Raw genomic sequence first — 50,815 nt, 5'->3', positions numbered from 1 at the left:
CGGCGTGGTCAGGGCCGCGACGGATTCGCCCTCGCCGATGCCGCTGTGTCCTGCCGCGGGGCCAGGATCGACCTCGCCGCCCTCGGGCGTCAGGCGCTGGGTGAACTTGGCGCTTTCGGCGGCGTCGGTGGCGGCCGGTGTGGCCGGCGGTGTTGCCGCTGCATCGGTTGCCGGCTTGGCCGGAGCCGGCTTCACCAGCGGTTCGGTGGTTGCGACCTTGGTGTCGCTGAGGCCCAGCATGTCGCTGAACGCATCCTTGTTCAGCCAGATGCCATAGCCGCCGCCAGCAACGACCAGCAATCCGACGACAGCGGCGATCAGACCGCCATAGCCGCGCTTGCGCTCTGCAGGGCGCAAGCGCTGGAAGGTGTCCGTGGCCGGCTCTTCCTCGTTGGAAAAGGCGTCGCTCCTGAAGACATCGTCCCTGGAGACATTGCTTTTGCCACCCGCCGCTTGAAAATCCATGTCGGTGGACACCGGATCGGAGCGGTTTGGGGGAACAGGCGCGGGCGGCGGTTTTTGCCAGTTCGGCGCCGTCTTGGCGGCAGGCGCGGGCTGCCACGCCGGTTCGCTCTTCGCCGGCTGCCGGACATGGCTGGATTGGTTCTTGTTGCGGTCGATGGAGGAGAAGATGTCTTCCAGTTCCGCCAGCGGATCGGACGCCGGCGCAGGCTTGGCATAATCGCGCTCGATGCTTTCGATAGCGTCTTCCAGGGTCCGCTTATGCTGGGCGATGGCCGCAGGCGCCAGCGGCGGTACACGCTCGGCAAGTTTGTCCGCGATGGTTGAGCGAGCCTTGTCATAAACTCTCGCGCGTACCTCCGGCGTCGGGTCAACGATGCCGGCGAGCGTCTTTTTTAGAGGACTAACAAAATCTACCATGCTTCAGTCGACCTGCATTTTGTTCCTGGGCCGGCCCCCGCAAATCAGCCGCGATGCCCGGAAAGGCTGAGAAACTAATCTTGAAACGGATCGGTCACAAGTATTGTGTCGTCCCGTTCCGGGCTGGTGGAGAGGAGCGCGACCGGCGCGCCGATCAGCTCCTCGATGTAACGAACATATTTGACGGCCTGGGCCGGCAGATCGTTCCAGCTTCTGGCGCCGGCGGTGGTGCCTTTCCAGCCCTCGAGCGTCTCGTAGACCGGTTCGACGCGCGCCTGCGCACCCTGGCTGGCAGGCAGATAGTCGATCGTCTCGCCGTCGAGCCGGTAGCCGGTGCAGACCTTGATCTCGTCCAGCCCGTCGAGCACGTCGAGCTTGGTCAGGGCGATGCCCTTGATGCCGTTGACCGCGACGGCCTGGCGAACCAGCACGGCATCGAACCAGCCGCAGCGGCGCTTGCGGCCGGTGACGACGCCGAATTCGTGGCCACGCGTGCCCAGGAACTCGCCGATCTCGTTCTTCTGTTCGGTCGGAAACGGGCCTTCGCCGACACGCGTCGTATAGGCCTTGGTGATGCCGAGCACATAGCCGATGGCGCCCGGGCCGACGCCGGAACCGGCTGCGGCTTGGCCGGCGACGGTGTTGGACGAGGTGACGAACGGATAGGTGCCGTGGTCGATGTCGAGCAGCGTGCCTTGCGCGCCCTCGAACAGGATGCGCTCGCCGGCGCGCCGCTTGTCGTCGAGGATCTTCCAGACGCGGTCCATGTAGGGCAGGATCTCGTCGGCCACCGAACTCAGCTCCTGCATGATCGCGTCATGCGTGACCTCGGCATGGCCGAGCCCGCGGCGCAGCGCATTGTGGTGCGTCAGCAGCCTGTCGACCTTCAGGGGCAGCGTTTCCAAATCCGCCAAATCCATCACCCTGACCGCGCGCCGGCCCACCTTGTCCTCATAGGCGGGGCCGATGCCGCGACGGGTCGTGCCAATCTTCGTTCCGGAATTGGAAGCCGCATCCTCGCGGAATCCGTCCAGTTCCCGGTGCAAGGACAGGATAAGCGCGGTGTTTTCGGCTATTTTCAGGCGCTCCGGCGTCACTTCGACGCCTTGCGCCTTCAACTTCGCCACTTCCGCGACGAAGGCGTGCGGATCGAAGACGACGCCATTGCCGATAATGGACAATTTGCCTTGCCGCACCACGCCGGACGGCAGCAGCGACAACTTGTAGACCTTGCCGTCGACGACCAGCGTATGGCCGGCATTGTGGCCGCCCTGGAAGCGCACGACGACATCGGCGCGTTCCGACAGCCAGTCGACGATCTTGCCTTTGCCTTCGTCGCCCCACTGCGAGCCGACGACCACCACATTGGCCATGTTTCATTTCCCTTGAGACGCCGCTAGACGCGGCTTGAAATGGTTCGAAACGACAGGCCTCTATCGCATCGGCCGGAAAATCGGAATCGATTTCCCGAAATCACGATGCGAAGGTTCAAAGCCTTGAGACGCGTACTTTGTGCGCCCAATTGGACGCATGTCGCTCTATAGCGTCTAGAGCAGGCTGACGCGACCATTCTTTGCCGCTGAAAACGCCCTGAGGCACAACAATTTTCAGCTTTGCCATCATTTACTTGGGCAGACCGTGGCAATAGGCCGACCCAGGTCCTTGAAGCCCCCGCCGGCCGGAACTTATCGATGCATCGAACCGCCTATCTGTTCCTGCTGATCACCACCTTGCTGTGGGGCGGCAACTCCGTGGCCGGCAAACTGGCGGTCGATCATATTTCGCCGATGACGCTGGTCTTCCTGCGCTGGGTTCTGGCGGTTCTGATCATGCTGCCGATCGGCTGGCGGACGCTGCGCGAGGACTGGCCGGTGGTGCGCAGGCACTGGCTGGTACTGGCGGCACTGGGCGCCAGCGGCTTCACCTTCTTCAACGCGATCTTTTATACGGCGCTCAACTACACGACCGCCATCAACGTCTCGATCGAACAGGCGGCGATGCCGATCCTGATCATCGTCGCCAATTTCATATTTTTTCGCTTGCGCGTGAATTGGGCCCAGATTGTTGGCGTGGTGCTGACCATCGCCGGCGTGATCCTCACCGCCTGCCACGGCGATCCGCGGCGACTGCTGACGCTGGAGCTCAACTTCGGCGATGCGATCATGCTGGTCGCCGTGATTCTCTACAGCGGCTATTCGGTAGGGTTACGATTGAAGCCGGCCATGCGCTGGCAGAGCCTGATGCTGGCGCTGTCGATTGCGGCCCTCGTCACGTCGCTGCCTTTCTTCCTGTGGGAAATCGCCGCCGGCAAGGTAATCGTGCCCGATGCGCGCGGCTGGGCGGTTACGATCTACACCGCCATCGGCGCCTCGATCGTTTCGCAGATCTTCTACATCAGGGGCAACGAATTGATCGGCGCCAACCGGGCCGGCCTGTTCATCAACCTGGTGCCGATCTTCGGGACGCTGCTTTCGGTGCTGATCGTCGGCGAGACGTTCCACCTTTATCAGGCCCTGGCGCTCTTACTGGTGCTGGGCGGCATCAGCCTGGCCGAATACAATGGAAGGAAGATGGCGATATAATGCATGTCGCCCAAAAGTGTGCAGCGGTTTTGGGGCAACGACATGCATAAAAACAAAGACTCAAAGCGCGTCGCGTGAACCCCATCACACGCGACGCGCTTTGGCCTGTGCTCGGCACCGGTTGAGGATCGGGTAAATGCGCTGTTCCCAATCGCGATCGACCGGAAACTTCTGACTTCGTCTCACGCGATGCCCACGTCGAAATGCAGTCTCTTGGCCGAGTCGATCGACTTGTGCGAGCGCACCTGCTCCAGCACGTTTTCCGGGAACGGCGCGTCGAGATAGAGCAACGCGATGGCATCGCCGCCCGGCCGGTTGCGGCCGAGCTGGAAGTTGGCGATGTTGACGCCGTTCTCGCCGCAGACCGTGCCGAGCAGGCCGATAATGCCGGGCGCATCGGCATTGGTCGTGTAGAGCATGTGCTGGCCGACCTCGGCGTCGAGATTGATGCCCTTGATCTGGATGAAGCGCGGCTTGCCGTCCGAAAAGCAGGTGCCGGCGATCGAACGCGTCCGGTGCTCGGTCTTGACCGTCAGCTTGATGTAGCCGTCGAACACGCCCGACTTGTCGCGCTTGACCTCGGCGACGATGATGCCGCGCTCCTTCACCATGATCGGCGCCGACACCATGTTGACGTCGGAGACCTGCGGTCGGATCAGCCCGGCAAGGGCGGCACTGATCAACGCGCGTGTGTTCATCGTCGCGGTCGAGCCATCGAACAGGATCTCGACCTCCTTGATCGGGTCTTCGGTGACTTGGCCGACAAAGGCGCCGAGCACTTCGGCAAGCTTGACGAAAGGTTTGAGCCGCGGCGCTTCCTCGGCGGTGATCGAGGGCATGTTGATGGCGTTGGAAACGGCACCCTTGATCAGATAGTCGGCCATCTGCTCGGCGACCTGCAGGGCGACATTCTCCTGCGCCTCGGCCGTCGATGCGCCGAGATGCGGCGTCGCCACCACATTCTCCATGCCGAACAGTTCGTTGTTTTCCGCTGGTTCGACCTCGAACACGTCGATACCGGCGCCTGCCACCTTGCCGCTCTTCAAGCCCGCGATCAGATCGGCCTCGACGATCAGCCCGCCACGGGCGCAGTTGATGATGCGCACCCCGGTCTTCATCTTGGCGATCGCCGCTGCGTCGATGATGTTGCGCGTCTTGTCGGTCAGCGGCGTATGCAAGGTGATGAAATCGGCGCGAGCGAACAACTCGTCCAGTTCGACCTTCTCAACGCCGAGCTCTTCGGCGCGGCTATCCGACAGGAACGGGTCGAAGGCGACGACGTGCATCTTCAGCCCGACACCGCGCGTGGCGACGATCGAGCCGATATTGCCGCAGCCGATGACGCCCAGCGTTTTGCTGGTGATCTCGATGCCCATGAAGCGGTTCTTTTCCCATTTGCCGGCATGGGTCGAGGCATTGGCTTCCGGTATCTGGCGGGCCAGCGCGAAGATCATGGCGACGGCATGTTCCGCCGTGGTGATCGAATTGCCGAAGGGCGTGTTCATCACGATGATGCCCCTGCGGCTCGCCGCCGGGATGTCGACATTGTCGACGCCGATGCCGGCGCGGCCGACCACCTTCAGCTTGGTGGCGGCGTTGATCAGCTTCTCGGTGACCTTCGTCGCCGAACGAATGGCGAGGCCGTCATACTGGCCGATCACTTCGAGCAGCTTTTCCTTGTCCTTGCCGAGGTCCGGCAAATAGTCGACCTCGATGCCGCGGTCTTTGAAGATCTGCACGGCAGTGGTGGAGAGTTTGTCTGAGACGAGAACGCGGGGCATGAGCTTGGTCCTTTGCGATTGGCGTCCCTCCCCCTTGAGGGGAGGGTCGGCGCGAAGCGCCGGGGTGGGGTCGGTGCGGCCGGACGCGGCCGAATCTTTCTGGATGGTGGCTCGTTGAGCTGGGTGGAGGGAACCCCACCCGGCCCTTCGGGCCACCCTCCCCTCAAGGGGTAGGGATCAGGCGGCCGCCTTGAGCGACGCCTTCTGCTGGGCGAAGGCCCAGTCGAGCCAAGGCAGCAGCGCTTCAATGTCGGAGGTCTCGACCGTCGCCCCGCACCAGATGCGCAGGCCGGGCGGCGCGTCGCGATAGGCGCCGATGTCGTAGGCGATGCCTTCCTTGTCGAGCGCGGAGACCAGCCCCTTGGCGAAGGCCGCCTGCCCGTCGGCGTCGAGTGCCGCGACATCCGGGTCGGTGAAGGAAAGACACACGGACGTGTTCGACCGCGTCGCCGGATCGATGGCGAGATGGCCGAGCCACGAGGATTTGCCGACGAAGCCGTCGAGAACGGCGGCATTGGCGTCTGCGCGGGCAATCAAGGCGTCGAGCCCGCCGATCGACTTCGCCCAGAGAAGCGCATCGAGATAGTCCTCGACGCACAGCATCGACGGCGTGTTGATGGTCTCGCCCTTGAAGATGCCTTCGATCAGCTTGCCGCCCGAGGTGAGGCGGAAGATCTTCGGCAGCGGCCAGGCCGGCTTGTAGCTCTCCAGCCGCTCGACGGCGCGTGGGCTGAGGATCAGCATGCCGTGTGCGCCCTCGCCGCCCAGCACCTTCTGCCAGGAGAAGGTGACGACATCCAGCTTGCTGAAATCGAGCCTTTGTGCAAACGCCGCAGAGGTCGCATCGCAGATGGTCAGACCTTTGCGAGTGGCCGGAATGAAATCGCCATTGGCAACGCGCACGCCTGAGGTCGTGCCGTTCCAGGTGAAGACCACGTCGCGGTCGAAATCGATCTTTGTAAGGTCCGGCAGCGCGCCGTAGCCGGCCTCGATCTTGCGCATGTCGGCGAGCTTCAGCTGCTTGACCACGTCGGTGACCCAGCCGGAACCGAAGCTTTCCCAGGCGACCATGTCGACGCCGCGCTCGCCGAGCAGCGACCACAGCGCCATCTCGACCGCGCCGGTATCCGACGCCGGCACGATGCCGATGCGGTAATCAGTCGGAACCTGAAGTATCTCGCGCGTCAGCTCGATCGCCTGTTCGAGCTTGGCCTTGCCGATCTTGGCGCGATGGGAGCGTCCGAGCGCCGCCTTGGTCAGCGCCTCGACCGACCAGCCGGGGCGTTTTGCGCAGGGACCTGAGGAAAAATGAGGATTTGCCGGACGGAGTCCGGGCTTCGTATGCGTCGTCATCGTGGTCTATCCTTCCAGATAGTGGCCCCTCGTTGGGGAGGGGTGGCCCACGGACGGCGATATGCGTTCAGGCTTCCGGCGTCAAGAGGAAAGTTTTTGTCGCGGGCAGGACATTACAGCGCAGCAACCGAAAACGGAACGGCGGGCCGAAGCCCGCCATACGGATTTTTCGGCCTTCGCCTGTCCTACCACAAATCGTAGCGCAAGCCGAGCTTGACCGTCTGGTAGTCTATGCCCTTCTTGATGTTGAACGCGCCATCGTCATAGGCGACGAATTTTGCCCCGGGCACCGCGAAATATTCGTAGCCGAGGTCGAGCGATACGTTCTTGGTCACCCGATAGGAAAGGCCGGCGCCGATCGAATAGGCAAGGTTGAACTGGGCTCCCGTGTCGGTCTCGCCCTCGTAGCCCGCCGGGTCATCGCAAATGAAGCCTCCGGTGCCGGAGGGGTTGGCCTCCACTTCCTTGCAATCGCGCGCGCCGATGCTCTTGTAGTACTTGTTGTAGGCGACACCGAGGCCTCCGCCGATATAGGGCGTGATCCCGACATAGGTGCCGAGATCGACATAGCCATTGGCCATGACGCTGTAGCCCTTGTTGGTGGCGTTATCGAAAAGGTCGCACTCCTGCGAGGTGGGGACGGTTATGATATCTCCGGAGGCGTTCTTGGCATATGTCGAACCATCGCAAGTGGCGGCCAGCTTATCACGGTCCGCGAACTCGTTGGTGGGCAGGATCCCGCCGTTCAGCTCGAGCCGCAGATAATCATTGAAGTGATAGCCCATGCCGATGCTGCCCGTGAACAGGCTGGCCTCCGATGTAAAACTCTCCATTGGCCCGGTCACAGTCGACTCATTTTCGAACGGATGGCTGAACGCATAGCCGACATCGCCGCGCAGATACCATCCAGAGCCGACCTCGACCGGCACATAGTCCGGCGCCTGGTCGACATAGATCGGCGGATCGTAGTCGGCGCTGAGCGCCTGCGACAGCGGCGTAAGCATGATTGCGGCAAGCGCCAGCGCTATGCGCGTTTTGAATGTCATGGTCCCCGACTCCTGAACTTGGCGCCATTCGCGATCGCAGGCGCCGTCTCAGGAGGCATTGTTAACCATAGTGGTTAAGTGGCGGTTAAGGATAACAGGTGGTTAGCGAATTGATCTGAGCGGCTCTTCTTTAGAGCAAGCTTAGATCGGTTCTCACCTGGAATAGCCCAAACGAAAGCGCCCGGCTTTGGCCGGGCGCTTCGCAAATGCTTGGCTTTCGACGGGTGCTTACTTGGTGTAGACCGGCTCGGGTTCCGGTTCGTAGGGCTCCGGGGCTGGAGCACAATCCGACTTGCCAAACTGGTAGCGCAGGCCGCCGCGCACTTCGTGCACATTGATGCCGTTGTCATAACCTGGGCCGACATTGCTGTCTGAAGCATAGTCGAACATCTTGCCGCCATTGATGTGGCTGAACCGGTAGCCGACATCGAGCTTGACGCGGTCGGTCAGGCAATAGGATGCGCCTGCCATGGCGGCATAGGCAAAGCGCCAACCCTTGCCGCCGCGATGCTCGAAATTGCCGTCATCGTCGCTGTTTTGCAGCGTATCCCACTTTACCCAGGCCCCGCCGATGCCGGCGCCGACATAGGGCGTCACACCGCGCCAGGTGCCGATATCGACATAGGCATTGGCCAGCAGCAGCATCGCCGAATAGGACGAAGTATCGACTGATGTGCAAGGGGTCTGCAATTCGCCGCAAAACCCGCTGGTCGAGCCGCGGAATTTGGATTTGCTCATCCAGTCCGCGGTGAGATCGGTGCGAAAATACTGGTTGATCTGGTAACCGACGCCGGCGCCGGCCGAAAAGGCACTCTTCAGCTTGCCGCTGTCGAAGCTGCCGGGATTCTGCGGCGCATCCGCGCTGTAGGTGGTGTAGTCGGCGCCGCGAAACTTCGACCAGTGATAGTCGATGTCGCCGCGAATATACCAGCCGCCATATTCGGCCGGCTGTTCATAGACGGGCGCCGGCGGCGCCTGCTCGACCACGGGCGGTTCCACGAAGTCGGCGGCAAACACCGGTCCGGCTACGCCCGCGAACAGCGCGGCAAAGAGGGCCATTCTTGCTGTATTGAACATACTTGTCACCCCTAAGAACCCTCGGAACGGCGAACGCGTCCGGCTATGGTTGATTTCAGCGTGGATAATGAATCGCAAAGGTTAAAAGGCGTTTAACCCTGTCGGTTAACCACGAATCTTTTGAATTCTAGGGAATTGGGCAGCCGTTTCTGGCGGCCGCTGCTGCAGGCAGGTGGACGCGCAGATCCGACGAAAAAGCCCGCCGGGAGGCGGGCTTTTGTAACGCTCTGGTGAGTAGGATCAGGCGGCGCTGCGCGCTTCCGAAATGACCTCGACGATATCGTTGACGACCGCTTCGACCAGTTGCTGGTCGTCGCCTTCCGCCATGACGCGGATGAGCGGCTCCGTGCCAGACGGCCGGATGACCAGGCGCCCGGCCTTGCCGAGGCGGTGGCGTGCATCTTCGATCGCCGCCTTGACCGGGGCCTCCTCGAGCGGCTTGCCGCCGGAAATATGGACGTTCTTCAGAAGCTGCGGCACCGGTTCGAACTTCTTCGACAATTCGCTGACCGGCCGGTTCTGCCGCTTGATGCAGGCGAGCACCTGCAGCGCCGAGACGAGGCCGTCGCCGGTCGTGGAAAAATCGGACAGCACGATGTGGCCCGACTGTTCGCCGCCGACATTCAAACCATGCGCGCGCATGTGCTCGACGACGTAACGGTCGCCGACCTTGGTGCGGTGCAATTCCAGGTTCATGTCGCCGAGGAAGCGTTCGAGGCCGAGATTGGACATCACCGTCGAGACGACGCCGCCGCCGGCCAGCCGTCCGCTCTGCTGCCAGGACTCGGCGATCAGCGCCATGATCTGGTCGCCATCGACGATGGCGCCATTTTCGTCGACGATGACGACGCGGTCGGCATCGCCGTCGAGCGCGATGCCGATATCGGCGCGCACTTCGTGCACCTTCTTCTGCAGGCTCGCCGGATGGGTCGATCCGCATTCCTTGTTGATGTTGAAGCCGTTGGGGTCGACATTGAGGGCGACGACATCGGCGCCGAGCTCCCACAGCGCCTCGGGCGCCACCTTGTAGGCGGCGCCGTTGGCGCAATCGACGACGATGCGCAGTCCCGAAAGCGACATCGAGCGCGGCAACGTGCGCTTGGCGAACTCGATATAGCGGTCATGCACGCCGTCGACTCGCTTGGCGCGGCCGAGCCCATCCGAATCGGCGAGCGCCAGTTCGATGTCCTTGTCGAGCATCCCCTCGATGCGCTCCTCGATCTCGTCGGAGAGCTTGTAGCCGTCTGGGCCGAACAGCTTGATGCCGTTGTCGTAGTAGGGATTGTGCGAGGCCGAGATCATCACGCCGATATCGGCGCGCAGCGAGCGCACCAGCATGGCGACCGCGGGCGTCGGGATCGGGCCGAGCAGGAACACGTCCATGCCGGCGGCGCACAGGCCAGCCACCATCGCATTCTCGATCATGTAGCCGGAAAGCCTGGTATCCTTGCCGAGCACGACGCGGTGGCGGTGGCTGCCGCGCTGGAACGAAAGGCCGGCGGCCATGCCGACCCTCATGGCGACCTCCGCCGTCATTGGAAACCTGTTTGCGCGCCCGCGAATGCCGTCCGTGCCGAAATAACTTCCTGCCATGCTAGCCACCTTCCTCGATGGTTCTTCGCGAAAACTCATGCCACAATTGGCCTAAGCCCCTATCATCACATTGAATGATTGTGCGTTACCAATCCTTAGAAAATCATTGTTTTGTGTGTTTTGTATCACGCTGCAATGAGATTCAGCCGCCCATCGCCTGAATCTCAACAGGCGTAGTCATTCCTTATCAGGTCGAAAAGCAAGCTCGCAATGGGCTTCAATCCCTCTGCTCCATCCACACGTCCGGCGAGTTCGAGATCGATTGCTCCAGCCAGATCCGCAATAGTCGTTTTCCGTTCCGTCGCTCCAGCGAATTTCTCGCTGAACGGCCTGCGACTGACGGTCCCGACAGGGGTGGCCTGGAATAAACAACAGCCAGATTGGCTCTATGTCACCAAACTGACATCCGTCCTGGTGCAGCTTCCAGATACGTGAGCAATACTTCTCTGATCGGGGGGCAAAGACTGGAACCGCCAATCAGCACGAGACCGAGTGTCGCCTGGGCCGCGGCCTTGTCCGTTGCGACAGCCATCATCGTGGCGTTGGTCGCCTGGTATTTATACGACAACCGGCCAATGCCGGTTTCTGGGCCGGTTTCTGGGCCGGTTTCTAGCGGTTCACTGCAGATAATGGGTTCCGAAACGATGCGGCCGGTCGTCACGGTCTGCGCCGAGGCATTCATGGCGGACAACCCTGAGGCCGACATCATCGTACGCGGCGGCGGCTCCGGCGACGGCATGGCGGCGCTGCTCCACGGCATGATCGATATCGGCATGATCTCACGGCCTCTGTCGCCGAAGGAGATTGGCTTCGCAAAAGCGAAAAATATCGATCTGACGCAGTTCGAGCTGGCGTTGGATGGCGTCGCTGTCGTCGTGCACCAAACCAACCCGCTGCGCGAAGTCGATGTCGATCAGCTCCGCGCCATCTGGTCCGGACATTTATCGCAGTGGCGGGAACTCAGCGGCGGTTCCGGCGAGATCCTTCCACTTGCCCGCGCCAAGGGGTCTGGAACCGAGGAGGTATTCGCCGAGCGGGTATTGAAGGGACAACGGGAGGGTGTGGTGGCAAAGGAGTTGCCGACAAACGAGGCCATCGTCGCCGAGGTCGCGGCGCAGCCGAATGCGATCGGATACACCGGCCTCGGAGCGCTTCGCGGTGCCTCGGACCGCGTGCGTGTCCTGGCGATCCGCACCCAATCTTCCTTGGTCTTGCCGACGGCCGATGCCGTGCGGTCAGGCGGCTACCCGCTGACCCGCGCCTTGCTGTTGGTCAATCCGGGAACGCCGTCGGGACTTGCCGCCTCCTTCATCGCCTACTGCACCGGCCCAGCCGGACAGGCCTTGGTGAAGCGCGCCGGCTATGTCGAGATCGCGGCGGGCGATCCATGAACGCGCGCCGTCTCGTATGTTTGGCGGTCGGCATGCTCGCCTCGGCATTCTTCATGCCGGCGCGCGCCGAGCCGCAGGTCGAGGATTTCCGCGCACGCAAACTCGTCGTTGGCACGATGCGAGTGCCACCCTTTGCATCGCGCGGCGATGACGGCGTATGGAGCGGCCTGAGCATCGAACTCTGGCAAAGAGTGGCCTCGCAGCTGAACCTTGCCTATGAATTCCGCGAGTTCGACTATGATCCCGATGCGATGGTTCAAGCCTTGCAGGTCCGCCAGATCGACCTGGCGGTCGCCGCCATACCGGTCACGACGGACGGTGAGCAGCAATTCGATTTCTCGCATGCCTACTTCGCCGCGGGCGTTGGCATCGCGGTGCGCAGCGAACCCAACCCGGGTATCCTGGCGACCTTGGGCAGGCTGTTTACCTGGCAGTTGCTTGTCCCAATCAGCGGCCTCGCGGGTCTCCTGCTCCTTGTCGGCACGACGTTGTGGCTGATCGAACGGCGCCGCAATCCGGGCCATTTCGATCCCCGCATGATGCAGGGCATTGGCGACGGCATCTGGTGGGCCGCCGTGACGATGACGACGACCGGCTATGGCGACAAGACGCCGATCACCTGGCGCGGCCGCGCGATCGCTCTTGTCTGGATGTTCACCAGCATTTTCTGCATCGCCACCTTTTCGGCGACGCTCGCCTCGTCTTTGGTAGTTGGCCGGCTGAAGAGCAGCATTGACGGCCCCGAAGACTTGCCGCGGGCGCGTGTGGGGACGGCGGCGGGTACGGCGGGCGAGTTGTGGACCAAGGCGCAGGGCCTGAAGGCACAGACTTACCCTTTCCTGATCCAGGCCAGCAAGGCGCTCAAACGCGGCGAGGTGGAGGCGCTGGTGGTGGAGCGCGCCATCCTTGGCCACATGATCCAGGAATACCAGTGGAAGGACTTGCTTATCCTGCCGCAAACCCTGGCGGTCCGCGACTACGCGATCGCCATTCCAAGCGGCAGCCCGCTGATGGAGGACATCAACCGTGCCGTGCTGACGGTGACCCATCATCCCGATTGGAAAGAACTCGTGCAACGATACGTCGGCCAAAGCGAACCCTGAACGCGGAACGACCGGCGCGGCTTGCGTGGAACCGACGATCGGCAACGATTTCATCACCTTGTCGCAAAGAACGCGTTTTCTTTACGTTCCCTGCATTACTTAGCATCTGGCGCAACCGCCCGTTGAGCGCTATTGATTTGCCAGGGACATAATATGGGCGGCAGCAACGGAGAAACGCCATGCTCATCCATCGACTTGCCACTATGACGGGACTTGCCGTCGCGACCTTGTTCCTGGCAGCGCCGGCCAACGCGCTGACCATGGCCGAGTGCAGCACCAAGTATAACGCGGCCAAGGATGCGGGAACACTGAATGGGCAGAACTGGAACCAGTTCCGCAAGGCCGAATGCGGCACCGACGCCAGCGCCACAACCACTGATACCAAGCCGGCCAAGAAAACGGCAAAGGCCACCGATACCACCAAGGCCGCTGCCTCGGACGACGCGGCACCCGGCCTGACGGCAAAGGAATGCAGCACCAAATATCAGGCTGACAAGGCGGCTGGTACGCTGAATGGCTTGACCTGGAACCAGTATCGCAAGACCGAATGCGCCGCCGGTGCTACGGCTGCGGTCGATACCCAGCCTGCCAAGACGACCACGGCGGCGGCGACCACCGACGACACGGCCCCAAGCCTGACGGCGAAAGAATGCAGCACCAAATATCAGGCTGACAAGGCAGCTGGTACGCTGAACGGCCTGACCTGGAACCAGTATCGCAAGACCGAATGCGCCGCCGGCGCCAGTGCCGCGGCAGCACCTGCCAAGGCGACAACCGAGGCAGCGACGACCACTGAGGCGGGCAAAGGCCTCAGCATGGCGGACTGCAGCTCCAAGTATCAGGCAGCCAAGACCGGCAACACGCTGAACGGCATGAAATGGAACGACTTCCGCAAGAGCCAGTGCGGTGCCGGTGCATCCGACGACGACACCGTGCCGGCAGCCGATGAGGCAAGCTACAACAACGATCCGGAAACACCGACTGTCACCGCGCCGAAGGGCGTCAAGTTCCCGAAGGCGATCTCCAACAAGTATAGCAGCGAAACCCCGGGCAAGGCGCGGTTGCACACCTGCCTCGACCAGTACTACGCCAACAAGGACGCCAACGCGCTGGGCGGCCTCAAGTGGATTCAGAAGGGCGGCGGCTTCTACAGCCTGTGCAATGCCGCGCTGAAGAGCTGATTTCGCAACAACATCCGAAGACAAGCCCGCGCGCCGCAAGGCTCGCGGGCTTTTTTATTTTGTTGCCGCCGGCGGCGGACCGTCCTGCGCGCGCCAGCGACGACGCTGCCAATCTCCCCCGCAAGGGGCGCAAGGGGGGAGATTGATCCTCCTCATCACGGCTTTCGCAAACCTTCAGCGCCTCCCCATGTGGAGGAGTTACCCTGGCAAGGGAGAAGCGACGGAGTTTTCGCGCCGCGACCGACTGTCGGCAGCCTTCCAAACAAAAACGCCGCGGTCCAAGCCGCGGCGTTTCTTCAATCAGTCTCTCTCGCGAAGCTCAGCTCGACGGCTGAGGCTCCATGCCGCCTTCGGGCTCCGGACCCTTCTTGCGGCGGCCGCCGGACTTCGGCACGGCCGAGCCACGGCTGTTCGGCGTGTCGTCGCCAAGGTCGCGCGCCGGCTTGTGGCCGGCGATCAGCTGCTTGATCTCTTCGCCTGACAGCGTCTCGTATTCGAGCAGCCCTTCAGCCAGCACGATCCATTCCTTCTTCTTCTTGGTCAGGATGGACTTTGCCGTCGAATAGGCCTCGTCGATCAGCCGGCGCACTTCGGCGTCGATGATCTGAGCGGTCTCTTCCGACACGTTTTGCGTGCGCGCCACCGAGTGGCCGAGGAAGACTTCCTCCTGGTTGTCGCCATAGGCGACGTGGCCGAGCTTGTCGGAAAAGCCCCAGCGCGTGACCATGGCGCGCGCCAACTTGGTCGCCTGCTCGATGTCGGAGGAGGCGCCCGAAGTGATGTTCTCCTTGCCGAACTTGAACTCCTCCGCGACGCGACCGCCCATCATGATGGCGAGGCGCGAAATCATGTATTTGTAGCTCATCGAATAGCGGTCGCCTTCCGGCAACTGCATGACCATGCCAAGCGCCCGGCCGCGCGGGATGATGGTCGCCTTGTGCAGCGGATCGGCCGACGGCACGTTGAGCGCCATGATGGCGTGGCCGGCCTCGTGATAGGCGGTGAGCGCCTTCTCGGCCTGGGTCATGGCCGACGAGCGGCGCTCGGCGCCCATCATGATCTTGTCCTTGGCGTCCTCGAATTCGGCCATGGTGACGAGACGCTTGTTGCGCCGCGCCGCCATCAGGGCGGATTCGTTGACGAGGTTCATCAGGTCGGCGCCGGAAAAGCCGGGCGTGCCGCGCGCGACCACCTTGAGGTCGACATTGGGCGCCAGCGGCACGTTGCGCACATGCACCTTCAGGATCTTCTCGCGACCGACGATATCGGGGTTCGGCACCACCACCTGGCGGTCGAAACGGCCGGGCCTGAGCAGCGCCGGATCAAGCACGTCGGGCCGGTTCGTGGCGGCGATCAGGATGATGCTTTCGTTGGATTCGAAGCCGTCCATCTCGACCAGCAACTGGTTCAGCGTCTGCTCGCGCTCATCGTTGCCGCCGCCGAGACCGGCGCCGCGATGGCGGCCGACCGCGTCGATTTCGTCGATGAAGATGATGCAGGGCGCGTTCTTCTTGGCCTGGTCGAACATGTCGCGGACGCGGCTGGCGCCGACACCGACGAACATCTCGACGAAGTCCGAGCCGGAAATGGTGAAGAACGGCACATTGGCCTCACCGGCGACCGAGCGGGCAAGCAGCGTCTTGCCGGTTCCGGGAGGGCCGACCAAAAGCACGCCACGCGGAATCTTGCCGCCGAGCCGCTGGAATTTCTGCGGATCGCGCAGGAACTCGACGATCTCTTCGAGGTCTTCCTTGGCTTCGTCGACGCCGGCGACGTCCTGGAACGTGACGCGGCCATGCGCCTCGGTCAAAAGCTTGGCTTTCGACTTGCCGAAGCCCATGGCGCGGCCGGAGCCGGACTGCATCTGGCGCATGAAGAATATCCAGACGCCAAGGATCAGGATCATCGGCAGCCAGGAGATGAGATAGCCGAACAGCGAATTGGAGCCGTCGGATTCGGGGCGCGCATTGATGGTGACGTTCTTGTCCTGCAGCCTCGAGACCAGCGACGGATCGCCCGGCGAATAGGTCTGGAAGCCGGTGGAGCTGTCCGTATAGGTACCGGAGATGCGGGCACCCGCGATCGTCACCGTCTTGACCCGGCCTGCCGCGACGTCCTGCAGGAACTGCGAATAGGGGACATCGCTCGATGCGCCGCGCGTCTGCGGCGTCTGGAACAGATTAAAGAGAGCGATGAGCAGGACCGCTATGATCGCCCAGAGCGCGAGATTGCGATAATTCGGATTCATCAATTGTCCCGTTGGTGTCCGCTGGCGGACACGCGTCATGAGAGGAAACTTGGGCCTAACATAGGGAGAGCGCCGCTCCTTGCCAAGCGGAACAGCGCGTCTCGGTTAAGCTTTCGACCATCATGGGCCGGCATTGCGGCCGCCGAAAGGAAGGACCGGAACGGGCGGCGCGCCGATCAGCGCCGCGACAGCCCCGGCCGGCTCCAGATCGAAGGACGGCAGGAAGCGGGCAAAGGGCGCAACGGCCGGCTGGACGGCGATCGTTGCCGAAACCTGGCTGTTCCCCGGCAAACCAAGGCATTCGCCGCCACGCCACAGTGCCGGTTCGGGGCCCAGCGCGGCGCGGACAAGGCTTGATGGCGTGCCGTCCGCGGCAGTTGCGCGCTTTGCCGCAGAGGCCGCCCCAAGCGGCGCAATCGACAGCGATGCGATCAACAATGCATCTGATTTGTCGCTCAATGTGATCCGCCGGCGGCCGTCCCAAAAGACATTTTGCTCCGCTGGAGCCGCGGGCGGCAGGTTGCGGTTTTCGCGGCGCAGGAAGACGCCGGTGCGCCGCGCATCGACTGCTGTCCGCGACAATGTGGCGCGAAACGGCTCACCCCTCAGCCGGTCGAACAAAACTTCGCTGCGGGCTTGGTCGGGTAGGAAGGCAACGCCGCCGACGGTCGCCAGCAGAACGCGCAACGCATGGACGGCAGCCTGGTCGTCGCCGGATGCCACTAAGTCTGGATCGAGGCGGATGAGGCCGGCGGCCGGCTGGGAGGCGTAACGGCGGATCAGTGCGGCCGCCCGACGGCCAAGCTGTTCGCGCTCGGCCGCGGCACGGCTGGCCAGTGCCAGCGCGCCGTCCATTCGCTGCCCGCCGTCCCCGGCCGCGAGCGCTGCGCGGATACGCGGCCGCTCGAAAGTGTCGTCTTCATTGGTCGGATCTTCGACCCATCCGATCTTTGCGCGCCGCAGGATTTCACGCAGCGCTGCCCGCCGTGTGCCGAGCAGCGGCCGTATGATCCAGGTTTGCCAATCATAGAGGGTTGAGGGCGCCATGCCGGCAAGGCCGCGTCCTTCCTCTCGCGGCCCCTCGTCACGTGCTTGCCGCATCAGCACGGTCTCGGCCTGGTCGTCGGCGGTGTGGCCGGTCAGGATCAGGTCGATGCCTTCCCCCTTGGCGGCCTCGGCCAGCAGCCGGTAGCGTGCTTCGCGCGCGGCAGCGGGCAAGCCGGTCGACGGCTTCGGCCCTGACCAGACCAGGATGCGATGGGCAATGCCGCGTTCGGCGCAGAGCCTGGCTACCGCTTGAGCTTCGGCTGCCGCATCCGGCCGCAAGGCGTGATCAATGGTCACCGCCAGCAGTTTCGTTGCGGGCGCGGTACGGTCGAGATGGTCTTTGAGGAGAAGAAGAAGGGCGGTCGAATCGCTGCCGCCGGACACGGCTGCAACAGCGCCGTTGGTAAAATCGATCTCAGAAAAAAGGCGTTCCGAAAGGTCAGGCTCGGTTTCGAGCATCAATGCATGTCGCCCAAAAGTGGGCCCGGTTTTGGGGCGACGACATGCAAGAGAAAAACTAGCACGCCGCCAGCGCCCTTTCCTGCTTGACGCGTTCCTTGAGCGCGCCTGAAATGTCGGGATAACGCTTGCCGATCTCGCCGAAGGTGGCGCAGGCCACGTCGCGCTGGTTCAATCCGACCAGCGACACGCCGAGCTTCAGCAGCATGTCTGGCGCCTTCTTGGCCTTCGGATAGTCCTTGCTGGCGGCAAGGAAGGTCTCGGCCGCGTCGCGGTATTTCTGCTGGCCGAGCAGCGATTCACCCAGCCAGTAATGCGCGTCCGCGGCCTTGGCGTCCTTGGGGAAACGGGCGATATGATCGCGAAATCCCTGTTCGGCGGTGCTGTAGTCGCCGGACAGGATGAACTGGTAGGAGTTGCGGTAGAGCTCCTCCGGGTCGTTGGTCGAAGGCAGCGCCGCAACCACTGTGCCGTCGGACTTGCCGGTATTTGCGCCAGCGGCCTGGGCGCCGGTGGCCGGTGCCGTAGTCTCCGCCTGCGTGGTGCCGTCGGCGTTGACCACATTGCCGTTCTTGTCGACGGTGATCGTGCCGAACGTCTTCGGCGGTGCGCCGGTCACCACCTTGCCGGGATCGCCCGTGGGCGATTCGACGATGACCTCTCCGGCGCTCTGGCCATCGGCGGGTGGCGTGCCCGCGTCGGCCGGTGCCTGCGTCGCCGGCGCCTCGGCGACGCTGCTGTCGGTGTTGTTGTCCTGAGGGGCAGCCTCCGACTTCTTCTGCTCGGCTGGCTGCTGCGCGCCCTGCGAACCGCCTTCCAGCTGCTGGAAGCGGAATTCGTTGTCTTCCTGCTGCTTGCGGATCTGTTCCTGCATCTGCAGGATCTGGAAATTGAGCTCCTCGATCTTGCCGTTCATCTGCCGGAGCTGGTCTTCCAGGCCGGTGACGCCGGCCCCGTCCTGTTGCGCGAGCTGCTGCTGCTGCTTCTTCTTTTCACCGAAAATGCCGAGCGTTGGCAGGCGGAAGGAGAACCCGCTCTCTGCTGCCTGCCCGGTGCCACTCGCCCCGGTACCGCTAGCAAATGCGGCGGAGCTTGATACGAGCAGCAGCGCCAGCGTGCCGCTCAAGATCGATCTGAAATACATGTGCCTCTCGTCGTGAAGATTCGTTAGCCTTTTGCGCCCTTCCGGTCGGAGTGGGACCAGGCGCTCTCGGCTCTTAGCAGGACGCGAGACTTCGGCCAAATTTTGTTTCAGGAGGTCACATATGAAAAAGGCGGCCGAGATGGCCGCCTTTCGCATCGAGGTGTGGCATTTCTGCCGACCACAGCGCCGCGCGTCCCTGGACGCGCAAAGGACGCTGTAGCACTTCTGAACCTAAGAGCCCGCGCCGCCGAGCGTGGTGACGGCGCGGCGATTCTGCGACCAGCAGGAGATGTCGTCGCAGACCGCGACCGGACGCTCCTTGCCGTAGGAGATGGTCTTCAGGCGGCTGGCCGAAACGCCCCGGCCGACGAGGAAATCGCGGGTGGCCGCGGCGCGGCGGGCGCCGAGCGCCAGATTGTATTCGCGCGTGCCGCGCTCGTCGGCATGGCCTTCGACGACGATGGCATACTGCTTGTACTGGTTCAGCCACTGCGCCTGGCGCGAAAGCGTCGTCTGCGCGTCGGCGCGGATCGAGGACGAGTCGGTGTCGAAGAAGATGCGGTCGCCGATGTTGACGGTGAAGTCCTGGGCCGAACCGGGCGTCGCCGCGCCGGCGCCGTTGAGGCCGAGGTCGGCGGCGCTGTTCGGGGCCTTCTTCGAGGCGCAACCGGTGATGGCCAGCATCGCGACAAGCGCGATCATCACGGGGTTTGTGGTAAGTCTTGCGATACGGCCCATGCCGCCTCTCCTTCGCATTTCGAGTGATTTCGTTGATCACCCAGTAACCACGTTTGGGTTAACCGGCGTTCAAGAAACACGGTTAAGATTTGGTTTCGGCCACCGTCCGCAGCCGTCTGGCCCTATCGAATAACAGGGGCACAATGGGCGCGGACCGTAGGCGGAAATGCGGCCAAAACATGAAGAAAGAGGGAATTGAAGAGTTGAGGAATTGAGGAATTGAGGAATTGAGGAAAGAGATCACCTCAGCTTCTCTCTGAGGTTCACCAGCATTCCATAAATCTGGGCATAGGATTGCAGCCACTCGTCGAGCTGTCTCTGAGTAATGTACCCAAGGTCGAACGCGTACGAGATCCATGTCTCCACCTCACTGCATGATCCCATGGCCATAGAAATGAAGCGTGCGAATTCGGGTTTGGAATGGCTCTGTTTCGCAAAGCCTTCGGCCAAATTGGCACAAATTGCCTTGCTGGAACGACGCAACTGATCGGCCAGCGCGAATTGCTCCAGCTTGGGGAAAGCGAGCGTGGCTCTGTGAACCTCAAGAGAAACCGCATAGGCGCGCCGGTAGACCTCTAAATCCTTCGCGCGCTTAATGTAGCCTGTCGCCTTCTCCATTCTTCAGTTCTTCAATTCCTCATTTCCTCAATTCGTCAGTTCTTCACTTCCTCTATTCCAGCAGCGGCGACCATGCCGGGTCCGACGCGAAGTTCGCGGTCGGGATCGACTGCTCGTTGCGGCCGGTCAGATCGACCGAAATCAGCTTCGGCCCACCGGCCGAATCCCGGAAGAACATCAGCACGCGGCCATTGGGCGCCCAGGTCGGCCCCTCCTGCTGGAAGCCGGAGGACAGGATGCGCTCGCCCGAACCGTCGGTTTTCATGACGCCGATCTGGAATTCGCCGCCGGTCTGCTTGGTGAAGGCGATGAGGTCGCCGCGCGGCGACCACACCGGCGTCGAATAGACGCCGTCGCCGAAGGAGATGCGGGTCTGGCCCGAACCGTCGGCGCCCATCGAATAGATCTGGGCGCGGCCGCCGCGATCGGACGTGAACACCACCTTGCTGCCGTCCGGCGAATAGGATGGCGAGGTGTCGATGGCGGTCGAATTGGTCAGCCTCGTCGTCGAGCGGCTTCGCAGATCCATGGCGAAGATGTTGGAATTGCCGTCGTCGCGCAGCAGGCTCATGATCACCTTCTGGCCGTCGGGCGAAAAACGCGGTGCGAAGGTCATGCCGGGGAAATTGCCGACCAGCTCACGCTGCCCGGTCTCGATCTGCAGCAGATAGACCTTCGGCTGGCCGCTTTCATACGACATGTAGGTGATTTCCTGACGGTTCGGCGAGAAGCGCGGCGTCAGCACGATCGACTTGCCGTTGGAGAGATAGCGGACGTTGGCGCCGTCCTGATCCATGATGGCGAGGCGCTTCTTGCGCGCGTTCTTGGCGCCGGATTCGTCGATGAAGACGACGCGCGTGTCGAAATAACCCTTCTCGCCGGTCAGCCGCTCATAGATGGCGTCGGCGATGATATGGGCGACGCGCCGCTGATTGGCATCGTTGGCAAAGAACTGTTCGCCGGACATCTGCTGGCCGGCGAAAGTGTCCCAAAGCCGGTATTGGGCGCGGATGCGCCCGTCGGCCTCCTTGGTGACGCTGCCGGTGACCAGCGCCTGCGCGTTGATGACCTTCCAGTCGTCGAAGCGTGGTGTCGCATCCGGACTGGAGATCTTCTCGATGAAGGCGCTCTTGTCGATCGGCGCGAACAGGCCGGAGCGTTTCAGATCGGCGCTGACGATGCCGGAAATCTCCGCGCCCAGCGCATCGCCGCCCTGGAAATCGGTGATAGCGATCGGCAGCGGCTCGACATTGCCTTTGTTGACGTTGAGCTCGACCAGCGCATACGCGGGCAAGGTGGCGGCAGCGGTCATACCCAGCGCCATCGCTGCGATCGTCAGGAGCGGCTTGAGAATGGATTTCATATCTTCTCGCTTCTCTTCCTTGATTGCGTGGACGCCCTGGCCTAGAGGCCAAGCATCTCCCTTGGATCGAACGTGACCCGGATGTCGGACCAGATGTCTTGCTTGCCGGCCGGAACTTGCAGGCCGGCCACATCGCATTTCTGAACCGCGCGCACGGCACTTTCGTCGAACGGTCGGTTGCCGCTCGATTTTTCGACGGCCGGCCGGCCGGTCAGCTTGCCGGAGGCGTCCAGATTGAACCGGATCACGACGACGAAACTCTCCGAACCCTCGAGCCCGACCGGAAGGGTCCAGCAACCGCCGAGCTGAGACTCCAATGCCCCCTGCTCCGACCTGGAAAGCTTCTGGCCCTGGTCCTTTTCGCCGCCGAGCGAGGCCTGCTGGGTCGAACGTTTCGCGCCGCCGCCGGACGGCTTCTGCTTGTCGAGCAAGGCGGAAATCTCGTCGGCATTGAACTGCTTGTCGTCCGATTTCGGTCTCGACGAGGCTTCCTTGACGGGCTTGTCGGCGTCCTTGCGGGCTGGCGCCTTGGCGCTTTCGGCCTGGGCCGGCTGCGGCTTCGGGCGCGCTTCGGGCGCGGGCGCGGAGTCTGGCAGCTGCGTCGTCTCGGTCGGCGGCTCCTGGGCAATGGCTTCGGCCACCGCATCGGGCTTGACCTCAGGCTTCGGCTCGATCGCGGCGGTCTTGTCCTCCGGAGGGGCCGGTGTCGGCTCCTTGGCCGGTGTCGGCTTGGGATCCGCCTGCTTGACCGGCTCGGGCTTGACCTCTTCCTTCGGCTGCGGCACCGGCGCCACCTCCGTCGCCGGAACCGGCTTCGGCTGTTCCTTCGGCTTCGGAATGTCCTCGGGTTTCGGCTTTTCGACCGGCGTCGGCGCGGGCGGCGGCGCCGAGGCCAGATCGACCGGCTTCGGCTTGGCTTCCGGCGTCACCGGCTTGTCGGTATCGACGCTGTTTTCGCCGACCTTCTGGGCATCGGGAACGATATCCGGTCGCTTGGTCGGCGTCGGCGCCGGCTTCTCGCGCATCACCGCTTTCTTGTCGCCCTGCAGCGTCTGCGCCGTGGCCTCCATCGGCACGATTTCGACCGAAATCGATTCAGCGTCGGACGCGGGCATGGCAGGCGGCGACGACAGCGTGAACAGCCCGAAGGCTAACGCTACCGTATGCAAGATCACCGATGTTGTGAGGCCCGTCCTCATCTTGGCGTTACTGATCCTGTTGCTGCAGTGAAATCAGGCCGATGTTCTTGTAGCCAGCGGCCTGGATGAGGCCCATCACCTCCATCGCGGCGCCATAGTTGGTAGTCTTGTCGCCGCGGATGAAGATGCGCTCTTCATAGCCGGTCTTGGAAATCGCCTGCAGCTTGGCGACCAGCTCTTCCTGCGGGATTTCGGTCTCCTGCAGGAAAATCTTGCCCGTGGCGTCGATCGTAACCATGATCGGCTGGGTGTCGGCGTTCATCGCCTTGGCCTTCGTCTCCGGCAGGTCGACCGGCACGCCGACCGTCAGCATCGGCGCCGCGACCATGAAGATGATCAAAAGCACCAGCATCACGTCGACCATCGGGGTGACGTTGATTTCCGATATCAGCGCGTGATGGCGGCCGCGCCGCCTGTGGCCGCGCCCGCCGCGTCCCGCCATGCCTACGGACATACCCATCTCGTTACTCCTCAGGCCTTGGGCGCTACTTTTTCATCGATTTGGCGCGAGAGTATGGCGGAGAACTCGTCGGCGAAGCCCTCCATGCGCACGGCGATCTTGTTCGCGTCCGATGACAGCTTGTTGTAGGCGATGACGGCCGGGATGGCCGCGAGCAGGCCGATGGCCGTGGCCAGCAGCGCTTCGGCAATGCCGGGCGCCACCACCGACAGGCTGGTGTTCTTCGAGGCGGCGATCGCCTGGAACGAAGTCATGATGCCGATGACCGTGCCGAACAGGCCGATGAAGGGCGCGGCCGAGCCGGTGGTGGCGAGGAAGCCGAGGCGGCCTTCCAGCCGCTCCATCTCGCGGGTCAGCGCCAGGTCCATCGCCTTGTCGATGCGGGTCTGCAGGCCGAGCGGCGATTTGGCACCCTTCTCGAAGCTCTTCTTCCATTCGCGCATGGCGGCGACGAAGATAGCGCCCATGCCGGTGGTCTTGCGGTCGGCAAGCGTGCGGTAGAGCTCCTCCAGCGACTGTCCCGACCAGAACACCTGCTCGAAGCGGTTGAGCGCCAGCCGCATGCGGGCATAGGCCACGAGCTTGTCGACGATGATCGCCCAGGTCCAGATCGAGGCGCAGAGCAGGCCGATCATGACCAGCTTGACCACCCAGCCGGCCTGCATGAACAGCGCCCAAATCGACAGATGCGCGCCCGGTTCGGCGAGTGCGATGTTTTCCATGGTTACGTCCTTAAGATTTTCCGGGCATCGCTGGCGGCTGGCCCATGGGCATCCCTTGTGGTCCGTGCGCGCAAAGCTCGCGGAACAACCCCAAATGCACCGTTGGCGGCCTTTTCGGGGCAAATATTGGTGAAAGGAAGGCGCGTGGATTCTTCCAATCTTCACCAGTCTCTTCATGAACCGTTATGGTTAAGGATGGGTTAGGACCCATGGCGCGGCGCATTGCCGCGCCTCCGGCGCCAGCCGCCGTTCAGGGAATGCGTTTTAGCCAGCGGCTCGGGGCATGAAGGCCGCGATCCATTCCCTGGGGAAGCGACGCGGCCGGCCGTTCTCGCCGATGATCGCCGCCTCGACCCGCGCCTCGACCAGCACCTCGCCGCCGCGCTTCAGTTGCTGCGCCATGAAAATGCGCGCGCCGGAAATATTCTCGGTGTGTGTATCGATAGTCAGGATGTCGTCCATGCGGGCCGGCGAGCGGAAATCGATCTCCATGCGCCGCACCACCCACACGATTCGTTCGCCATGCTTGCCGTCCGCAAGCTCGGTGTGATGGACGCCGGCGAGCCTGAGATAGTCGGAACGGCCGCGCTCGAAGAATTCGAGATAGCGCGCGTGGTAGACGACGCCGGAGAAATCGGTGTCGGCGTAATAGACCCGCGCCATCAGCCGGTGGCCGAACTCGGTCAGTGCCCCGGAAAGCCCGGCGGAGAGCGCCGCCGATTCACCATGATCGTCCATCGCGCTTTCCTTTTCTGGCCCGAGCGGGCACCTAAAGCGCGACGCGCTTTAGGTGATTGTTTCCATGCGTGTCGTTGTCCCAAAACCGCGACACACTTTTGGGCGACACGCATTAGTGTGGGCGCAGGAACCCGATGGCACTGTTGACGGCGATGATCAAGACCTTGATGGCGGCGCTGCTGGCGCTCGGCGCACTGGCGTTGCCCGGCCAGGCCGCAAGCTTTTCGATGAAGCGCGGCCTCAACCTCGACCAGTGGACGACATGGCCGGGCGAGGACAAATGGGGCGACCGTCAGGCCATATTGCCCTATCCGGAATGGCGCAAATTCCTCGACGAGAGCGATCTCAAGGCGCTGAAGAGCGCCGGCTTCGATTTCCTGCGCATGCCGGTCGACCCGTCGCCCTTCCTGTCCGGCGAGACGCTGGCCCTGCGCGACGACCTCTATGCCAGCGTGCTGGACTCGGTGCGCATGATCAATGGTGCCGGGCTGAAGGTGATCGTCGACATGCATCTGGTCCCGGCCGGCGGCAGCCGCAAGATCGGCATGGGCCAGGTGATGGAAGACCCGCGGACCTTCGAAGCCTATGTCGATATGGTACGCAAGATGGCGCGCACGCTGGCCGCGGAAGACCCGACAAAGGTCGCCTTCGAGCCGATGAACGAGCCGATCGTCGACTGCGACAGCGACGGCACCAGCCTCTGGCCGGAGCGTCAGCAAAAACTGTTCGCGGCGGCGCGTGCGTCGGCGACGAAGCTGACCCTGATCCTGACCGGCGCCTGCTACTCTAATGCGGCATCACTGGCCAGGATCGATCCGAAGGCGATCCCCGACGACAACATCATCTGGACCTTCCATTCCTACGATCCGTTCCTGCTCACCCATCAGGGCGCGACCTGGGCCGGCGATTTCATCCCCTATGTCACCGGCCTGCCCTATCCGCTCACCGCCGTGCCGCGTGCTGAGCTCGACGTGACGCTCGACACGATCCGCGCCAGGATCAAGGCCGAGGCGCCATGGGCGCGCCAGAACGGCCTGCTCGCCTATCTCGACGAGCAGGTCGCCAGCATGGATACGGACGAAAAGCTGCTCGCTGTCATGGACGCGCCGTTCAAGACCGTCGAAGCCTGGGCGAAGGCCAATGGGATAAAACCGGAAAATATCACGCTGGGCGAGTTCGGCATGATCCGCCAGGAATACGGCAATGCCTATGTGATGCCGGGCCAATACCGCGCCGCCTATGTCAGGGATATGATCGCGCGGGCCGAGGCGCATGGCTTTTCATGGTCGGTGTGGAGCCATGGCGGCGCCTTCGGCATCGTCGATGCCTTTGATGGCGACAAGGCCGAGCCGAACGTGATGGACGCGATCAAGTCGCTTCATTGAAGCGGTTCACACTGAGCCCAGTTCGATCGAAAGAATCTCCGGACTCATCCCGAAACGCACCGGCAGGATGCTGAAGCCGAGCCCGCCGGACACGATCAGGTTGCGGTTCTGCTCCACGACATGGCCATAGGCGAAGCGGTTGCCGAACCGGGATGGCACGACCGGAGAATAGCCGAACAGGCGCACCTGCCCGCCATGGGTATGGCCGGAAAGCGTCAGTGATATGCGTGACGGCACTTTCGGGAATATGTCGGGCTCATGCGCGAGCAGGATGACCGGAGCCTCATCGCTCACCTTTACCAGCGTGCCTTTGAGATCGTCCAATCCCTTGAATCTGCCGCGGCTCCAGGCTTTGCCTGGCCGCAATGCTAGCTGATCCGCCAGCCCGGCGACCCAGAAGCCATGCCCGTCCTTTTCCAGGCGCACGACATCGTTCTCCAGCACCGGGATACCAGCGCTTTCGATCGCCTTGCGCGCCAGCGTTGGCCCCACTCCGGCCCTTTGCGCCGAGAGATCCTCCCACCAGTCGTGATTGCCAAGGATCGCCCACACGCCGAGCGGGGCCTTCAGCCCTGACAAAGCTGGCGCCCATTCCGACGCATCCACCCAGTCCGACACCAAGCGTGTCCCGGCGGCATAATCGCCAAGCAGGACAATCAGATCCGGCTGCAACGCATTCGCCTGTTCGGCGAGCGAAGCGATCCGCTCCGGCGTCATCCACGGCCGGCAGGCATGGATGTCGGCAAGGGCAACGACCCGCAGCCGCAAGCCTGCCGGCCAGTTGGGTGGCGTCAGTGAATATCGCTTCACATGGGTCAAAAGCATCGGCTCGATGCCGACCGCATAGGCGCTGAGCGACACCATCGAGAGGAACGAGCCACCGACGAGGCGCAGGAAACCACGTCTGGAGATCATCAGTCAGCTCCGGCTGTTCCAGGAACCGGCGGTCCCACAGGGCGAGACTTCGCGTTAAATCCTGAAATTGCGCCGGCACGCTGGCCGAGATGAGGAGATTTTGCGCAGGAACCAAGCAGGAAAGCCGGGAGCTTACTGGTCCTCCTGGAACAGGCTGATCTGCTGCTGCGCCAGATCCTTCGGCGCGTCGAGGCCGAGATGCCGCCAGGCATTGGCCGTCAGCACGCGGCCGCGAGGCGTGCGCTGGATGAAGCCTTGCTGGATCAGATAGGGCTCGATGATGTCCTCGATGGCGTCGCGCGGCTCGGAAAGCCCCGCAGCGATGGTCTCGATACCGACCGGCCCGCCGCCGAAATTCCTGGCGATCATCGAAAGATACCGGCGGTCGAGCGCGTCGAGGCCGAGCGCATCGACCTCCAGCCGCGTCAGCGCCTCGTCGGCGATCCTGCGGTCGACATGTCCGTCACCGGCGACGGAGGCGAAATCGCGCACGCGGCGCAAGAGCCGCCCGGCGATGCGCGGCGTGCCACGGGCCCGCCGCGCGATCTCCAGCGCGCCGTCGTCGCCGAGTGGCATCTGCAAGATGCGGGCGCCGCGCCGCACGATCTGCTCAAGCTCCTCGACCGAGTAGAAATTGAGCCGCACCGGAATGCCGAACCGGTCACGCAGCGGATTGGTGAGCAGCCCAAGCCGCGTGGTGGCGGCAACAAGGGTGAAGCGGGCGAGATCGATCTTGACCGAACGCGCCGCCGGCCCCTCGCCGATGATCAGGTCGAGCTGGAAATCCTCCATCGCCGGATAGAGGATTTCCTCGACCGCCGGATTGAGCCGGTGGATCTCGTCGATGAACAGAACGTCGCGGTCTTCGAGATTGGTCAGCAGTGCCGCCAGATCGCCTGCCTTGGCGATGACCGGGCCGGAGGTCGAGCGGAAATTAACGCCGAGCTCGCGCGCCATGATCTGCGCCAGCGTCGTCTTGCCGAGGCCAGGTGGCCCGACGAACAGCACATGGTCGAGCGCCTCGCCGCGCCCTTTGGCGGCGTCGACGAAGACCTTGAGATTGGCCCGCACCGCCGCCTGGCCGACAAACTCGCCAAGCGTTTGCGGACGCAAGGTCTGCTCGGCGTCCTCGCCGCGCTTGTCGGGGGCAATCAGGCGGGGCGAAAGGCTCATGCGGCGCCCTCTTGTCCATGTGGTTCATCCCCGACAACATGGTGGCCAACCGCATCCCTTACAGCGGTGTCGATTTCCTCCAGCGTGGCGCGACCGCCCGGCGGATCGCCCAGAAACCCGGCGAGATCGGCAAATTCAAGATTGCGCGGCGTTCCGATCAAATGACCATCCATGACCGTCCAGGCGATCGTGTCGCCCGTCTTGAGCGAAAGCACGCTGCGAACATCCCTTGGAATCGTGAGCTGCCCTCTGGAAGTCAGACTGGCATATGCGCCCATATTCTTGCTCCTGGCAAATCTCACCGCGCCAGTTCCTTTAGCCCGAAGCGGATGAGCTTCGAAGCATCCGCGCCCTCGCCCGCCGCCTTCAGCGCCGCGGCAACCGCATTGGCGGCGGTATCGCGCGAATAGCCGAGATTGACCAGCGCCGAGACGGCGTCGGTGATTGGCGCTGGCGCTACGCCCTCGCCGAGCTCCTGCTTCAGGCCGATGGTGCCGGAGGCAGCGCCGGCATAGGCCGGCGCCTTGTTCTTCAATTCGGTGACGATGCGCTCCGCCACCTTCTTGCCGACGCCCGGCGCGCGGCTGACCATGGCGATGTCCCGCAACGCAATCGCATTGGCGAGGTCGGCCGGCGCCATCGTCGACAGCACCGCCAGCGCCACCTTGGCGCCGACGCCCTGCACATTGTTCATCAACAGTCGGAACCATTCGCGTTCCAGTACAGACTGGAAGCCATAGAGCCTGATCAAGTCCTCGCGCACATAGGTCTCGATGAGCAGCACCACCGCCTCGCCGGGTGCTGGCAACGCCGCCAGCGTGCGCGCCGAACAGTAGGCGACATAGCCGACGCCATGCACGTCGACGACGCAGAAATCCTCGTCGACTTCGTCCAGCGTGCCCTTGAGCTTGCCTATCATTTGAGCTTGCCGATCATGCCCGGGCCTTCATGGGTGGGTTTCAGGAGAGATGATATCGAGGTCCGGAAAGTAGCTTCGGTAGCGCACGGCGTCGCGCGTCAGCAGACGATGTCCGGCAACGACCGCGTGGGCTCCAATGAAGAAATCGGGCAGGGTTCGTTCGCGAAGACCGCCGGCGCGACGGTATTGGGAATGAGCGATACCGGCGAGGAAGGCTGCCTCCCAGGGCAGCAATTCGCGATCCATCTTGAGCGTTTCAACCGCCTTGCGAAGTGCCGCTTCCGTCGCCAGCGGCGCGAGTTCCGACCAGACGATCGTGTTGATAATCAACGCGCCGTCACGCCGGCATGCGGCGATCACTGATGCCGACCACTTCGTCTGCCGCCCGGCTGGTCCCCAAACGTCGATCAGGACATTTGTGTCAACCAACGTCGAGATCTTCACGGGAGCCCCTCAGCCACTCCATATACTCGTCCGTCGTCATGCCACCCAAGTCCAGTGTCCCGGCCAGCCGGTCGAGCGCCTGGCTGAACCGATGAGAAGCCTCTTCTTCGGAAATGTTTTCGTTCACGGCCACAACCCGGGCGCCATCGTCGGTAGCCACGAACTCAACCTCGGAGCCCGGGCCGATTCCCAGATGGTCCCGTATTTCCTTGGGAATGGTCACTTGTCCTTTGGTTGTCACGCGCATGGTAATACCTCAGAAGTATTACTTACTGCCGTACCGTGAACAAGTCAAGAACAAACCTATCCGGCCAGCGCCAGCCTGTAGGCGACGCTCTGCCGGTGATGCGCATGGCAAATGGCAATGGCCAGCGCGTCGGCGGCATCGTCGGTGTCGAAGATGGCTTTCGGCATCAGCACCTTGACCATCATGTGGATCTGCTTCTTGTCGCCATGGCCGACGCCGATCACCGCCTTCTTCACCGCGTTGGGTGCGTATTCCGCGACCACGAGCCCCGCACGCGCCGGCACCAGCATGGCAATGCCGCGCGCCTGGCCAAGCTTCAACGTGGCTGCCGCATCCTTGTTGACAAAGGTCTGCTCGACCGCCGCTTCATGCGGCATGGCGGAATGCAGGATTTCTGTCAGCCCGTCATGCAATTGGCAAAGCCGCGTCGCCAGCGCCGCCTTGTCGTCGGAACGCACGGTGCCGGAGGCGACGAAGCGCAGCGAATTGCCGAGGCTCTCGACGATGCCCCAGCCGGTGCGCCTCAGCCCCGGATCGATGCCAATGATGCGAATCGCTTCCCCCATCCGCCAAGTGTACCCACGGCGGAAAGCGATGCCAGCGAAATGTGAACAAACCAGAAACGGGCTCTGGCAAACATCCCACAGGCTGTTTGAGAATTCGCTCTGACGAGGCAGATGGCGTGGTTTTCGAGAACCGGAGCGGAGCGGACATTTGGTCCGTGAGCGTCGGAAGCGCAGAAAACCGCGTCAGGTGTCCGTCAGAGTAGAATTATCAAGCAGCCTGTCAGCCGCGGGCAAAAGCCGTGTTGAGCAACGTGATCTGGTCGGAAACCGGGTTGACGCGGCGGCTTGCCGGCGGCATGTCGGCTATCGCGCTGCCATAGACTTCCTCGTCCATGCGGCGCACCAGCGCCTGCAGGCGCAGCGAACGATTGACGAGCTCGACAAAGTCCTTGGGCAATTCAGCCCAGCCTGCCGCTTCATCATGGGCGGAGGCGGTGTCGAGACGCACCTTGGATTTTTCGGAAGCTACCTGATCGCGCGTCATCTCGCCGGAATTGGCCGCCCGCTGCAGAAGCAGCCAGGAGGCGACCTGCATCAGCCTGGTGGTCAGCCGCATCGATTCGGCCGCATAGAGCGTAGCCGCCAGTCTGGATAGTTTCCTTGCCTCGGCCCGGCCCTTGCCGTCCAGATATTCGGCCGCCTGCTCGACCAGGCCCATGCCTTCCTGGTATAGCGGCTTGAAGGACTGGGAGAAAACCCGGCGTTCAGCCAGCTTGATGGTTTTCGCACTTCCCCTCGAAATCTCGTTCATCGATACCCCTGCACTTGCCTTACAGCCGGCCGATTCGGCTTCCTTGCCGTCACGCCGCACCCTATATGACCGAGGCTTGAAAATGCGCTTCGGGGCCGACGAAGGCAAGCACATGTTTAACAAACGGTTAACGGCGCCGCGAGGACAAAAAAAGAGCCGCGGGTAAGGCGGCTCTCAGGAGTTTAACAGGGAGGCGTCAAACAAAGTGGCTCCAACCACTCGGTAAGAATCCAGATCACTGGATGCACATAGTAAACGCCTGTAAAGCTTAATGAATCCTTAACAGCGCGAATATTTTTTGACCGAGCGCCGCCCGTCTGTGCCGTAACAGCACAGGAATCCGGCCTGTCAGGATCGTATCGGGAGTTCCCTCTTCCACAATGCCGGCAAGGCGATGAAAGCGAACAGCAGCATCCCCGCATAGAAGGCCATCGAGGATACCGCCACCAAGGGCTCGATCGCCGGGTTGCCGGCAAGCAGGAAATAAAGGCCGAGCAACAGGCCGATACCGCTGATGGCCGTCAGCCAGAAATGGACGGTGGCGAGCTTCTTTTGCCCGATTGCCGGAAACAGATGGTAGAAAAAAGCAAACACCGCCGACATCAGCCACCCCGCCACCATCGTGTGGGCATGGGTCGGCATCTGGCCATGGTCCTGGCTGATCGCCATGTACAGCCCCAAGGCCATGCCGCACAGTGAATAGATGATGGCCAGCGTAAAGAAATTTCGTGCCGTCCCTTGCATAGTATCCCCCGAATTGCCTTTTCCCGTCACGGGAATGGGTTCTAGTCTCAGACGGTTGGCCCGCCACCGGGTCCCCGGAATCGACGCATTATCATCGACAATGTTTCCAATTGATGCCGCCCGACTCCTTCCGGTGGTGTCACAATAGCAAGAAACAGCGTGGTGGGCTCGCACAATTCTGAGCGATCCCTGCCGCGTTTCGCCGCCTGAAGTCTGTGCATTAAGTCACAGAAGGCCGGCGATCCCGTCCCACAGAAGCTTGGCCGCGACGACGGCTACCGTCGCATAAGTGAACGGATAGAACAGCTCCGGCCGCATCCGCCGCACCAGCCAGGCGCCGGCGATGGTCGAGAGCGGCGCCAGCGGTATCAGCACCACCGAGGCGGTCAGATTGGCGGTGTCGAACTGGCCGAGCGCGAAATAGGGGACGAGCTTCAGCGCATTGGTGGCGGCGAACAGGATGGCGCTGGTGCCCGACAGCACCTTGGGGTCGAGCCGGATCGGCAGCGCGTAGATCTGGAACGGTGGGCCACCGACATGGGCGACGAAGCTGGTGAAGCCGGCGATCGTGCCCCAGAAGGCGGCTGCCACGCGATTGGGCTGCGCCGAATGCGTTGCGCCGTGGCGGATCTGCACATAGATCCAGCGCAGCACGAAGACGATGGCAACCGTTCCGACGATCAGCCTGACCATTTCTTCCGTGACGAAGGCCGCCGTCAGCCAGCCAAGGCCGATGCCGGCGACGGCGCCCGGCATCATGTCGACCAGCATCTTGCGGTCATAGACACCCCACCACGTCCACACCGAGACCACGTCCATCAGGCACAGGATCGGCAACAGGATGGCCGCCGCCTGCACTGGCGGCATGGCCAGCGCCATCATCGGCACGCCGATGAGACCGACGGCGCCGCCGAACCCGCCCTTGGACAGGCCGGTCAGGATGACGGCCGGGATGGCAGCGGCATAAAACCAGGGATCGAGAAGAAGACCTGACATGGGGAAAGGAGGCTGGAGGGGGAAGGAGGCTGGAGGGAAGGTCGGATTCTGGAATAGACCAGAAATGGTCACGCCGCGACCGCAAACATGTGCGCCATGCCACCGGAGCCTGTCACATGTCTGGCATGTCGAGCGGCGGTGGACGTCGCCGGATCGGCTGCGCCTTGATGATGGCGGTGCTCGTTTCGGCCTTGTCGGCGATACGGTCGAGGAGCCGGTCCAGTTCGCCGATCGAGCGCACGAACAGCCGCGCGACAAAGCAGTCATCGCCGGTCACCTTGTCGCATTCGCCAAACTCGGGGATTTCCTCGATCAGCTTCTGCACGATATGCAGCTTGCCGGGCAGCGGCCGGATGCGAACGATCGCCTGCAGGGGATAACCCAACGCTTCCGGATCGATCTCGATGGTGAAGGCCCTGATGACGCCGCGCTCCTCTAGCCGCCGCAACCGCTCCGAAACGCTCGGCGACGACAGCCCCACCTCTCGGGCCAGTTCCTTCAGCGAGGTTCGCGAATCCTTGATCAGGATTTCGAGAAGGCGTCGGTCAAGATCGTCCATCATTTGACATTTTCCAGGCAATAGGCGGCATCAGCCTTATTTAATTAGGCAACAACCAGATATCACCTGCCGAAACACATGGAAAGCCTCTGAGCCGCATGAGATTATCCGCCGTCACGGCTCACGGGAGTATCATTATGGACAGCACAACGCGCGGCACCATCGAAATGACGGCCGCGATGGCGATCCTCGGCACGATCGGCTGGTTCGTCGTCATGTCGGGCCAGCCGATCATGGACGTGGTGTTCTGGCGCTGCGCCTTTGGCGCCGTCACGCTGCTGATCATCTGCGCGACCATGGGACTGCTGCGCGGCAGGCTGTCGCTTCGCATCGTCGCGATTGCCGCCCTTGGCGGCGCGGCGATCGTCATCAACTGGCTGCTGCTGTTCAGCTCGTTTTCCCGCGCTTCGATCTCGATCGCCACGGCCGTCTACAACACGCAGCCCTTCATGCTGGTCGGCTTCGGCGTGCTCTTCTTCTCGGAGCGGCTGACCATGACCAAGCTGACCTGGCTTGGCATCGCCTTTGCCGGCATGCTGCTGATCGTGCAGGCCTCGCCCGATGCAAGCCCCGGCGCAGGCAGTCTCGGTGCCGATTATTTCATCGGTATCGCGATGGCGCTGGCAGCGGCCTTCTTCTGGGCCGTCGCCGCCATCGTCACCAAGAAGCTCAAGGGCACGCCGCCGCATTTGATCGCCCTGATCCAGGTCTGCGTCGGCGTCGTCATGCTGGCGCCTTTCGCCAATTTTTCCCAGCTTCCCGCCGATGCGTGGAGCTGGGCCATGCTGGCGACGCTTGGCGTCGTTCATACCGGCCTGATGTACATATTGATGTATGGCGCCATCCAGAAGCTGCCGACCCATCTGCAAGGGTCGTTGTCCTTCATCTATCCCGTGGTCGCGATCCTGGTCGATGTCGTCGCCTTCGGCCACAGGCTGCATCCGGCCCAGATCGTCGGCGCCGCCGCCATCCTGATCGCGGCGACCGGCATGAATCTCGGCTGGACATTGTGGAAGCCGAAGGCGCCGACCGAAACCGTCAGATGAGCCACCGATTGGTGGCAACCGACGATCGTAAACCAAGCCCCTCGCAATGATCCCGGCCCGCCTGTTCAAGGCGGGCGCTTTGCTCTATGCCGCAATGCAACCATCTTCGCCCGGCATAGGCGAAAACCGGGATCGAAGACCAATGAACGACGCAACGCCTCCAAATCGCTGCCGCATCGTGCTGATCGCGCCGCCCGGCGTGTCGGCCGAGCGCATCGGCGCGGCGTTAGAGGGCGGCGACATCGCCTCGCTGATCCTGCCCGAAAACGGCATGGACGAAGCCTCCTTCCAGGCCTTCGCCGAGAAGATCGTGCCGGCGGCGCAAGCGGCGGGCGCCGCCGTGGTCATTGCCGGTGACACCCGTATTGCCGGCCGCGTCCAGGCCGACGGCATCCATGTCGAGGTCGGCAAGCAGGAACTCGCCGAGACGATCGAACACTTCCAGGCCAAGATGATGGTCGGCTGCGGCGGCGCCAAGACCCGCGACGACGCGCTGGAGCTCGGCGAACTCAGGCCCGATTATATCTTCTTCGGCCGCTTCGGTTACGATAACAAGCCGGAGCCGCACCCGCGCAACCTGTCGCTGGGACAATGGTGGGCGGATGTGATCCAGATCCCTTGCATTGTCATGGCCGGGTCGGACATTGCCTCTGTCGAAGCAGTGGCCGCCACCGGCGCCGAATTCGTCGCTCTTTCCAGCGCCGTCTTTGCCGATGGCGTCGATGCGAAGGCGGCGATCGCCAGCGCCAACGCTCTGCTCGATGAAACCGCGCCGCGTTTCGAGGACTGACGTGCTGCTCCGGACAATCCTTTTCAACGTCTTTCTAGCGGCGCTCACGGCGCAGGCCGCCGCGGCCGAAACCATCCCTTTGCCACAGCCCAAGCCGGACGTCGGCGCGCACGCGGACAAGCCGATCGACACGCCGTTGCCGCAGCCCGCCACCACGGCTCCGCTGCCGTCGGCCGACACCATCAATCCCGAACGTTTCGGCGCCAAACCGTCGGACCCCGCCTATGGCGCCTTTCAGCGCGGTCTTTACAAGACGGCCTATAACCTCGCTTTGGTCCGCGCCCAGAAAGGCGACCCGGCAGCGCAGACGCTGGTGGCCGAGATACTGTCGCGCGGTCTCGGCGTGCCGCTCAACGCTGCGGAAGCGGCAAAATGGTACGCGCTGGCCGCCGAGCAGGGCATACCGGAATCGCAGTTCCAGTATGCGCTGATGCTGCTCGACGGCCGCTACGTCAAGAAGGATGAAAAGGAAGCGTATGCGCTGATGCAGTCGGCCGCCGAGGCTGGCAATCGCCTGGCGCAGTTCAACTTCGCGCAGTTGCTGGTCAAGCAGGATCCCGGCGACGCCGGCCTCGCCAAGGCCGCGTCCTACTATGAACGCGCCGCCGCGACCGGCCTTGCCGACGCGCAATATGCAATGGCGCAGATCTATGCCAATGGCGCCGGCGGCAAGCCGCGTGACGATGTCCAGGCACGCGGCCTGCTGGCGCGGGCCGCACGGCAGAACTACGATACGGCGGAGATCGATCTCGCCGCGTGGATGATCGAGGGACGTGGCGGTCCACGCGATCTGAAATCCGGCTTCGGCTGGATGAAGCAGGCCGCCGAGGGTGGCAATGTCGCCGCCCAGAACCGGCTCGCCAAACTCTACATGGAAGGCATCGGCACCGATCCGGATCTGATCCTTGCCGGCGCCTGGTACATCGTCGCCCGCCGCGCCGGGCTCATCGATCCGCGGATGGACGATTTTCTGCAAGGCTTGGACGACGACCAGACCAAGCAGGCGCTGCAGAGGGCCAATCGTCTGCCGTGACGCCGCGAATTGTAAGCACTTGGCCGTAGCGCGGATAAGAGATTTGCTTGGAAAATAGCGGCGCCGCGGTTCAGACCTCTCTTGCCGCGCTCCCTTGCCTCTTTTGGCGATTTGTGGTCTTGGGGGCCGAAATCGCCCATTCGGCGAACATCTCATTCCGGATCAAGATCATCATGGCCAAGATCAATGGCAACGAAATCCGTCCCGGCAACGTCATCGAGCACGATGGCGGCCTGTGGGTGGCGGTCAGGACCAATACCGTCAAGCCTGGCAAGGGCGGAGCCTACAACCAGGTCGAACTGAAGAACCTCATCAACGGCACCAAGCTCAACGAGCGCTTCCGCTCGGCCGAGACCGTCGAGCAGATCCGGCTCGATCTGAAGGATTTCTCCTTCCTCTACGAGCAGGACGAGGCGTTGGTGTTCATGGACACCCAAAGCTACGAGCAGCTCGAACTGCAGAAGGATTTCGTCGGCGACCGCGCCGCCTTCCTGCAGGACGGCATGATGGTGACCGTGCAGCTCTATGACGAAAGGCCGATCGGCATCTCGTTGCCGGACTATGTGACGCTGACCATCACCGAAGCCGACCCGGTGGTGAAAGGCCAGACGGCGGCCTCGTCCTACAAGCCGGCGATGCTGGAAAACGGTATCCGTGTGCTGGTGCCGCCCTTCATCGGCTCGGGCGAGCGCATCATCGTCGACACCAACGAAATCACTTACGTGCGCCGCGCGGACTGACGCGCGGCGGCAGGAAGAAGCACAATGGCGCGCTCAGCACTTCTCAATGTCATGGTCCAGGCTGCCATGAAGGCCGGCCGCTCGCTGTCGCGCGACTTCGGCGAAGTACAGAACCTGCAGGTCTCGATGAAGGGCCCGGGCGACTATGTCAGCCAGGCCGACCGCAAGGCCGAGGACATCCTCTTCACCGAGCTGTCGAAGGCGCGGCCGGGCTATGCCTTCCTGATGGAGGAGCGCGGCGCGGTCGCGGGCGATGACGGCCAGCACCGCTGGCTCGTCGATCCGCTCGACGGCACCACCAATTTCCTGCATGGCATTCCGCTCTTCGCCATCTCGATCGCGCTGGAACGCCAGGGCCAGATCGTCGCCGGCGTCGTCTACAATCCAGCGATGGACGAGCTTTACACCGCCGAGCGCGGCGGCGGCGCCTTCATGAACGACCGCCGGCTGCGCGTTGCCGGCAGAACGAAGCTGAACGATGCCGTGATCGGCTGCGGCGTGCCCCATCTCGGGCGCGGCCAGCACGGTAATTTCCTCGTCGAACTGCGCAATGTGATGGCCGAGGTTTCGGGCGTGCGCCGCCTCGGTTCCGCCTCGCTCGATCTCGCCTACGTCGCCGCCGGCCGCATGGACGGGTTTTGGGAAATCGGCCTCTCGGCCTGGGACATCGCCGCCGGCCTGCTTTTGATCCGCGAAGCCGGCGGCTTCGTTTCCGACTTCGCCGGCGGGCAGGAGATGCTGGAGGGCGGCTCGGTCGTCGCCGGCAACGAGATCATCCAGCGCGCGCTGCTGAAGACAGTGAAGAAGCCGATCGCGTCACGCTGACGATCTTGGATCGCTGGCGATTTGGGCCCGCCGATTTAGGCCCATCGATTTGGGCATTGACGAAGTTGGCGCGCCGAAGCGCCGCAGTCGCAAAACCGCAACCGAAACTTGAAATACTGTCCGGCGTCCACCCAGATAAGGGAGACGCAGGATCTTTTATGACGAACGCCGGCCCCGAATCCCAGATCGAAATCCCTTTTATGGGACGCTGGCACTATTCGCGCGCCGAGATAATCGCCGACGGCATCGTCCATGCGGTGGGCATCGTGCTGGCGATATCGGCCGGTTCGACGTTGCTGGCGCTGGCCGCCTTTCATGCCGGTCCTGGCGAGTATATCGCCGCCGCATTCTATGTGGTCTCGCTGCTCACCGTGCTCTCGGTCTCGCTGGCCTATAATCTTTGGCCAATATCCTCACCGGTGAAGTGGATATTGCGGCGCTTCGACCACGCCGCGATCTACCTTTTGATCGCGGCGACCTACACGCCCTTCCTTGCCCAGCTCGACGGCTCGCCGCTGACCGTCTCGATGATCGTCCTGGTCTGGGTTGCCGCAGCGATCGGCATCGCTATCAAGGTGCTTCTTCCCGGCCGCTTCGACCGGCTGGCCGTCGTCTTCTATCTGGCTATCGGCTGGAGCGGCATCGTCCTGGTCGAGCCGCTCGTTCAGACATTGCCGCCGACATCGATCGTGCTGATCGTTGCCGGCGGGATCGTCTATTCCTGCGGCGTCATCTTTTTCGCCTGGAAGGGCCTGCGCTTCCACAATGCGCTGTGGCACGGCTTTGTCGTCACCGGCGCCGGCCTGCATCTGGCCGCCATGGTCGACTGCCTGGTCATTAACCGACTCTGACCCAAGGGTTGCAATCGGCAGCCAATATTGCCGAGCGCCATTCAATTTCGTCACAATTCCGTTTAGAGTCGCGCTCAACGTGATCGGCGGTGGCATCGGAAACGGGGCACGGATGGCTTTTCTCAGATCCCTCGGCATAGGCAGGCGCTCCGACGTCCTGGTCTACGACCCCCACAAATTGTCGAGCCCGCAGGTCTTTCTGCTCACCATGGTCATCTTCCTGGTGATCGTCGCCTTCATCGCCGCCATCCTGACCCGTCAGATCTCGACCGCTTTCGTCACCAATCCCGGCCTCAATGGCCTGATCATCGGCGTGCTTGCAGTCGGCATCCTGCTGGCCTTCGCGCAGGTCGGGCGGCTGTTTCGCGAAGTGCGCTGGGTCAACTCCTTCCGGGCCGGCTCCGAAACCACCGAACCGGTGCTGCTGGCGCCGATGAAGGCCATGCTCGGCCGCTCGTCGTCAATGGCCTTTTCGACCAGCTCGATGCGCACCATGCTGGATTCGATCGCCACCCGCCTCGACGAAAGCCGCGACACCTCGCGCTACCTCGTCGGGCTGCTGGTGTTCCTTGGGCTGCTCGGCACCTTCTGGGGCCTGCTCAACACGATCGGCTCGATCCGCGAAACCATCGAGTCGCTTGATCCCGGCACCGGCGACGCCGCCGCCGTGCTGGATTCCTTGAAGCAGGGGCTTTCCGCGCCGCTGGCCGGCATGGGCACCGCCTTCTCGTCCTCGCTGTTCGGCCTGTCCGGCTCCCTGGTGCTCGGCTTCCTCGACCTGCAGGCCGGCCGCGCCCAGACGCGCTTCTACACCGAGCTTGAGAACTGGTTGTCCTCGGTTACCGACCTGTCGTCGGACATCGTCGTCTCCGACCCGGCCAAGGCCGAATCCTCCGACGAGATCCGCGTCCTTTCGGAAAAGCTGCGCAGCCTCCAGGAGAATGGCGGCAGCCCCAACCCGCGCGTCGCCACCGCCATGGCCAACCTTGCCGACGGCATTTCCGGCCTGGTCAAGAACATGCGCTCCGAGCAGCAGATCATGCGCGACTGGGTCGAGGCCCAGTCCGACGAGCAGAAGGCGATGCGCAACACGCTGGAGAAGATCGCCGACGCCCTGAAGAAGCCGGGAGTCCACTGACGTGGCGCTGGCGCGGACACGGCGCAGCGATCGCCGCATCGACTATTGGCCGGGATTCGTCGACGCGCTGTCGACGCTGCTGCTGGCGATCATGTTCCTGCTCACGGTCTTCGTGCTGGCGCAGTTCCTGCTCGGCCGCGAAATCTCCGGCAAGGATACGGTGCTCAACCGCCTTAACTCGCAGATCAACGAACTGACCCAGCTTCTGGCGCTGGAGCGTTCGACGACGCAGGACAAGGAAGATTCGCTCGCCAATCTACAGGCCTCGCTGTCGGTGTCGGAGGCGGAAAAGAGCCGGCTCGAGCAATTGCTGGCGCAAGGCGCCGGCGCCGGCGACGCGGCCAACCAGCGCGCCACGGCACTTTCGGGCGAACTCGAAGGCCAGCGCCAGATCAGCCAGCAGGCGCTGAGCCAGGTCGAAATCCTCAACCAGCAGATCGCGGCGCTGCGCAAGCAGATCGGAGCGCTCGAAGACGCGCTCAACGTGTCCGAAACGCGCGACCGCGATTCCAACACCAAGATCGCCGATCTCGGCCGCCGCCTGAACGTCGCGCTGGCGCAACGGGTGCAGGAGCTCAACCGCTACCGGTCCGACTTCTTCGGGCGCTTGCGCGAAATCCTCGCCGACCGCGAGAACATCCGCATCGTCGGCGACCGCTTCGTCTTCCAGTCGGAAGTGCTTTTCCCGGCCGGCTCCGAAGTGATCAACGATGCCGGCAAGGTCGAGATGAAGAAGCTCGCCAACGCCATCATAGAGTTGCAGAAGGAGATCCCGCCGGAGATCAGCTGGGTGCTGCGCGTCGACGGCCATACCGACAACACGCCGTTGTCGGGCACCGGCCGCTATCGCGACAATTGGGAACTGTCGACGGCGCGTTCGACCTCGGTGGTGAAGTTCCTGATCGAGAACGGCGTGCCGGCCAACCGGTTGGTCGCGGCCGGCTTCGGCGAATTCCAGCCGCTCGATCCCGCCGACACCGAAGAGGCGCGCAACAAGAACCGCCGCATCGAACTGAAGCTCACCGAACGGTGATCCCGCATCACGCGAATTTATTCGCCGGCTCACCGCTAGGGCGCGGATATCAGGCCGGCAAGGCCTGAAAAGATTATCTTTTTTTAATTAACACTTTGCCGCCGGGCGCTTCTAATTTCCATTGCGGGGGCCGAGAACCGCCGGCGATGACTCCCGTCATCGCGACGCGACGGAACCGGACGGCCCGCGGCCGGAAGTTAGGCGTAACGATCGCCCCTTCCACAGTAAGAGGAGGACGCAATCATGCGCTCTTTCGCTCCTAGACCCCTCAGGACTGCAACCCTCACCGCACTTCTCATCGCTGTTCCGTTCGCCGGCGCCTACGCCGCGGGACATCACAAAGGGAGCGCGCTCGACGAATCGGCTCCGCCCGCCTTCTACGGTCCGCGCGAGAAAGGCCTTATCAATCAGATACAAGGTGTGGACAGTGGCATCGCGGACGCCAGGCAGGCGGAAACGATCGCGCCGGCCGAGGCGCAAAAGCTGCATATGCGGGCCGCCCACATCAGCCAGGCCGCTGAACGAACGGCCGCGGCGAACCATGGCCGGATACCAGTCCCGCAATATCAGCAATTGCTGCGCCGGCTCGACAACGTCGACCAAGCGCTCCGGATTGACAGCGGCACGGGCTTCCTGATCGGCGACGGCGCCGATGGCGGCCATTATCCAAACGGCTGACATCAACAGCTGACATCATTAGAAGCAAGGAAGGGACTGCCTGACGCCTCGGGGCCTTTGCCCCGCTGGCGTCCCTTTCGATCGTTGGCCCGCGTTACCAGCCAAGCCCGAGCGCGATCAGCGCCAGCGCTGCCGGCACAGTCTGGATGAACAGGATTTTCCGGCCGACCGTCACCGCGCCGTAGAGGCCGGCAATAGCGACGCAAAGCAGGAAGAACATCTTGATCTGAAAACCGGCCTCGCCGAGATAAAGCCCCCAGATCAGTCCGGCAGCGAGAAAGCCGTTATAAAGCCCCTGATTGGCGGCAAGCACCTTCGATGCGCTGGCGAATTCCGGCGTCAGGCTGAACGCTTTGTGGCCGCGCGGCGTATCCCACAGCACCATCTCCAGATAGACGATGTAGAGGTGGATCAGGGCCACCAGCCCGACCAGCACATTGGCGATCATGTTTCGTCTCCCCGTCGCGGTCTTGCGCGCCGCCAAAGGACATTGACCACGCAGACCGCCGCTTCCGCAAGGTGTGTTGCTCCTGGCATGGCGGATCGCGATCCGAACACCCGTGGCGGTGCACCGCTTGAGGGTTGCCAATTTCAGCGCATTGGTATCTTTTCCCCGCCGTTCAAATTCACCGGAACCCGCCATGTCCTTTCAAAAACTCGACGACCTCGGCCACAAGCTCGAAGCGCTGGAGCATGCGCTCGCCATCCTCGGCGCCGACGAGGCGACCCATATGGCCGTCGGCGGCGGCGAGAAGCGCGCCGAGGCGATGTCGGCGCTTGCCGGCATGCATCATGCCCGTGCGACGGCGCCGGAGATCGCCGACTGGATCGCGGCGGCCGAACAGGAAACGCTGAACGAGGAACAACAGGCGGCGCTCAAGGAGTTCCGGCGGCAATACACCAACCTGACCTGCCTGCCCGTCGAATTCGTCGAGCGCCAGACCACCGCGCGCATGCGCTCCGAACAGCTCTGGCGCGACCTGCGCGCGAAGAACGACTGGGCAGGGTTTTTGCCGGCGCTCGAAGGCGTCGTGACCCTGGTGCGCGAGGAAGCTGCACTGCGCGCCGATGTCCTCGATCTCGATCCCTATGACGCGCTGATGGAGCAGTACGACCCCGGCAATCGCGCCGCCGACATCACGCCGGTCTTTTCCGAGCTGAAGGCTTTCCTTAGGGCTTTCGTGCCGGAAGCACTGGCCGTGCAGGAAGCGCGGCTGACAAAGCGCCCGCTGAAACCGCTTTCGGGCAGCTACGCGATCGACAGGCAGCGCGAGCTCGGTCTCGCCATGATGGCGGCCGTCGGCTTCGACCTGACCCACGGTTCGCTCTCGGTGTCGCATCACCCGTTCTGTGGCGGCGTGCCCAGCGACGTGCGCATCACCACCCGCTACAAGACCTCCGACTTCCTGTCGGCGCTGATGGGGGTGCTGCACGAGACCGGCCACGCGCTTTACGAGCAGAACCTGCCCAAGGCATGGTCGCACTGGCCACTTGGCAAGGCGCGCGGCATGGCGGTGCATGAAAGCCAGAGCCTGTTCGTCGAAAAGCAGCTCGGCCGCAACCCGCAATTCTGGCGCTGGGCGCTGCCGGTGGTCGAAAGGCACCTCGGCGAGGCCTGGTCGATCGACGACATCCTGCCGCATGTGCACCGGGTCGAGCGCGGCCTGATCCGCGTCGACGCCGACGAGGTGACCTATCCGCTGCACGTCATCCTGCGCTATGAGCTGGAGCAGGAGCTGGTCTCGGGACGGCTGGAGGCCGCGGACATCCCCGAAGCATGGGACGCCAAGATGCGCGACTATCTCGGCCTGTCGACCATCGACAACCCAGCCGACGGGCCGATGCAGGACGTGCACTGGCCAGGTGCTGCCTTCGGCTATTTCCCCTCCTATACGCTGGGCGCCATGATGGCGGCGCAGCAATGGGCGGCGCTGACGCGCGACCATCCTTCGGCCGGCGAGGATCTCGCCAAGGGTGACTTCAGCGCCATCAACGACTGGCGCCGTGAAAGAATCTGGTCACAGGGCTCGCGCTGGTCAACACCGGAACTGCTCGAACGCGCCACTGGCGAGAAGCTCAACGCCGCGTATTTCACCGATCATCTGAAGAAGCGCTACGGGAGAGCGTGATGCCACGAGCATGTCGATAGCGAATTAAAGTTGTCCGGTTTAGGTAGCACACGAGTTGTCCGCTGCTTCTGCTTTTGTTCTCGCGACCGCTGAGCGGATCCAGCGCCAAAGGCGAAAGCACCACCGATTTCCTACGCCTGCAGAGAATGAAGTGGGATGGTCGCCCGTTCGACGTGCTTGAAGGCACCAAGGAATGATCGTCGTGGATGCTTCCGTTTTCGTGAAGCTTCTCGAGCAGGAAGAGGACAGCAACATCGCGCGCGGTTTAGTCGACCGCATCTTGGAAGACGGGCAAGGCTATCTCGCGCCATCAATAGTACTGTATGAGGCACTTTCAGCAGCCTTGCATCTCGAATTGCCGCTTACCGTGGTCGGCCAGCTTTTCGATCAATTTCGAGAACTGGGGCTGACAATTGAAGAACCAACCATCCAGGACCTGGCAACAGCCGAGAAGATTGCAACGTCAGCCGGACCTGACAAAGGCCATCCTACCTTGTTCGACAGCATCTATCACGCAATGGCGATCGAGCGTGGCGGCACTTTTGTCACGGCCGACCAACGCCATTTTGCCAAAGCCAAACAGTTTGGCAGTGTCGTCCTGCTCGCTGACTGGAAGCCGGACTGAGGGCTACTCGGCGGCACCCCTGAATGCACTCGCCCCGGTTTCGAACTGCAGCTTGGCCAGCCGCGCATAGATGCCGCCCTTGGCGACGAGGCTCCGATGCGTGCCTTCCTCGACGATGCGGCCGCATTCCATGACCAGGATGCGGTCGGCCTTCAGCACCGTCGCCAGCCGGTGGGCGATGACGATGGTGGTGCGGCCCTGCATCAGCCGTTCCAGCGCCGTCTGCACCAGCGTCTCGCTTTCGGCGTCAAGCGCCGAGGTCGCCTCGTCGAGCAGAAGGATCGGCGCGTCGCGCAGGATGGCACGCGCGATCGCCACGCGCTGGCGCTGGCCACCGGACAATGTCACGCCGCGTTCGCCGACCTGGCTGTCATAGCCCTTCTGGAGTTTCAGGATGAACTCGTCGGCAAGCGCATCCTTGGCGGCCGCCTCGAGCTCGGCATCGCCGGCGCCCGGCCGGCCGAAGCCGATATTGTCGCGCGCGCTTGCCGCGAAGATGGTGACATCCTGCGGCACGATGGCGATGCGTTCCCGGATAGCGGCGGGATCGGCCTCGCGCGCATCGACGCCGTCGATCAGTATCCTGCCGGTTTCAGGGTCGTAGAAGCGCAGGATCAGCGAAAAGACGGTGCTCTTGCCCGCGCCCGACGGACCGACGATCGCCACCGTTTCGCCGGGCTTCACCTGGAAGCTGAGGCCGTGGACGGCGGCGCGGTCGGGCCGGGCCGGATAGGAGAAGGACACGTCGTCGAAACGGATCGCGCCCCTGGCCGTCGTCGGCAGCGGCTTCGGGTCGGCGGGCGATTGGATTCCGGGCTTCTCTGCCAGGATCTCGGTCAGTCGTTCGGCGGCACCCGCCGCCTGGGCAAGCTCGCCCCAGACTTCCGACAGCGCGCCGAGTGCGCCGGCGGCGAACACCGAATAGAGCAGGAACTGGCCGAGCGTGCCGGGCGACAGCGTGCCCGTAAGCACGTCGCGCGAGCCGAACCACAGCACCGCCACCACCGAGGAAAAGATCATGAAGATGGCAAAGAAGGTGAGGAAGGAGCGGGCGAAGATCGAGGAACGCGCCGCTTCGAACGCAGCTTCCACGGCGGATGAAAAATGCCCTGTGACCAGCTTCTCGTTGGTGAAGGCCTGCAGCGTGCGCACCGCGCCGATCTGCTCGCTGGCATAGGCCGTGGCACCGGCCAGCGTGTCCTGCGCCTGCCGCGATTTGCGCCGCACCGAGCGGCCGAAGGCAACCAGCGGCAGCACGATGACGGGAATCGCGGCAATGACCAGGCCGGACAATTTCGGGCTGGTGACGACCATCATCGCCACCGCGCCGAGGCCGAGGATGACATTGCGCAGCGCCACCGAGGCGGTCGCGCCGACCGCCGATTTCACCTGCGTCGTGTCGGCGGCGAGCCGCGAAACGATCTCGCCGGACTGGGCCGTGTCGAAGAAGGAAGGCGACAGCGTCGTGACATGGGCGAACACATCGCGGCGGATGTCGGCGACGACACGCTCGCCGAGCGTGATGACGAAATAGTAGCGGCCGGCCGACGCCGCCGCCAAGAGGGCGGCCATCGCCACCAGAGCGGCGAAATATTCGGCGATGAAAATGGTGCTGGAAGCGGAAAACCCGTGGTCGATCATGCGCCGCACCGCCAGCGGCAAGGCCAGCGTGGTCGCCGCCGCGACGACCAGCGAGATGACAGCGCCAAAGACCATTTTCCGGTAGCGGGTGAGATAGGGAAACAGCTGGCTGAGCGGCCTCAGCGAGCGCCGGCGCTCGTCTGCATCGCCACTGATGTCCGCCATGACCGTTTCCTCTGGCCGCCTTTTGCCATGCGCCTCAATATGCGCTTGCCGCGGCCTTGTGATTCAATTCCGGCTGATGTATAGGCTCGCCGACCGTTTTAGAAGCCGTGGCTCCTCAATAGCTGCGGCTTCGAGTTTTAAAAAGGGGCGCATCGACGCAGGCTTTGTGCCCGTCAGCAGCGTCGGCAAGCCAGAGCTCAGGAATAAAACCATGAAGACCGACATCCATCCCGACTATCACACCATCAAGGTCGTCATGACCGACGGCACCGAATACATGACCCGTTCGACCTGGGGCAAGGAAGGCGATACGATGAACCTCGATATCGACCCGACCACCCATCCGGCCTGGACCGGCGGCCAGCAGACCCTGCTCGACCGCGGCGGCCGCCTGTCGAAGTTCAAGAAGCGTTTCGAAGGTTTCGGCCTTTAAACCATATCGGCCTTGCAGATAAAAAACCCGCCCTCGAGGCGGGTTTTTTGTCATCTGGACTTGGCACTTGGCCAAGCTGAGGCTTCGGAATGGGACAGCTTTACTCGGTCAGCAACTCCCTGAGCGCCATGCGCTTGTAGGCGGCGACCAGCCTGTCGCCTTCTTCTCGCCCGACCGAGATCGCCAGCCGCATCGCCGTCTCTCCCATCTGCCAGACGAGAAACGCAGTCGTCTCCAGCGCCGCCGGATCGGCGGCGGGCCGCAGCCGCTTCAGCACCACGGTGAGGAATTCGGCGTTGGCCCGGCTGTCGGCGAGTTCGAGCTCGCGCAGCGCCTTGTCGGCCTGCGTGCCCGACCAGATGTCGCGCATCACCGGCTCCGCCAGGAACAGCCTGTAGTAGATTTCCACCAGCTCCGAAAATGCCCGCCGCAGGCCTTCGGCATCGCTGACATCAGCCAGTGCCGCGGAAATGCAGGCCTGGCTCTCGGCGGTGTGGCGCTCGGCCAATGCCCAGACGATCGCTCGCTTGTCCGGGAAGAACTGGTAGAGCGAGCCGATCGACACGCCGGCCCTTTCCGCCACCTCGCCCATGCGCATGGCGTCGCTGCCTTGCTCGGCGATCAGCGCTGAAGCGGCGGCCAGCATGCGTTCGACCCGCTCGCGGCTGCGCTGCTGGCTAGGCGCCCGGCGTGGCGAGGCAATCTGTCCATCCTGCGAACCAGGTCTGCCTTCCATGAACGTCTCCCCGACGGATTCTCGACAAAATTGGCTTGACTCGCAAAATACGAGGGTTTATCACGTTTTGCAAATGTGAGGATTACTCATATTTTTAAACAGAGGACAGCCACCATGAATGACGCAAGCAAACCGACTTTGATCCTCGGCGGCACCGGCAAGACCGGCCGTCGCCTGGCGGAACGATTGACGGCGCAAGGCCTGCAGGTGCGGATCGGCTCGCGCTCGGTCACGCCGGCCTTCGACTGGCGGGACAGGACGACCTGGCCCCGGGCGCTCGAAGGCGTCGGCGCCGTCTACATCAGCTACTATCCCGACCTTGCCGTGCCGGGCGCCGCCGAAGCGGTCGGTGCCTTCGCCGAACTTGCCGTGCAGCGCGGTGTCACCCGGCTGGTGCTGCTGTCGGGGCGCGGCGAAACGGAGGCGCGGCGCGCCGAAGAGATGCTGAAGGCTTCTGGCGCCGACTGGACGATCCTGCGCTGCGCCTGGTTTTCCCAGAACTTCAGCGAGGGCTTCCTTGTCGAGTCGTTGCTCGGGGGTGAAGTTGCATTACCGGTTGGCAATGTCGGCGAGCCATTTGTCGATGCCGACGATATCGCCGAGGCGGCATTTGTCGTGCTGACCCAGCCGTGCCATGTCGGCCAGCTCTATGAGCTGACCGGGCCGCGGCTGCTGAGTTTCGCCGACGCGGTCGCCGAGATCGGCAAGGCCGCCGGTCGCGACATCCGTTTTATCAGGATTTCGCATGCCGAGTTCACCGCCGCGGTGGCAGCCCAGCAGTTGCCGGCCGAGTTCGTCTGGCTCATCAATGAGCTGTTCACCGAGGTGCTCGACGGCCGCAACGAGTCACTGGCTGACGGCATCCAGCGTGTGCTCGGCCGTGCGCCAAAGGACTTCTCCGCCTACGCGACCGAAACCGCCGCTTCTGGCATCTGGAGCAACTGACATGATCGCGAAACTTCTTCCCACCCTCATCTTCGCCGCCGCAATCGGCTCGGGCGTCGTCGGCGGTGTCTTCTTCGCCTTCTCCAATTTTATCATGCCCGCGCTTGCCCGCCTGCCTGCCGCCGGCGGCATCGCCGCGATGAATTCGATCAACATCACCGTCATCACCCCATTGTTCATGACAGCGCTTTTCGGCACCGGGCTGGTCTGCATTATCATTGCCGTCGGCGCGGTGATGGGCTGGAGCCAGCCGGGCTCGCTCTGGTTGCTCGCCGGGGCGCTGATCTACCTCGTCGGCAACCCGATCGTGACCATGGTCTTCAACGTGCCGCTCAACAACGCGCTGGCAGCCGTCGATCCGGCCAGCGCCAACGGCGCCACTGTCTGGACCACCTATCTCAGGGATTGGGTGATGTGGAACCACGTCCGCACCATCACCGCCATCGCAGCTCTTGCCTGCTTCATCTTCGCGTGGCGGTGAAACGCAGGGCGGAAATACGAAAGGACCCGCTTTTACGCGAGGTCTTTCGACTTGTGACCCTTTCGGTCGGCATGGCCGAGGTCGCGGTCCGGATCGACCACGTCGCGGACCATTTGCTTGAGCTTCGCCGCATCCGGAAAGCCGCCGTCGCGTTTGCGGTCCCAGATGAGCTGGTCGTTGCAGGAAATGGTGAAGATGCCGCCGGTGCCGGGCACCAGCGTCACCTCGCCGAGATCCGTGCCGAAGGTGGAGAGCAGTTCCTGCGCCATCCAGCCCGCCCTGAGCAGCCACAGGCACTGCGTGCAATAGGTGATGCGGATGGTGGGCAGTGGCTTCTCAGTCATGTCAGTTCCGCTCATGTCAGGGCTCACGCCGCGCTCAGCTTGGCCAGTGTCTCGTCGTCGACCTCGAAATTGGCGTAGACGCTCTGCACGTCGTCATCGTCCTCGAGCGTGGCGACCAGCTTCATCAGCGACCGCGCCCGCTCTTCGTCGACCGGGATGTTGTTCTGCGGCCGCCAGATCGGCTTGACCGATTCCGCCTCGCCGAGCGCGCCTTCCAGCGCCTTCGACACTTCGCCGAGATTCTCGAAGGCGCAATAGATCGTGTGGCCTTCCTCGTCCGACTGGACGTCGTCGGCGCCGGCCTCGATCGCCGCGTCCATGACCTTCTCGGCACTGCCGACCGAGGCCGGATAGTAGATCTCGCCGGCACGGTCCCACATGAACGACACCGAACCGGTTTCGCCCATCGCCCCGCCGGCCTTGGTGAAGGCGGCGCGCACATTGGAAGCCGAGCGGTTGCGGTTGTCGGTCAGCGCCTCGACGATGAGCGCCACGCCGCCCGGCCCATAGCCCTCGTAGCGCACGGCTTCGTAATTCTCGGCGTCGCCCATCGAGGCCTTGTTGATGGCGCGCTGGATGTTGTCCTTCGGCATCGACACCGCCTTGGCGTTCTGCACGGCAAGGCGCAGGCGCGGGTTCATCGCCGGATCGGGCTTGCCCGTCTTGGCGGCGACGGTGATTTCGCGCGCCAGCTTGGAAAACATTTTCGACCGCACCGCATCCTGACGGCCCTTGCGGTGCATGATGTTCTTGAACTGTGAATGGCCAGCCATGGCACCCCTGTCGTCTTCGGCTAGAGCATTTGCAACCAGGTGGATTCACCGGCGTTTTAGCAAAAAATGCTCGAATTCAAAATTTCAGAACGTCCCTGGTGGTCCGGATGGACGCACGGCGCTCTCTGTCGGAATGGCCGGCTTATAGATAAATCGGCTCAATTCGTCCAGCCGCGCCATGGCGATGCGCGAGCGAGGCTCTACGGCATGGAACCCCGGTGGGCCGCAGCGACCAATCACCCTTCGAGATCGGACTTCAGCCGGTCGATGATGCTGATCGCGTGGCCGGCATACTGGCTGATCCAGCGGTCGTGGATCTGCTTGATCGGCAGCGCGTTGAGATGGTTCCAGCGCTCGCGCCCCTCACGCCTTGCCACGATCAGGTCGGCCTCTTCCAGCACCTTCAAATGCAACATGACGGTGCAGCGATCCATGTCGGCAAAGGCAGCGCAGAGCATGCCCGTGGTCTTCGGCTCATCCCTCAGTTCGTCCAGCAATTCGCGCCGGCGCGGATGCGCCAGCGCCTTGAAAACATTGTCGTCTTGCGATCGGCTTAACATGTTATGTTTCTATAACATATCATCGAGCCGATCAAGGAAGGAGCTGTGGATATGTCTCTTGGGTTCAGGGTTTCCGGACGCATCGGCAAGCCGGTTGCCGAAGTCTTCGACGCGGTCGTCAATCCGGACAAGCTGAGCGGCTATTTCACCACCATCGGCGGCGCCAGCGCACCGCTGGCGGAGGGCGCCGGCGTCGTCTGGTGGGGCAAGGTGCCGGTCGAGGTCGACGAGGTGACGAAGGACAGCCGCATCGTGCTGCGCTGGGACGCCACCGACGCCGACGGAAAACCTGCCTACAAGACGCGCATCGAGATGAATTTCGAGCCGCTGGACGATGGCGGCACCTTCGTCACCATCGCCGAGACCGGCTGGCACGAGGACGCGATCGGCCTGAAGAAATCCTACCTCAATTGCGAGGGCTGGTC

The 50,815-nt window shown here is 63.1% G+C and carries 54 protein-coding genes and 1 pseudogene (1 of these 55 only partly in view); 20 read left to right on the top strand and 35 right to left on the bottom strand.

Features of this window, described 5'->3' with window-relative positions; all coding sequences use genetic code 11:
* Nucleotides 1-882: pseudogene (locus MESS4_RS06090) on the bottom strand (hypothetical protein); the annotation flags it as partial.
* A 74-nt stretch (nt 883-956) separates the two neighbouring features.
* Nucleotides 957-2,255 carry an adenylosuccinate synthase gene (locus tag MESS4_RS06085; protein ID WP_006327751.1) on the bottom strand — a complete coding sequence of 433 codons (1,299 nt, stop codon included), beginning with the start codon at nt 2,253-2,255 and terminating at the stop codon, nt 957-959.
* Nucleotides 2,256-2,573: 318 nt separating this feature from the next.
* On the opposite strand from MESS4_RS06085, the gene MESS4_RS06080 reads away from it, so the two are divergent.
* Nucleotides 2,574-3,464, top strand: a complete 891-nt coding sequence (locus tag MESS4_RS06080; protein WP_006327749.1) for a DMT family transporter — start codon at nt 2,574-2,576, stop codon at nt 3,462-3,464.
* Between the two features lie 182 nt (nt 3,465-3,646).
* Here MESS4_RS06080 and serA read toward each other — a convergent pair whose 3' ends face one another.
* The 6 genes from serA to MESS4_RS33910 form a co-directional block, all read right to left on the bottom strand.
* Complete coding sequence (serA, locus tag MESS4_RS06075; protein ID WP_006327747.1) at nt 3,647-5,245, bottom strand: phosphoglycerate dehydrogenase; 1,599 nt, start codon at nt 5,243-5,245, stop codon at nt 3,647-3,649.
* Nucleotides 5,246-5,422: 177 nt separating this feature from the next.
* Nucleotides 5,423-6,598, bottom strand: a complete 1,176-nt coding sequence (locus tag MESS4_RS06070) for a phosphoserine transaminase (RefSeq protein ID WP_006327746.1) — start codon at nt 6,596-6,598, stop codon at nt 5,423-5,425.
* Nucleotides 6,599-6,783: 185 nt separating this feature from the next.
* Nucleotides 6,784-7,644, bottom strand: coding sequence for an outer membrane beta-barrel protein (locus MESS4_RS06065; protein WP_006327745.1), 861 nt, complete (start codon nt 7,642-7,644; stop codon nt 6,784-6,786).
* Nucleotides 7,645-7,872: 228 nt separating this feature from the next.
* Nucleotides 7,873-8,721: an outer membrane protein gene (locus MESS4_RS06060; protein ID WP_006327744.1), complete on the bottom strand. Its 849-nt coding sequence runs from the start codon at nt 8,719-8,721 to the stop codon at nt 7,873-7,875.
* Between the two features lie 240 nt (nt 8,722-8,961).
* A complete protein-coding gene (gene glmM, locus MESS4_RS06055; protein ID WP_006327743.1) occupies nt 8,962-10,314 on the bottom strand; it encodes a phosphoglucosamine mutase in 1,353 nt (450 codons plus the stop codon).
* Between the two features lie 391 nt (nt 10,315-10,705).
* Nucleotides 10,706-10,996: a hypothetical protein gene (locus MESS4_RS33910; protein WP_198292730.1), complete on the bottom strand. Its 291-nt coding sequence runs from the start codon at nt 10,994-10,996 to the stop codon at nt 10,706-10,708.
* Here MESS4_RS33910 and MESS4_RS06050 point away from each other — a divergent pair.
* The 3 genes from MESS4_RS06050 to MESS4_RS06040 all read left to right on the top strand — a co-directional run bounded on the left by MESS4_RS06050 (nt 10,890) and on the right by MESS4_RS06040 (nt 13,989).
* Entirely contained in the window at nt 10,890-11,705 is an 816-nt protein-coding gene (locus tag MESS4_RS06050; protein ID WP_081609648.1) for a phosphate ABC transporter substrate-binding protein, read from the top strand. The genes MESS4_RS33910 and MESS4_RS06050 overlap by 107 nt on opposite strands.
* Nucleotides 11,702-12,808 carry a transporter substrate-binding domain-containing protein gene (locus MESS4_RS06045; RefSeq protein WP_006327732.1) on the top strand — a complete coding sequence of 369 codons (1,107 nt, stop codon included), beginning with the start codon at nt 11,702-11,704 and terminating at the stop codon, nt 12,806-12,808. Before MESS4_RS06050 ends, MESS4_RS06045 begins: the two co-directional genes overlap by 4 nt.
* 179 nt (nt 12,809-12,987) lie before the next feature.
* The gene (locus tag MESS4_RS06040; RefSeq protein ID WP_006327731.1) at nt 12,988-13,989 is read left to right on the top strand and encodes a hypothetical protein; all 1,002 of its coding nucleotides are present in this window, start codon (nt 12,988-12,990) and stop codon (nt 13,987-13,989) included.
* A gap of 319 nt (nt 13,990-14,308) precedes the next feature.
* On the opposite strand, the gene ftsH is transcribed toward MESS4_RS06040, so the two are convergent.
* From ftsH to ybgC, 10 genes are all read right to left on the bottom strand, one after another.
* Nucleotides 14,309-16,237, bottom strand: coding sequence for an ATP-dependent zinc metalloprotease FtsH (ftsH, locus tag MESS4_RS06035; RefSeq protein WP_006327730.1), 1,929 nt, complete (start codon nt 16,235-16,237; stop codon nt 14,309-14,311).
* 120 nt (nt 16,238-16,357) lie between these two features.
* On the bottom strand, nt 16,358-17,743 hold the full coding sequence (tilS, locus tag MESS4_RS06030) for a tRNA lysidine(34) synthetase TilS (protein ID WP_006327729.1): 1,386 nt from the start codon (nt 17,741-17,743) through the stop codon (nt 16,358-16,360).
* Between the two features lie 58 nt (nt 17,744-17,801).
* Complete coding sequence (gene ybgF / locus MESS4_RS06025) at nt 17,802-18,887, bottom strand: tol-pal system protein YbgF (RefSeq protein WP_006327724.1); 1,086 nt, start codon at nt 18,885-18,887, stop codon at nt 17,802-17,804.
* A 231-nt stretch (nt 18,888-19,118) separates the two neighbouring features.
* A complete protein-coding gene (pal, locus tag MESS4_RS06020) occupies nt 19,119-19,625 on the bottom strand; it encodes a peptidoglycan-associated lipoprotein Pal (RefSeq protein WP_006327723.1) in 507 nt (168 codons plus the stop codon).
* 240 nt (nt 19,626-19,865) lie between these two features.
* Nucleotides 19,866-20,243: a four helix bundle protein gene (locus MESS4_RS06015; RefSeq protein WP_006327722.1), complete on the bottom strand. Its 378-nt coding sequence runs from the start codon at nt 20,241-20,243 to the stop codon at nt 19,866-19,868.
* Between the two features lie 52 nt (nt 20,244-20,295).
* Nucleotides 20,296-21,606, bottom strand: coding sequence for a Tol-Pal system beta propeller repeat protein TolB (gene tolB, locus MESS4_RS06010; protein WP_006327721.1), 1,311 nt, complete (start codon nt 21,604-21,606; stop codon nt 20,296-20,298).
* Between the two features lie 41 nt (nt 21,607-21,647).
* The gene (locus MESS4_RS06005; RefSeq protein ID WP_006327720.1) at nt 21,648-22,805 is read right to left on the bottom strand and encodes a cell envelope integrity protein TolA; all 1,158 of its coding nucleotides are present in this window, start codon (nt 22,803-22,805) and stop codon (nt 21,648-21,650) included.
* A 7-nt stretch (nt 22,806-22,812) separates the two neighbouring features.
* Complete coding sequence (gene tolR / locus MESS4_RS06000) at nt 22,813-23,265, bottom strand: protein TolR (protein WP_036240775.1); 453 nt, start codon at nt 23,263-23,265, stop codon at nt 22,813-22,815.
* Nucleotides 23,266-23,276: 11 nt separating this feature from the next.
* A complete protein-coding gene (gene tolQ / locus MESS4_RS05995) occupies nt 23,277-23,987 on the bottom strand; it encodes a protein TolQ (RefSeq protein ID WP_006327716.1) in 711 nt (236 codons plus the stop codon).
* A gap of 264 nt (nt 23,988-24,251) precedes the next feature.
* Complete coding sequence (gene ybgC, locus MESS4_RS05990; RefSeq protein ID WP_006327715.1) at nt 24,252-24,725, bottom strand: tol-pal system-associated acyl-CoA thioesterase; 474 nt, start codon at nt 24,723-24,725, stop codon at nt 24,252-24,254.
* A 134-nt stretch (nt 24,726-24,859) separates the two neighbouring features.
* On the opposite strand from ybgC, the gene MESS4_RS05985 reads away from it, so the two are divergent.
* A complete protein-coding gene (locus MESS4_RS05985) occupies nt 24,860-26,110 on the top strand; it encodes a cellulase family glycosylhydrolase (RefSeq protein WP_006327714.1) in 1,251 nt (416 codons plus the stop codon).
* A 6-nt stretch (nt 26,111-26,116) separates the two neighbouring features.
* Here the strand turns inward: MESS4_RS05985 and MESS4_RS05980 are convergent, their stop codons facing one another.
* From MESS4_RS05980 to MESS4_RS05930, 11 genes are all read right to left on the bottom strand, one after another.
* Nucleotides 26,117-27,025 carry a metallophosphoesterase gene (locus MESS4_RS05980; RefSeq protein ID WP_006327713.1) on the bottom strand — a complete coding sequence of 303 codons (909 nt, stop codon included), beginning with the start codon at nt 27,023-27,025 and terminating at the stop codon, nt 26,117-26,119.
* Nucleotides 27,026-27,157: 132 nt separating this feature from the next.
* Nucleotides 27,158-28,198, bottom strand: a complete 1,041-nt coding sequence (ruvB, locus tag MESS4_RS05975; RefSeq protein WP_006327712.1) for a Holliday junction branch migration DNA helicase RuvB — start codon at nt 28,196-28,198, stop codon at nt 27,158-27,160.
* The gene (locus tag MESS4_RS05970) at nt 28,195-28,476 is read right to left on the bottom strand and encodes an AbrB/MazE/SpoVT family DNA-binding domain-containing protein (RefSeq protein ID WP_006327711.1); all 282 of its coding nucleotides are present in this window, start codon (nt 28,474-28,476) and stop codon (nt 28,195-28,197) included. Before MESS4_RS05970 ends, ruvB begins: the two co-directional genes overlap by 4 nt.
* 20 nt (nt 28,477-28,496) lie before the next feature.
* Nucleotides 28,497-29,117, bottom strand: a complete 621-nt coding sequence (gene ruvA, locus MESS4_RS05965; RefSeq protein ID WP_006327710.1) for a Holliday junction branch migration protein RuvA — start codon at nt 29,115-29,117, stop codon at nt 28,497-28,499.
* Between the two features lie 27 nt (nt 29,118-29,144).
* Nucleotides 29,145-29,561, bottom strand: coding sequence for a type II toxin-antitoxin system VapC family toxin (locus MESS4_RS05960; protein ID WP_006327709.1), 417 nt, complete (start codon nt 29,559-29,561; stop codon nt 29,145-29,147).
* A complete protein-coding gene (locus tag MESS4_RS05955) occupies nt 29,539-29,808 on the bottom strand; it encodes an AbrB/MazE/SpoVT family DNA-binding domain-containing protein (RefSeq protein ID WP_006327708.1) in 270 nt (89 codons plus the stop codon). The genes MESS4_RS05960 and MESS4_RS05955 overlap by 23 nt, the downstream gene beginning before the upstream one ends.
* A 56-nt stretch (nt 29,809-29,864) precedes the next feature.
* A complete protein-coding gene (gene ruvC / locus MESS4_RS05950) occupies nt 29,865-30,374 on the bottom strand; it encodes a crossover junction endodeoxyribonuclease RuvC (protein WP_006327703.1) in 510 nt (169 codons plus the stop codon).
* A gap of 220 nt (nt 30,375-30,594) precedes the next feature.
* On the bottom strand, nt 30,595-31,125 hold the full coding sequence (locus MESS4_RS05945) for a DUF1465 family protein (protein ID WP_006327701.1): 531 nt from the start codon (nt 31,123-31,125) through the stop codon (nt 30,595-30,597).
* A gap of 348 nt (nt 31,126-31,473) precedes the next feature.
* Nucleotides 31,474-31,869: a hypothetical protein gene (locus MESS4_RS05940; protein WP_006327697.1), complete on the bottom strand. Its 396-nt coding sequence runs from the start codon at nt 31,867-31,869 to the stop codon at nt 31,474-31,476.
* Nucleotides 31,870-32,094: 225 nt separating this feature from the next.
* The gene (locus MESS4_RS05935) at nt 32,095-32,865 is read right to left on the bottom strand and encodes a sulfite exporter TauE/SafE family protein (RefSeq protein ID WP_006327693.1); all 771 of its coding nucleotides are present in this window, start codon (nt 32,863-32,865) and stop codon (nt 32,095-32,097) included.
* Nucleotides 32,866-32,977: 112 nt separating this feature from the next.
* Nucleotides 32,978-33,427, bottom strand: a complete 450-nt coding sequence (locus MESS4_RS05930; RefSeq protein WP_006327691.1) for an Lrp/AsnC family transcriptional regulator — start codon at nt 33,425-33,427, stop codon at nt 32,978-32,980.
* A gap of 134 nt (nt 33,428-33,561) precedes the next feature.
* Here MESS4_RS05930 and MESS4_RS05925 point away from each other — a divergent pair, with 134 nt between their 5' ends.
* The 9 genes from MESS4_RS05925 to MESS4_RS05885 all read left to right on the top strand — a co-directional run bounded on the left by MESS4_RS05925 (nt 33,562) and on the right by MESS4_RS05885 (nt 41,558).
* Nucleotides 33,562-34,470, top strand: coding sequence for a DMT family transporter (locus MESS4_RS05925; RefSeq protein WP_006327687.1), 909 nt, complete (start codon nt 33,562-33,564; stop codon nt 34,468-34,470).
* Nucleotides 34,471-34,612: 142 nt separating this feature from the next.
* Nucleotides 34,613-35,260 (top strand): thiamine phosphate synthase, encoded by a 648-nt coding sequence (locus MESS4_RS05920; protein WP_006327686.1) that lies wholly within the window; start codon nt 34,613-34,615, stop codon nt 35,258-35,260.
* A gap of 1 nt (nt 35,261) precedes the next feature.
* Nucleotides 35,262-36,293 carry a tetratricopeptide repeat protein gene (locus MESS4_RS05915; RefSeq protein ID WP_006327685.1) on the top strand — a complete coding sequence of 344 codons (1,032 nt, stop codon included), beginning with the start codon at nt 35,262-35,264 and terminating at the stop codon, nt 36,291-36,293.
* Between the two features lie 173 nt (nt 36,294-36,466).
* On the top strand, nt 36,467-37,033 hold the full coding sequence (gene efp / locus MESS4_RS05910) for an elongation factor P (protein WP_036240784.1): 567 nt from the start codon (nt 36,467-36,469) through the stop codon (nt 37,031-37,033).
* Between the two features lie 24 nt (nt 37,034-37,057).
* A complete protein-coding gene (locus tag MESS4_RS05905) occupies nt 37,058-37,858 on the top strand; it encodes an inositol monophosphatase family protein (RefSeq protein WP_006327683.1) in 801 nt (266 codons plus the stop codon).
* A gap of 158 nt (nt 37,859-38,016) precedes the next feature.
* Nucleotides 38,017-38,709, top strand: coding sequence for a hemolysin III family protein (locus MESS4_RS05900; RefSeq protein WP_006327678.1), 693 nt, complete (start codon nt 38,017-38,019; stop codon nt 38,707-38,709).
* Between the two features lie 112 nt (nt 38,710-38,821).
* Nucleotides 38,822-39,847, top strand: coding sequence for a MotA/TolQ/ExbB proton channel family protein (locus tag MESS4_RS05895; protein WP_006327676.1), 1,026 nt, complete (start codon nt 38,822-38,824; stop codon nt 39,845-39,847).
* Nucleotide 39,848: 1 nt separating this feature from the next.
* Nucleotides 39,849-40,880, top strand: a complete 1,032-nt coding sequence (locus tag MESS4_RS05890; protein WP_006327674.1) for a peptidoglycan -binding protein — start codon at nt 39,849-39,851, stop codon at nt 40,878-40,880.
* A gap of 243 nt (nt 40,881-41,123) precedes the next feature.
* Entirely contained in the window at nt 41,124-41,558 is a 435-nt protein-coding gene (locus tag MESS4_RS05885) for a hypothetical protein (RefSeq protein ID WP_006327671.1), read from the top strand.
* A 94-nt stretch (nt 41,559-41,652) separates the two neighbouring features.
* On the opposite strand, the gene MESS4_RS05880 is transcribed toward MESS4_RS05885, so the two are convergent.
* On the bottom strand, nt 41,653-42,006 hold the full coding sequence (locus tag MESS4_RS05880) for a DUF1304 domain-containing protein (protein ID WP_006327670.1): 354 nt from the start codon (nt 42,004-42,006) through the stop codon (nt 41,653-41,655).
* Nucleotides 42,007-42,199: 193 nt separating this feature from the next.
* Between MESS4_RS05880 and MESS4_RS05875 the strand changes: the two genes are divergently transcribed.
* Nucleotides 42,200-43,687 carry a carboxypeptidase M32 gene (locus tag MESS4_RS05875; protein WP_006327669.1) on the top strand — a complete coding sequence of 496 codons (1,488 nt, stop codon included), beginning with the start codon at nt 42,200-42,202 and terminating at the stop codon, nt 43,685-43,687.
* Nucleotides 43,688-43,880: 193 nt separating this feature from the next.
* Nucleotides 43,881-44,312: a type II toxin-antitoxin system VapC family toxin gene (locus MESS4_RS05870; protein ID WP_006327668.1), complete on the top strand. Its 432-nt coding sequence runs from the start codon at nt 43,881-43,883 to the stop codon at nt 44,310-44,312.
* 3 nt (nt 44,313-44,315) lie between these two features.
* On the opposite strand, the gene MESS4_RS05865 is transcribed toward MESS4_RS05870, so the two are convergent.
* The gene (locus tag MESS4_RS05865; protein WP_006327666.1) at nt 44,316-46,118 is read right to left on the bottom strand and encodes an ABC transporter transmembrane domain-containing protein; all 1,803 of its coding nucleotides are present in this window, start codon (nt 46,116-46,118) and stop codon (nt 44,316-44,318) included.
* A 211-nt stretch (nt 46,119-46,329) separates the two neighbouring features.
* Between MESS4_RS05865 and rpmE the strand changes: the two genes are divergently transcribed.
* A complete protein-coding gene (gene rpmE / locus MESS4_RS05860) occupies nt 46,330-46,551 on the top strand; it encodes a 50S ribosomal protein L31 (RefSeq protein WP_006327661.1) in 222 nt (73 codons plus the stop codon).
* A 100-nt stretch (nt 46,552-46,651) separates the two neighbouring features.
* Here rpmE and MESS4_RS05855 read toward each other — a convergent pair whose 3' ends face one another.
* Nucleotides 46,652-47,287: a TetR/AcrR family transcriptional regulator gene (locus MESS4_RS05855; protein WP_006327653.1), complete on the bottom strand. Its 636-nt coding sequence runs from the start codon at nt 47,285-47,287 to the stop codon at nt 46,652-46,654.
* Nucleotides 47,288-47,401: 114 nt separating this feature from the next.
* Here MESS4_RS05855 and MESS4_RS05850 point away from each other — a divergent pair, with 114 nt between their 5' ends.
* Together MESS4_RS05850 and MESS4_RS05845 are read left to right on the top strand one after the other, a co-directional pair.
* Nucleotides 47,402-48,232: an NAD(P)H-binding protein gene (locus MESS4_RS05850; RefSeq protein WP_006327651.1), complete on the top strand. Its 831-nt coding sequence runs from the start codon at nt 47,402-47,404 to the stop codon at nt 48,230-48,232.
* 1 nt (nt 48,233) lies between these two features.
* Entirely contained in the window at nt 48,234-48,713 is a 480-nt protein-coding gene (locus MESS4_RS05845; RefSeq protein ID WP_006327644.1) for a DUF1772 domain-containing protein, read from the top strand.
* A 32-nt stretch (nt 48,714-48,745) separates the two neighbouring features.
* Here the strand turns inward: MESS4_RS05845 and MESS4_RS05840 are convergent, their stop codons facing one another.
* From MESS4_RS05840 to MESS4_RS05830, 3 genes are all read right to left on the bottom strand, one after another.
* The gene (locus MESS4_RS05840) at nt 48,746-49,057 is read right to left on the bottom strand and encodes a SelT/SelW/SelH family protein (RefSeq protein WP_006327642.1); all 312 of its coding nucleotides are present in this window, start codon (nt 49,055-49,057) and stop codon (nt 48,746-48,748) included.
* 23 nt (nt 49,058-49,080) lie between these two features.
* Complete coding sequence (locus MESS4_RS05835; RefSeq protein WP_006327641.1) at nt 49,081-49,830, bottom strand: YebC/PmpR family DNA-binding transcriptional regulator; 750 nt, start codon at nt 49,828-49,830, stop codon at nt 49,081-49,083.
* 236 nt (nt 49,831-50,066) lie between these two features.
* A complete protein-coding gene (locus tag MESS4_RS05830; RefSeq protein WP_006327640.1) occupies nt 50,067-50,390 on the bottom strand; it encodes a helix-turn-helix domain-containing protein in 324 nt (107 codons plus the stop codon).
* A gap of 51 nt (nt 50,391-50,441) precedes the next feature.
* On the opposite strand from MESS4_RS05830, the gene MESS4_RS05825 reads away from it, so the two are divergent.
* A protein-coding gene (locus tag MESS4_RS05825; protein WP_006327639.1) for an SRPBCC domain-containing protein crosses the window boundary here: on the top strand, nt 50,442-50,815 show its 5' portion. It continues 109 nt past the right edge of the window; only the first 374 of its 483 coding nucleotides appear in the window; it begins with the start codon at nt 50,442-50,444; the stop codon falls past the right edge of the window.

Origin of the sequence: Mesorhizobium sp. STM 4661, assembly GCF_000359125.1 — a bacterium.
Lineage (GTDB): Bacteria > Pseudomonadota > Alphaproteobacteria > Rhizobiales > Rhizobiaceae > Mesorhizobium.
This window is presented reverse-complemented; position numbering and strand designations above follow the sequence as displayed.

What these genes read in the sequence shown, in the direction of transcription:
- MESS4_RS05885 (WP_006327671.1), top strand. Translation starts at nt 41,124, where the DNA reads ATGCGCTCTTTCGCTCCTAGACCCCTCAGGACTGCAACCCTCACCGCA.
- MESS4_RS06045 (WP_006327732.1), top strand. Translation starts at nt 11,702, where the DNA reads ATGAACGCGCGCCGTCTCGTATGTTTGGCGGTCGGCATGCTCGCCTCG.
- ruvB (WP_006327712.1), bottom strand. Translation starts at nt 28,198, where the DNA reads ATGAGCCTTTCGCCCCGCCTGATTGCCCCCGACAAGCGCGGCGAGGAC.
- MESS4_RS06080 (WP_006327749.1), top strand. Translation starts at nt 2,574, where the DNA reads ATGCATCGAACCGCCTATCTGTTCCTGCTGATCACCACCTTGCTGTGG.
- MESS4_RS05945 (WP_006327701.1), bottom strand. Translation starts at nt 31,125, where the DNA reads ATGAACGAGATTTCGAGGGGAAGTGCGAAAACCATCAAGCTGGCTGAA.
- glmM (WP_006327743.1), bottom strand. Translation starts at nt 10,314, where the DNA reads ATGGCAGGAAGTTATTTCGGCACGGACGGCATTCGCGGGCGCGCAAAC.
- MESS4_RS05970 (WP_006327711.1), bottom strand. Translation starts at nt 28,476, where the DNA reads ATGGGCGCATATGCCAGTCTGACTTCCAGAGGGCAGCTCACGATTCCA.
- MESS4_RS05955 (WP_006327708.1), bottom strand. Translation starts at nt 29,808, where the DNA reads ATGCGCGTGACAACCAAAGGACAAGTGACCATTCCCAAGGAAATACGG.
- ftsH (WP_006327730.1), bottom strand. Translation starts at nt 16,237, where the DNA reads ATGAATCCGAATTATCGCAATCTCGCGCTCTGGGCGATCATAGCGGTC.
- rpmE (WP_006327661.1), top strand. Translation starts at nt 46,330, where the DNA reads ATGAAGACCGACATCCATCCCGACTATCACACCATCAAGGTCGTCATG.
- MESS4_RS06050 (WP_081609648.1), top strand. Translation starts at nt 10,890, where the DNA reads ATGCCGGTTTCTGGGCCGGTTTCTGGGCCGGTTTCTAGCGGTTCACTG.
- ruvC (WP_006327703.1), bottom strand. Translation starts at nt 30,374, where the DNA reads ATGGGGGAAGCGATTCGCATCATTGGCATCGATCCGGGGCTGAGGCGC.
- MESS4_RS05930 (WP_006327691.1), bottom strand. Translation starts at nt 33,427, where the DNA reads ATGATGGACGATCTTGACCGACGCCTTCTCGAAATCCTGATCAAGGAT.
- MESS4_RS05900 (WP_006327678.1), top strand. Translation starts at nt 38,017, where the DNA reads ATGACGAACGCCGGCCCCGAATCCCAGATCGAAATCCCTTTTATGGGA.
- MESS4_RS05875 (WP_006327669.1), top strand. Translation starts at nt 42,200, where the DNA reads ATGTCCTTTCAAAAACTCGACGACCTCGGCCACAAGCTCGAAGCGCTG.
- tolB (WP_006327721.1), bottom strand. Translation starts at nt 21,606, where the DNA reads ATGAAATCCATTCTCAAGCCGCTCCTGACGATCGCAGCGATGGCGCTG.
- MESS4_RS06015 (WP_006327722.1), bottom strand. Translation starts at nt 20,243, where the DNA reads ATGGAGAAGGCGACAGGCTACATTAAGCGCGCGAAGGATTTAGAGGTC.
- MESS4_RS05940 (WP_006327697.1), bottom strand. Translation starts at nt 31,869, where the DNA reads ATGCAAGGGACGGCACGAAATTTCTTTACGCTGGCCATCATCTATTCA.
- pal (WP_006327723.1), bottom strand. Translation starts at nt 19,625, where the DNA reads ATGGGCCGTATCGCAAGACTTACCACAAACCCCGTGATGATCGCGCTT.
- MESS4_RS05840 (WP_006327642.1), bottom strand. Translation starts at nt 49,057, where the DNA reads ATGACTGAGAAGCCACTGCCCACCATCCGCATCACCTATTGCACGCAG.
- MESS4_RS05845 (WP_006327644.1), top strand. Translation starts at nt 48,234, where the DNA reads ATGATCGCGAAACTTCTTCCCACCCTCATCTTCGCCGCCGCAATCGGC.
- ybgC (WP_006327715.1), bottom strand. Translation starts at nt 24,725, where the DNA reads ATGGACGATCATGGTGAATCGGCGGCGCTCTCCGCCGGGCTTTCCGGG.
- MESS4_RS05865 (WP_006327666.1), bottom strand. Translation starts at nt 46,118, where the DNA reads ATGGCGGACATCAGTGGCGATGCAGACGAGCGCCGGCGCTCGCTGAGG.
- MESS4_RS05835 (WP_006327641.1), bottom strand. Translation starts at nt 49,830, where the DNA reads ATGGCTGGCCATTCACAGTTCAAGAACATCATGCACCGCAAGGGCCGT.
- MESS4_RS05855 (WP_006327653.1), bottom strand. Translation starts at nt 47,287, where the DNA reads ATGGAAGGCAGACCTGGTTCGCAGGATGGACAGATTGCCTCGCCACGC.
- MESS4_RS06005 (WP_006327720.1), bottom strand. Translation starts at nt 22,805, where the DNA reads ATGAGGACGGGCCTCACAACATCGGTGATCTTGCATACGGTAGCGTTA.
- MESS4_RS33910 (WP_198292730.1), bottom strand. Translation starts at nt 10,996, where the DNA reads ATGAATGCCTCGGCGCAGACCGTGACGACCGGCCGCATCGTTTCGGAA.
- MESS4_RS05905 (WP_006327683.1), top strand. Translation starts at nt 37,058, where the DNA reads ATGGCGCGCTCAGCACTTCTCAATGTCATGGTCCAGGCTGCCATGAAG.
- MESS4_RS05935 (WP_006327693.1), bottom strand. Translation starts at nt 32,865, where the DNA reads ATGTCAGGTCTTCTTCTCGATCCCTGGTTTTATGCCGCTGCCATCCCG.
- MESS4_RS05830 (WP_006327640.1), bottom strand. Translation starts at nt 50,390, where the DNA reads ATGTTAAGCCGATCGCAAGACGACAATGTTTTCAAGGCGCTGGCGCAT.
- MESS4_RS05925 (WP_006327687.1), top strand. Translation starts at nt 33,562, where the DNA reads ATGGACAGCACAACGCGCGGCACCATCGAAATGACGGCCGCGATGGCG.
- MESS4_RS06085 (WP_006327751.1), bottom strand. Translation starts at nt 2,255, where the DNA reads ATGGCCAATGTGGTGGTCGTCGGCTCGCAGTGGGGCGACGAAGGCAAA.
- MESS4_RS05985 (WP_006327714.1), top strand. Translation starts at nt 24,860, where the DNA reads ATGGCACTGTTGACGGCGATGATCAAGACCTTGATGGCGGCGCTGCTG.
- ybgF (WP_006327724.1), bottom strand. Translation starts at nt 18,887, where the DNA reads ATGTATTTCAGATCGATCTTGAGCGGCACGCTGGCGCTGCTGCTCGTA.
- MESS4_RS05880 (WP_006327670.1), bottom strand. Translation starts at nt 42,006, where the DNA reads ATGATCGCCAATGTGCTGGTCGGGCTGGTGGCCCTGATCCACCTCTAC.
- MESS4_RS05850 (WP_006327651.1), top strand. Translation starts at nt 47,402, where the DNA reads ATGAATGACGCAAGCAAACCGACTTTGATCCTCGGCGGCACCGGCAAG.
- tilS (WP_006327729.1), bottom strand. Translation starts at nt 17,743, where the DNA reads ATGCTCGAAACCGAGCCTGACCTTTCGGAACGCCTTTTTTCTGAGATC.
- MESS4_RS05895 (WP_006327676.1), top strand. Translation starts at nt 38,822, where the DNA reads ATGGCTTTTCTCAGATCCCTCGGCATAGGCAGGCGCTCCGACGTCCTG.
- MESS4_RS05920 (WP_006327686.1), top strand. Translation starts at nt 34,613, where the DNA reads ATGAACGACGCAACGCCTCCAAATCGCTGCCGCATCGTGCTGATCGCG.
- tolR (WP_036240775.1), bottom strand. Translation starts at nt 23,265, where the DNA reads ATGGGTATGTCCGTAGGCATGGCGGGACGCGGCGGGCGCGGCCACAGG.
- ruvA (WP_006327710.1), bottom strand. Translation starts at nt 29,117, where the DNA reads ATGATAGGCAAGCTCAAGGGCACGCTGGACGAAGTCGACGAGGATTTC.
- tolQ (WP_006327716.1), bottom strand. Translation starts at nt 23,987, where the DNA reads ATGGAAAACATCGCACTCGCCGAACCGGGCGCGCATCTGTCGATTTGG.
- MESS4_RS06065 (WP_006327745.1), bottom strand. Translation starts at nt 7,644, where the DNA reads ATGACATTCAAAACGCGCATAGCGCTGGCGCTTGCCGCAATCATGCTT.
- efp (WP_036240784.1), top strand. Translation starts at nt 36,467, where the DNA reads ATGGCCAAGATCAATGGCAACGAAATCCGTCCCGGCAACGTCATCGAG.
- MESS4_RS05870 (WP_006327668.1), top strand. Translation starts at nt 43,881, where the DNA reads ATGATCGTCGTGGATGCTTCCGTTTTCGTGAAGCTTCTCGAGCAGGAA.
- MESS4_RS06040 (WP_006327731.1), top strand. Translation starts at nt 12,988, where the DNA reads ATGCTCATCCATCGACTTGCCACTATGACGGGACTTGCCGTCGCGACC.
- serA (WP_006327747.1), bottom strand. Translation starts at nt 5,245, where the DNA reads ATGCCCCGCGTTCTCGTCTCAGACAAACTCTCCACCACTGCCGTGCAG.
- MESS4_RS05980 (WP_006327713.1), bottom strand. Translation starts at nt 27,025, where the DNA reads ATGATCTCCAGACGTGGTTTCCTGCGCCTCGTCGGTGGCTCGTTCCTC.
- MESS4_RS06070 (WP_006327746.1), bottom strand. Translation starts at nt 6,598, where the DNA reads ATGACGACGCATACGAAGCCCGGACTCCGTCCGGCAAATCCTCATTTT.
- MESS4_RS06060 (WP_006327744.1), bottom strand. Translation starts at nt 8,721, where the DNA reads ATGTTCAATACAGCAAGAATGGCCCTCTTTGCCGCGCTGTTCGCGGGC.